Annotated in this window: 38 protein-coding genes and 1 tRNA gene; 16 read left to right on the top strand and 23 right to left on the bottom strand. The window is 65.0% G+C overall.

What is annotated here, in order from left to right; translation table 11 throughout:
- Positions 1 to 287 precede the first annotated feature (287 nt).
- Both RHODMAR_RS02945 and RHODMAR_RS02940 read left to right on the top strand, forming a co-directional pair.
- Positions 288 to 1142: an alpha/beta hydrolase gene (locus tag RHODMAR_RS02945; protein ID WP_042937742.1), complete on the top strand. Its 855-nt coding sequence runs from the start codon at positions 288 to 290 to the stop codon at positions 1140 to 1142.
- A gap of 29 nt (positions 1143 to 1171) precedes the next feature.
- Positions 1172 to 2020 carry a patatin-like phospholipase family protein gene (locus tag RHODMAR_RS02940; RefSeq protein ID WP_008711121.1) on the top strand — a complete coding sequence of 283 codons (849 nt, stop codon included), beginning with the start codon at positions 1172 to 1174 and terminating at the stop codon, positions 2018 to 2020.
- Between the two features lie 8 nt (positions 2021 to 2028).
- Here RHODMAR_RS02940 and RHODMAR_RS02935 read toward each other — a convergent pair whose 3' ends face one another.
- Complete coding sequence (locus RHODMAR_RS02935) at positions 2029 to 2937, bottom strand: amidohydrolase family protein (RefSeq protein ID WP_008711119.1); 909 nt, start codon at positions 2935 to 2937, stop codon at positions 2029 to 2031.
- Complete coding sequence (locus tag RHODMAR_RS02930) at positions 2924 to 3610, bottom strand: dienelactone hydrolase family protein (protein WP_042937763.1); 687 nt, start codon at positions 3608 to 3610, stop codon at positions 2924 to 2926. Before RHODMAR_RS02930 ends, RHODMAR_RS02935 begins: the two co-directional genes overlap by 14 nt.
- Before the next feature lie 140 nt (positions 3611 to 3750).
- Between RHODMAR_RS02930 and RHODMAR_RS02925 the strand changes: the two genes are divergently transcribed.
- Positions 3751 to 4728, top strand: coding sequence for an NADPH:quinone oxidoreductase family protein (locus RHODMAR_RS02925; RefSeq protein ID WP_008711117.1), 978 nt, complete (start codon positions 3751 to 3753; stop codon positions 4726 to 4728).
- A 36-nt stretch (positions 4729 to 4764) separates the two neighbouring features.
- Here the strand turns inward: RHODMAR_RS02925 and RHODMAR_RS02920 are convergent, their stop codons facing one another.
- Positions 4765 to 6126, bottom strand: a complete 1362-nt coding sequence (locus RHODMAR_RS02920; protein WP_008711116.1) for an ABC1 kinase family protein — start codon at positions 6124 to 6126, stop codon at positions 4765 to 4767.
- Positions 6123 to 6686 (bottom strand): TetR/AcrR family transcriptional regulator, encoded by a 564-nt coding sequence (locus RHODMAR_RS02915; protein ID WP_008711115.1) that lies wholly within the window; start codon positions 6684 to 6686, stop codon positions 6123 to 6125. The genes RHODMAR_RS02920 and RHODMAR_RS02915 overlap by 4 nt, the downstream gene beginning before the upstream one ends.
- 86 nt (positions 6687 to 6772) lie before the next feature.
- On the opposite strand from RHODMAR_RS02915, the gene RHODMAR_RS02910 reads away from it, so the two are divergent.
- Positions 6773 to 7390: a DUF998 domain-containing protein gene (locus tag RHODMAR_RS02910; protein WP_042937759.1), complete on the top strand. Its 618-nt coding sequence runs from the start codon at positions 6773 to 6775 to the stop codon at positions 7388 to 7390.
- Here the strand turns inward: RHODMAR_RS02910 and RHODMAR_RS02905 are convergent.
- Positions 7373 to 8152, bottom strand: a complete 780-nt coding sequence (locus RHODMAR_RS02905) for an enoyl-CoA hydratase/isomerase family protein (protein WP_008711113.1) — start codon at positions 8150 to 8152, stop codon at positions 7373 to 7375. The genes RHODMAR_RS02910 and RHODMAR_RS02905 overlap by 18 nt on opposite strands.
- 74 nt (positions 8153 to 8226) lie before the next feature.
- Between RHODMAR_RS02905 and RHODMAR_RS02900 the strand changes: the two genes are divergently transcribed.
- A tRNA-Met gene (locus RHODMAR_RS02900) sits at positions 8227 to 8300 on the top strand.
- Positions 8301 to 8357: 57 nt separating this feature from the next.
- Here RHODMAR_RS02900 and RHODMAR_RS02895 read toward each other — a convergent pair.
- The 5 genes from RHODMAR_RS02895 to RHODMAR_RS02875 form a co-directional block, all read right to left on the bottom strand.
- A complete protein-coding gene (locus RHODMAR_RS02895; protein ID WP_008711112.1) occupies positions 8358 to 8996 on the bottom strand; it encodes an LON peptidase substrate-binding domain-containing protein in 639 nt (212 codons plus the stop codon).
- Entirely contained in the window at positions 8993 to 9925 is a 933-nt protein-coding gene (locus RHODMAR_RS02890) for an alpha/beta fold hydrolase (RefSeq protein ID WP_008711111.1), read from the bottom strand. The genes RHODMAR_RS02895 and RHODMAR_RS02890 overlap by 4 nt, the downstream gene beginning before the upstream one ends.
- 97 nt (positions 9926 to 10022) lie before the next feature.
- Complete coding sequence (locus RHODMAR_RS02885) at positions 10023 to 12587, bottom strand: alpha/beta fold hydrolase (RefSeq protein ID WP_008711110.1); 2565 nt, start codon at positions 12585 to 12587, stop codon at positions 10023 to 10025.
- Between the two features lie 184 nt (positions 12588 to 12771).
- The gene (locus RHODMAR_RS02880) at positions 12772 to 15294 is read right to left on the bottom strand and encodes an ABC transporter permease (RefSeq protein ID WP_042937739.1); all 2523 of its coding nucleotides are present in this window, start codon (positions 15292 to 15294) and stop codon (positions 12772 to 12774) included.
- Between the two features lie 53 nt (positions 15295 to 15347).
- Positions 15348 to 16082, bottom strand: coding sequence for an ABC transporter ATP-binding protein (locus RHODMAR_RS02875; RefSeq protein WP_008711108.1), 735 nt, complete (start codon positions 16080 to 16082; stop codon positions 15348 to 15350).
- 74 nt (positions 16083 to 16156) lie between these two features.
- Between RHODMAR_RS02875 and RHODMAR_RS02870 the strand changes: the two genes are divergently transcribed.
- The gene (locus tag RHODMAR_RS02870; protein WP_042937753.1) at positions 16157 to 16936 is read left to right on the top strand and encodes a deoxyribonuclease IV; all 780 of its coding nucleotides are present in this window, start codon (positions 16157 to 16159) and stop codon (positions 16934 to 16936) included.
- Here RHODMAR_RS02870 and RHODMAR_RS02865 read toward each other — a convergent pair.
- The 5 genes from RHODMAR_RS02865 to RHODMAR_RS02845 all read right to left on the bottom strand — a co-directional run bounded on the left by RHODMAR_RS02865 (position 16914) and on the right by RHODMAR_RS02845 (position 21530).
- A complete protein-coding gene (locus RHODMAR_RS02865; RefSeq protein ID WP_157225967.1) occupies positions 16914 to 17657 on the bottom strand; it encodes a hypothetical protein in 744 nt (247 codons plus the stop codon). The genes RHODMAR_RS02870 and RHODMAR_RS02865 overlap by 23 nt on opposite strands.
- A gap of 102 nt (positions 17658 to 17759) precedes the next feature.
- The gene (locus RHODMAR_RS02860; RefSeq protein WP_042937751.1) at positions 17760 to 18236 is read right to left on the bottom strand and encodes a DUF309 domain-containing protein; all 477 of its coding nucleotides are present in this window, start codon (positions 18234 to 18236) and stop codon (positions 17760 to 17762) included.
- 50 nt (positions 18237 to 18286) lie between these two features.
- The gene (locus RHODMAR_RS02855; protein ID WP_008711103.1) at positions 18287 to 19501 is read right to left on the bottom strand and encodes a multidrug effflux MFS transporter; all 1215 of its coding nucleotides are present in this window, start codon (positions 19499 to 19501) and stop codon (positions 18287 to 18289) included.
- Between the two features lie 100 nt (positions 19502 to 19601).
- Positions 19602 to 20546, bottom strand: a complete 945-nt coding sequence (locus RHODMAR_RS02850; RefSeq protein ID WP_008711102.1) for an aldo/keto reductase — start codon at positions 20544 to 20546, stop codon at positions 19602 to 19604.
- A gap of 51 nt (positions 20547 to 20597) precedes the next feature.
- The gene (locus tag RHODMAR_RS02845) at positions 20598 to 21530 is read right to left on the bottom strand and encodes a DNA-3-methyladenine glycosylase family protein (RefSeq protein ID WP_008711101.1); all 933 of its coding nucleotides are present in this window, start codon (positions 21528 to 21530) and stop codon (positions 20598 to 20600) included.
- A 152-nt stretch (positions 21531 to 21682) separates the two neighbouring features.
- Between RHODMAR_RS02845 and RHODMAR_RS02840 the strand changes: the two genes are divergently transcribed.
- A complete protein-coding gene (locus tag RHODMAR_RS02840) occupies positions 21683 to 22876 on the top strand; it encodes an MFS transporter (protein WP_008711100.1) in 1194 nt (397 codons plus the stop codon).
- Positions 22877 to 22965: 89 nt separating this feature from the next.
- A complete protein-coding gene (locus RHODMAR_RS02835) occupies positions 22966 to 23505 on the top strand; it encodes a ribonuclease H family protein (RefSeq protein ID WP_008711099.1) in 540 nt (179 codons plus the stop codon).
- 16 nt (positions 23506 to 23521) lie between these two features.
- Here the strand turns inward: RHODMAR_RS02835 and RHODMAR_RS02830 are convergent, their stop codons facing one another.
- Both RHODMAR_RS02830 and RHODMAR_RS02825 read right to left on the bottom strand, forming a co-directional pair.
- Positions 23522 to 24367, bottom strand: coding sequence for a pirin family protein (locus RHODMAR_RS02830; protein ID WP_051047740.1), 846 nt, complete (start codon positions 24365 to 24367; stop codon positions 23522 to 23524).
- Between the two features lie 172 nt (positions 24368 to 24539).
- The gene (locus tag RHODMAR_RS02825; RefSeq protein WP_157225966.1) at positions 24540 to 24914 is read right to left on the bottom strand and encodes a hypothetical protein; all 375 of its coding nucleotides are present in this window, start codon (positions 24912 to 24914) and stop codon (positions 24540 to 24542) included.
- Positions 24915 to 25357: 443 nt separating this feature from the next.
- Here RHODMAR_RS02825 and RHODMAR_RS02815 point away from each other — a divergent pair, with 443 nt between their 5' ends.
- Positions 25358 to 26506: a GGDEF domain-containing protein gene (locus RHODMAR_RS02815; RefSeq protein ID WP_051047739.1), complete on the top strand. Its 1149-nt coding sequence runs from the start codon at positions 25358 to 25360 to the stop codon at positions 26504 to 26506.
- A 58-nt stretch (positions 26507 to 26564) separates the two neighbouring features.
- On the opposite strand, the gene zapE is transcribed toward RHODMAR_RS02815, so the two are convergent.
- Positions 26565 to 27437 (bottom strand): cell division protein ZapE, encoded by an 873-nt coding sequence (gene zapE, locus RHODMAR_RS02810; protein ID WP_008711095.1) that lies wholly within the window; start codon positions 27435 to 27437, stop codon positions 26565 to 26567.
- A gap of 60 nt (positions 27438 to 27497) precedes the next feature.
- Here zapE and RHODMAR_RS02805 point away from each other — a divergent pair, with 60 nt between their 5' ends.
- The gene (locus RHODMAR_RS02805) at positions 27498 to 28049 is read left to right on the top strand and encodes a TetR/AcrR family transcriptional regulator (protein WP_008711094.1); all 552 of its coding nucleotides are present in this window, start codon (positions 27498 to 27500) and stop codon (positions 28047 to 28049) included.
- Here the strand turns inward: RHODMAR_RS02805 and RHODMAR_RS02800 are convergent.
- Positions 28037 to 28924, bottom strand: coding sequence for an oxidoreductase (locus tag RHODMAR_RS02800; protein WP_008711090.1), 888 nt, complete (start codon positions 28922 to 28924; stop codon positions 28037 to 28039). The genes RHODMAR_RS02805 and RHODMAR_RS02800 overlap by 13 nt on opposite strands.
- Before the next feature lie 35 nt (positions 28925 to 28959).
- Between RHODMAR_RS02800 and RHODMAR_RS02795 the strand changes: the two genes are divergently transcribed.
- Positions 28960 to 29169: a hypothetical protein gene (locus tag RHODMAR_RS02795; protein WP_008711088.1), complete on the top strand. Its 210-nt coding sequence runs from the start codon at positions 28960 to 28962 to the stop codon at positions 29167 to 29169.
- Positions 29170 to 29173: 4 nt separating this feature from the next.
- Here RHODMAR_RS02795 and RHODMAR_RS02790 read toward each other — a convergent pair whose 3' ends face one another.
- Entirely contained in the window at positions 29174 to 29980 is an 807-nt protein-coding gene (locus RHODMAR_RS02790) for a pentapeptide repeat-containing protein (RefSeq protein ID WP_008711086.1), read from the bottom strand.
- A 161-nt stretch (positions 29981 to 30141) separates the two neighbouring features.
- On the opposite strand from RHODMAR_RS02790, the gene RHODMAR_RS02785 reads away from it, so the two are divergent.
- The 4 genes from RHODMAR_RS02785 to RHODMAR_RS02770 all read left to right on the top strand — a co-directional run bounded on the left by RHODMAR_RS02785 (position 30142) and on the right by RHODMAR_RS02770 (position 36254).
- Complete coding sequence (locus tag RHODMAR_RS02785) at positions 30142 to 30909, top strand: putative protein N(5)-glutamine methyltransferase (RefSeq protein WP_008711083.1); 768 nt, start codon at positions 30142 to 30144, stop codon at positions 30907 to 30909.
- A 90-nt stretch (positions 30910 to 30999) separates the two neighbouring features.
- Positions 31000 to 31701 (top strand): type 1 glutamine amidotransferase domain-containing protein, encoded by a 702-nt coding sequence (locus RHODMAR_RS02780; protein WP_008711081.1) that lies wholly within the window; start codon positions 31000 to 31002, stop codon positions 31699 to 31701.
- A 109-nt stretch (positions 31702 to 31810) separates the two neighbouring features.
- Positions 31811 to 34126, top strand: coding sequence for an endopeptidase La (lon, locus tag RHODMAR_RS02775; protein WP_008711078.1), 2316 nt, complete (start codon positions 31811 to 31813; stop codon positions 34124 to 34126).
- Positions 34127 to 34283: 157 nt separating this feature from the next.
- The gene (locus tag RHODMAR_RS02770) at positions 34284 to 36254 is read left to right on the top strand and encodes an ABC transporter ATP-binding protein (protein ID WP_008711077.1); all 1971 of its coding nucleotides are present in this window, start codon (positions 34284 to 34286) and stop codon (positions 36252 to 36254) included.
- On the opposite strand, the gene RHODMAR_RS02765 is transcribed toward RHODMAR_RS02770, so the two are convergent.
- The 3 genes from RHODMAR_RS02765 to RHODMAR_RS02755 all read right to left on the bottom strand — a co-directional run bounded on the left by RHODMAR_RS02765 (position 36164) and on the right by RHODMAR_RS02755 (position 40992).
- Positions 36164 to 37165, bottom strand: coding sequence for an ABC transporter substrate-binding protein (locus tag RHODMAR_RS02765; protein ID WP_008711075.1), 1002 nt, complete (start codon positions 37163 to 37165; stop codon positions 36164 to 36166). The genes RHODMAR_RS02770 and RHODMAR_RS02765 overlap by 91 nt on opposite strands.
- An 88-nt stretch (positions 37166 to 37253) precedes the next feature.
- Positions 37254 to 38468 (bottom strand): lipase family protein, encoded by a 1215-nt coding sequence (locus RHODMAR_RS02760; RefSeq protein WP_008711073.1) that lies wholly within the window; start codon positions 38466 to 38468, stop codon positions 37254 to 37256.
- Positions 38469 to 38700: 232 nt separating this feature from the next.
- Complete coding sequence (locus tag RHODMAR_RS02755; protein ID WP_042937735.1) at positions 38701 to 40992, bottom strand: ATP-dependent DNA ligase; 2292 nt, start codon at positions 40990 to 40992, stop codon at positions 38701 to 38703.
- Positions 40993 to 41051: 59 nt separating this feature from the next.
- Between RHODMAR_RS02755 and RHODMAR_RS02750 the strand changes: the two genes are divergently transcribed.
- Positions 41052 to 41480, top strand: a complete 429-nt coding sequence (locus RHODMAR_RS02750) for a type II toxin-antitoxin system Rv0910 family toxin (protein ID WP_042937733.1) — start codon at positions 41052 to 41054, stop codon at positions 41478 to 41480.
- Positions 41481 to 41508: the final 28 nt, after the last annotated feature.

Here is a 41508-nt window from a genome sequence, read left to right as displayed (position 1 = left end):
AGGGAGACCAGACCCCAGGCCAGGAAGGGGCTCAGAGGAATAGTCAAGCCCAGCGGCCACAGGTAGCGCTTGGGGTCGCGCCACCGCGGCGAGGTATCTGTGGCGGACTCATCACGCATTGTGGATTCGAAGCTCCCGGTTCGGGCCGCGCCTCGGGGGGTGGAGGCGCGACGGTAGTGGCGTCTCACAACGTCATCGCTCGCTCCGCCATGATAGTTACTCGAGTAAATCGTTGTGGGTTCGCCGATGGGCCGTCGAAGGTCCCGGCACCCTTGTACGGTGACCGAATGGAGCATGTCGAGTCGTCGTTCGCAGGAGTCCACGGAACTCGCATCGTGTACGACGTCTGGACGCCCGAGGACGCGCCGACCGGGGTTGTCGTGCTGGCCCACGGCCTGGCCGAGCACGCCGGTCGATACCGGCACGTCATCGACCGGCTCGGCTCGCTCGGCCTCGTCGTCTACGCGCCCGACCATCGCGGACACGGGCGCTCGGGCGGCAAGCGGGTCAGGGTGGACAAGTGGTCCGATTTCACCGACGACCTGCATACCTTGTTCGGCATCGCGGCAGGGGAGTACCCGAACGAGCTCACCTTCCTGCTGGGCCACAGCATGGGCGGTGCCATCGCACTGTCCTACGCCCTCGACCATCAGGCCGATCTCGACGGGCTGATGCTCTCCGGTCCTGCGGTTGTCCCCAGCGCCGGGCAGCCGAAAGCGCTGGTGGCGGTGGGCAAGATTCTCGGACGCTTCGTACCGGCGGCCCCCGTGCTGAAGCTCGACCCCAACCTCGTCTCACGTGATCGGGACGTCGTCGACGCCTATGTCGCCGACCCGTTGGGCTACCACGGCAGCGTCTCGGCCGGCCTGGCTGCGGCACTGCTGGGTGCGGGCGAGTCCTTTCCGGCCCGTCTGCCGTCGCTGACGATTCCGGTGTTGCTCCAGCACGGCACGGCGGACGAATTGGCCGACGTCTCCGGCAGTGACCTCATCGCCGAACGGGCCGGGTCCGACGACCTGACCTTGAAGAAGTACGACGGGCTGTTCCACGAAGTGTTCAACGAACCGGAGCAGGAACGCGTGCTCGACGACCTCGTCGCCTGGCTGCGTCCACGTGTGCAGACCGGCTCTGTAAGTTCCTGACGGATCTTTTCGATGAAGGGGGTACGGCTATGACCAGGCGAGCACTCGTATTGGGCGGCGGCGGAGTCGCAGGTATTGCGTGGCAGACGGGTGTCCTACTGGGATTGGCGGAGTCCGGAGCCGATGTCACCGACGCCGAGATGCTGCTGGGAACCTCGGCAGGTTCCTCGGTGGCCGCACAGATCTCGGGTGGGGCGTCGCTCGCCGAGTTGTTCGAGCGTCAAGCCGACGAAGCGAAGCAGGACGACGAGCCCCACGCCGAGGCGACCATCGACGAACTGGTCGCCATGTTGGCTCGGGCGGCACAGAACTCGGACGGCAGTGCCATCGACACTCGCCGTCGCATCGGCACCGAGGCGCTGGCGGCCTCGACGATCACCGAGCGTGAACGGCGCGCCATCGTCGCTCGCCGGCTACCGAACCACGCCTGGCCCAACCGCGATCTGCGCATCGTCACCGTCGACGCGATGACCGGGCGACATCGCGTGCTGGACCGAGGATCGGGCGTGGAGTTGATCGACGCGGTGGCCGCGAGCTGCGCCATCCCGGGCATGTGGCCGCCGGTGACGATCGGCGATCATCGCTACGTCGACGGAGGAATCCGAGCGAGCGAAAACGCCGATTTGGCAGTCGGTTTCGAGAAGGTGCTGGTGCTCAAGGTCGGGGCACTGGACCTCGAGGACGACCCCTTCGAGATCGAGCGCGGACGATTGGTCAAGGGCGGCTCGAAGGTGGAAGTGATTGCTCCCGACGCTGATTCGACGTCGGCTATCGGCCCCGACGCCACCGACATCGCCGTCCGATCTGCTGCGGCCGTGGCTGGGCGAGCACAGGGCATTGCCATCGCCGAGCGCATCGCCGAGTTCTGGGTCGGCTGAGCGAGCACTCAGCCGAACAGCGTCGCTCCGTTACCCCAGCAGACGGCCCGAACCCAGTCGTCGCCCAGGTCCAGTCGGCTCACGGCCTCCAGGGCGTGCAGGTACGGGTACGGGATGTTCGGGAAGTCGCTGCCGAACAGAATGCGATTCTGCAGATCGAGCAGTCGCGGCAGCTCGTGTCTCGGAAACGGCGCGCCTGCCTCCGAGAAGTCGGTGAATGCCATCGTGGTGTCCAAGCGCACGTTCTCGTAGCGATCGGCCAGGTCGAGGAAGTCGACATACTCGGGCATGCCCATGTGTGCGACGATCAACGGGAGCTTCGGAAAGCGCTGCAGCAGAGCAGCAATCGGATCGGGACCGGTATGGGAACCGGGTGCCGGGCCGGATCCGCAGTGGATCACCACGGGTACCTGTGCGTCCGAGATCGTGCCCCAGACGCCGTCGAGCAGAGAATCGTTCGGGGAGTAGTTCCCGACCTGGATGTGAGACTTGAAGATTCGGGTTCCGTTGGCCACCGCCTGTTCGACGTACTCGGTCGCGCCGTCCTCGGGGAAGAACGTCGCCGTGTGTAGGCAATCGGGGGTGCGTGCCGCGAAATCGGCTCCCCAGGAGTTCAGCCAGGCCGCCATCGACGGCTTGTGCGGGTAGATCATCGACGTGAACCGTCGTACCCCGAAACCCCGAATGACCTGTAGCCGTTCGTCTTCGGCGAAGCGGTACGAGATGGGCCAGACGCTGCCGGTCAGCGGGCCTGCGCTGTCGAAGTAGCTCCACACCTTGTCCATCACGTTCTTCGGCATGAAGTGCGTGTGGACGTCGAACAGTCCGGGCAACGACAGCTCGGTCCAGAAGGCGACGATGCGTTCGGTCTCGTCCGCGAGTTCGGTGTCCGACCGCGGCTGCTCAGCGTGCGACATGGGCGTCGAACCACGCGAGAGTGTCGGCCCAGGCATCGGCGGCGGCGTCGGCATCGAACACGGCAGGGCGGTCGTCGCAGTGGAAACCGTGCTTGCCGTTCGCGTAGCGGGTGATCTCGGTGTCGACCGGTGCCGTCGCGGTGATCTCACGTAGCGTCTCGACCTCCTCGAACGGGATGCCCTCGTCCAGGTCCCCGAAGAAGCCGTGCCAGGGTGTCTGGAGGGCGTCGCCCACCGAGGCCATCGCCGGATAACCGAAGCGGCCCTGCGTGATTCCGCCGCCGTAGAAGGTTGCCGCCGCACCCAGTTGGCGCCGCACAGCGGTGTGGAATGCGACGGTGCCGCCCATACAGAAGCCGACGACGGCGATCGACGAAGGTTCCAAACCGAGCTCGGCGAGTGCGCTCGCCGCCGCGTCCACGTCGGAGTCCACCTCGTCTGCCTTCAGCTCCCCGATGGCCGCCATGGCCGAATCCATATCCGAGTAGGGCAGCACACCGATTCCTTCCTGCCGGTGGAACAGGTGCGGCGCGACGGCGACCCAACCGGCCGCAGCCACCCGATTGCAGACGTCGACGATGTGCTCGGTGACGCCGAAGGCTTCCTGGATGACGATGACGCCGCCGCGGGCTTCCCCGTCGGGCGCGGCGACGGTGAGGGGAGTGGTGTGCATCCCTCGATCGAAGCACACAGGCAGGAGGGGAGCCTGCGGAACGACTCGGTAGGAAGTGCTGTGTGAGCCCAGAAGCGGGTGGAGTGCTGCGGTTTTGTACGGTGGCGGGAAGGGAACGATCCCGACCGAGAGGACCACTCATGCGCGCGGTACAGATCTCCAGCCTCGACGGACCCGATTCGGTGACCGTGGTGGACATCGCCGAGCCTGCCGCGCGTGAGGGGGCGGTGGTGATCGAGGTCCATGCCGCGGGTGTCGCTTTTCCCGACGCGTTGCTCACCCGCGGTCTGTACCAGTACAAGCCGGAGTTGCCGTTCGTTCCCGGTAGTGAGATTGCCGGCATCGTTCGCTCGGCCCCGCCGCAGTCCGGTTTCTCTGCGGGCGATCGTGTCGCGGCGCTGACGGGATTGAGCGACGGTATGGCCGAGGTGGCCGTGGTCGCCCCGGAAAATGTGTTCGCGCTACCCGAGTCGGTGTCGCTCACCGCGGGCGCGGGGTTGCTGTTCAACGACCTGACGGTGCACTTCGCACTCCGGGAACGCGGTCGGCTGGCAGCAGGCGAGACTGTGCTGGTGCACGGCGCAGCGGGCGGTATCGGAACCTCCGCGCTGCGGATGGCTCCGGTACTCGGTGCGTCCCGGGTGATTGCCGTCGTGAGTTCCGAAGCCAAGGCCGACATCGCCCGCTCCGCCGGAGCGACCGACGTCGTCCTCGTCGACGGGTGGAAGGACGCGGTGAAGGAGCTGACCGGCGGCCGCGGCGTCGATGTGATCGTCGATCCGGTGGGCGGCGACCGATTCACCGACAGCATCCGCTCGCTCGCGCCGTCGGGTCGAATTCTGGTGCTGGGCTTCACCGGTGGTGAGATCCCGACTGTCAAGGTCAACCGGTTGCTGCTGAACAACGTCGATGTCGTCGGCGTCGGCTGGGGTGCGTGGTGGATGACGCGACCCGGCTACCTCGCCACCCAGTGGGCCGAGATCGAACCGCTGCTCGCCGACGGATCACTCAGTGCGCCCGAGCCCTCGGTGTCGCCTGCTGCAGACGCTGGCGCCGCCATCGCGTCGCTGGAAAACCGCACGGCAGCAGGCAAAGTGGTGCTCGACTTCACTCGCTGACCCTGCTCTGAAAACACTGCGTCGAGCTGCCGGCCGTCACTCCGGCAGCTCGACGCCCCGTGCCTCGGCCAAGGCGGCGATCTCGGCGGGAAAGACATTCTCGAACACGAAGGGATCGGTGCCGAGAGCCCAGTTCGGCGCGAGCTCGATGGCGTATCTCTCGAAGTAGCCGAGTTGTTTGGCCACCAGGATCAATTCCTCGGGACTCGACGTCTTGTATTGCTTGCCCATGTTCACCAGCGCTCGGATGAAGTCCGCCAGACTGAAGTGCGCGAGTGTCGCCGAGAGCATCGGCGCGAACACCGACTGCAGGATCGCGCCGACCTCGGCATCCGAACCCATCTGCGGTGCAACGATGCCCAGGCGTTTGACCGTGCCGGCGAGCCGGGTGAAGTCGCCGTCGATCACGGTGGCGTGGAACAGGTCGAGCAGCAGTGACCGCCACTGTTCGTCCACCTCACCCATGACACCGAAGTCGAGGAACGCCACCCTGCCGTCGTCGAGCACCCACACGTTGCCGGCATGCACGTCTCCGTGAAAAAGCCCGTGCAGCACGAGCGCTTCCATCCAGACCTTGGCGGCGCGGCGGACGATGAGCTCGGAATCGATGCTCTGTCCAGGCTTGCAGCGGTCCAGTGGTGAGCCGTGCATGCGCTCCATGCAGATCACGCGCCCGCCGCAGTAATCGAGGAACACCTCGGGGGCGGTCACGTGTTCGTTGTCTCCGAACGCACCGATGGCTGCGCGAAAGCTGGCCTGCCGCTTCGCTTCCACCGCGCTGTCGAGTTCGGCGAAGGTGGCGGCGTGCAGGTCGACGATGATGGCCGACGCATTGGCCGTGGCGAAGAACGGTATGAACTTCTCGAGCCCGCGGGCGATGAGATACGCGATCCGCAGGTCGATTTTCATGCGGTGGTAGATGCCCCGCCGCTGCACCTTCATGACCACTTCTCGCCCGTTGTCGCGGCGCACGCACAGGTGCACCTGAGCGACCGAGGCGGACGAGAGCGGAACGTCGTCGAACGAGGAGAACAGGTCGTCGATTCCGCGGCCCAGATCGGCCTCGATGACCGCGCGCGCCTGCGACCCGGGGAAGGGAGGTACTTCGTCGAGGCAGCGCAGACAGGTGTCGGCGAGGACTTTCTGGAACAGGCCCGGCGAGGATCCCATCAGCTGCCCGACTTTGACGAAGGTGGGACCGAGAACGAAGAAGGCGTCGACCACGGCCTTCGAGGCGTGCACCGGCCAGCCGCGCCGGGGTGCGCGTATCCAGCGTCCGATTGCGACGACTTGGAAGTACGACAGCACCGCGCCGATGACGATGAGTCGCAGTAGTTCTCGAATACCGAATGTCTTCAGTTCGGGTGCAGGCTTCGGTATCGCCGTATGGGGGGTCATCCGGGTACTCCTGCGGGTAGGCGTACGGCAGATGCTTCCAATCGCGACAACAGCCGATCGAATCTCGTCTCGTCGTCCGATGCTCGCGAGAGCACCAGCGCACCCTGAATCCCGGCCACGATCTCCTCGGCGAGTTCGGCGGCGGCCTCGCCGTGCCCGAGTCGGCGAAGAACCGGGGTGAGTGCCTCGATCCAGTGCGCGAAATGTGCTGCCACGCGACCGGAGAATGCAGAGCGTTCGAGTCCCAGTGTGAACGCTCCGAACACGCACACCAGGCGGTTGGACCGGAAGTATCGAGCGGTCTGCTCGAACATCTCGTGCGTTGTCGACGCCGCATCGGTGCCGTGCCGCAGGGGGTCGAACACGTGGTGCTGGAACCAGTGCTCCACGTCGTCGAGAACGGCCTCGGCCATCTCCTGCTTTCCGCGCGGAAAGTAGTGGTAGAGACTGCCTTTGCCCATGCCGGTCTGCCTACTGATGACCGCGAGGGAAGAACCGTCGAACCCGTGGTCGCGGAACACCCGTGCGAGTATCGGCACCACGTCGTGGCGATCGCTCATGAGCCGGTACTGTACCAATCGGTACACGCCGGGTGTATTCGGGTTCGATTCGGTGGCCCCGGATTCTGGAGAGGGACACTGCAGTTGTGAAGAGAACTACCGTTCTGGCCGCTGGAGCCTTCCTCCTGGGAGGGGTGACCTATCTGGCCTCGGAGACGATCGCCGCGCTGGGTTGGACCGACCGGTCGTACAGCTACGCGCGCAACAACATCAGCGACCTCGGCATCCCCGAGATCTCACGGTTGCACGCGGTGATGAATACCGGCTTCGTCGTCGACGGCGCACTGTTCGTCCTTGCAGGGCTGGGACTGTCGGTGCTGTTCGAGGGCCGTGCGCGCTGGATCGTGGCGACGACCTCGGTGGTGCACGGCGTCGGCAGCATCATCGTCGGTCTCGCGCACGCCTCGGTCGACGGAGCGTCGACGCCGCATGCAGCCGGGGCCGGCATGGCCATCATCGGCGGCAATCTCGTACTTCTGGCCGCCGGTCGGTACGGCGGCCGCGTCGGTGCACCGCGCTGGTACACGGTGGGTAGCGCACTTGGAGGGGTTCTCGGTCTGGTGGGGTTCGGCCTGTTTCTCGCGAACACCGGCATTCTCGGCGGCGGAACGTTCGAGCGTATCTCGGTGTACACCATCATCGGGTGGGAGATCATCACCGGCGCAACGATTCTCGCCAGGTGCCGCCTAGCGGAACCTCGGTGACTCCTTCGCGAGAAAGGCGCGCACGCCCTCGCGCCCGTCCGGCGACTCGAATGCTTCCTCGAACACCGGCAATGCCCGTCGTGCCGGTTCGTACGGAGACTCCCCGAACGTGAGCGCAAGGGCTCTCTTGTTCGCATGCACCGCCGAGCGGGATTTCCGAGCGAGCACCTGTGCCAGGTCCAATGCCACCGACAGCGACGCCCCGCGCGGTGCCACTCGATTGATCAGACCCCAATCCAGCGCGGTCTCGGCCGAGATGGGCTCGCCGAGCAGTACGAGTTCGGCGGCGCGGGCCTGACCCACTCGCCGCAGCGCACGCATAGACCCGCCGCTGCTGGGAATCACACCGAGGTCGATCTCCGGAAGCCCGAGCCGAGCGCCCGCATCGGCGACGACGAGGTCGCAGCACAGTGCCATCTCGAGCCCGCCGCCCAACGCGAAGCCGTCGATCGCTGCGACGGTGGCAAGCGGCAGGTCGGCCAGCAGCTCAAGTGTGCCGTTCTCGCGCGTGCTCTTGCGTGCGAGCACGTCGCCGTTGTGCTGCATCTCTGGCATCTCGGCGATGTCCGAACCGGCGCTGAACACTCGCTCGCCGGTGAGAACAACCGCTCGAATCGCGGAATCATGGGCGAGGTCTCGCAGAATGGCGCGCAGCCGACGCGTCGCCGGACGGGTCAGGGCATTGACCGGCGGATTGCTCAGCGTGATCTGTGCGACGGCCTCGTGCGGAAAGGACAGGACAGGTGAGAGCTCGGTGGGCATACCGAGAACCGTAGAGCGTTGACCAGGCGATTGGGAGACTGCCGTGATGGCATGTAGCGTGGGGAACACAACGACGCGGGGTGGAGCAGCTCGGTAGCTCGCTGGGCTCATAACCCAGAGGTCGCAGGTTCAAATCCTGTCCCCGCTACTACATGGATCAGGCCCGACATCGACGATGTCGGGCCTGATCTTTCTCTGTCTCGTGTCAGGGCTGCAGTCTGAATTGCACGACGGCCGTGACGTTCTCGATGGCGTCGTCGAGTGCGGTCTTGCGGGCTCTTGCGTTGGGCGCAGACAGGATGTCGAGTCGATCGGACTGACCCATCGGAATCAGTGCAGCAAGTGACCAGATCTTCTCGGCGGCCGAGATCGGCAGGCTCAGAAAGTCCGGAAAGCCAGGAGTGACAACCTCGTCCGTGGATTCGAGCCGGCCGACGAGATCGTACAGATCCTCGACCTTCGACCAGGTGGTGTCGAATTCCGTATCGGCGATCACCGACTCGACGTCCTCGTCGAGCCACGGTCGCACGTCGGCCAGGGGGTAGGGGTCGTCCGGCAGCCAGGCGTCGATTCGGATTCGTTCGCCGCCGACGCACTCGAGCAGGTATCTACCGTCACCGATGGCCTCGTGACCGATGATGTGAGCGGTCGTTGCCACGTCGTGCCGAACATCGCCGCCGCCGGCCTCGTGGCCCCGCGCGATGAGCACGACGCCGAAGCTCGGGTCGTCCTGCTCGAGACAGTCGTGCACCAGCGCCTGGTAGCGCGGCTCGAAGATGTGCAGCGGCAGGCGTTCACCCGGGAGCAACACGCTGCCGAGCGGGAACATCGGGATGACGCTCACGGGAGCTGCGATGGCATGACTGCCGGGGTGATTTCCGCCGGGGTGCTCTTCTCGGTACCGGCACCCTTCTCCGACCCATCGGTGTCCAAGAATTCGCTCAGCAGGCGGAAGAAGAAATCCGGCTCGTCGAGCTGAGGGAAGTGACCGGCATCGGGGAAGATCTCGACGCGACTGTTGGGAACCTCGCGTCGGATATTGTCCGCGTGCTTCGCCGGAATCATGCGATCTTTACCGCCCCAGACGAGCAGCGACGGAATCGACTCGAACTTTGCGAAGTGCTGCTTGGCGCTGACAGTCTGACCACGGGGGCCCACCACCGCACGGGTCGACGCCAGAAACGCGCCGCGGGTGGAGCGGTCGGCGACCGAACGGAACGATCGCCAGGTTTCGGTCATGCTCGGACCCGGTTGGACCGGCAGACCCCATCTGCCCAGCTGTGCCAGCGCGTCCTCGGCGTTCTTGCGGAACCAATCCGACGCGAGCAGCGGTAGCACCAATTCACTTCCGGGCAGCGTCGCGGCCTTGAGCAGCAGGCTCACTTCCCGGCCGAGGCCACCACTGCTGACCAGTGCCAGACGGCTCACCCGCTCTGGGAAGAGGTACGTCATCTGCATGATGATGCCGCCACCGAGCGAGTGACCGACCAGTGGAGCGGAGTCGATGTTCAGGTGATCCATGAGATCGCGAATGGTGGCCGAGTGCGAGCTCAGCGAGTAGTCACCCGTTGGCTTGTCGGACTCGCCGTGCCCGAACAGATCGGGTGCGATCACTCGGTACTTGTGTGAGAGGCGCTCGAGCTGTGTGCCCCAGGACCGATGCGATCCGATCAGACCGTGCACCAGAATCACGGGCGGACCGTCGCCGATGTCGACGTAGCGCAGGACGTCCTTGTGTAGTTCCACGGACTGCAATTCGTACGATGAACTCATTGTCGACCTCCCTGTCGTGTAGTTCGGCATGCCTGAAACACAAACGTACAAGCTGTACCGCCGGGGCGACAGACCGTCGAACGCGGGCCCTGGTGCTTCAGCGCCCGCCGTCGACCGTGTTGTTGATGATCCCGGCCAGTTGCCCGGCCATCGGCTCGCGCAGCATGTCGATGTGATTGCCGGAGATATCCACGAACGTCAGATCGCCGTCAGCGATGGTTTGCCACGACCGGACGTCCTTGACGTTCTCTGCTGTACGAACCACGGTCATGGGACCTGACCACGAAATCGGAATGTGCTTGTTCAATGCCACGTACCCGATGCTTGCGAAGACCAACCATTCCATCGTCGTCGGGTATCGCAGTAACCCGGCGAACTGCATACGCACCCAGAGCGCCGCGGTGCCGAAGCGACCGAGCCGGAAGCCCGTTGCTTCGTCCATGGAAGCAGGTGGGGCTGCCGGTACGTCGGAACCGCCAGGCAGCTTGTCGAGCAGGTTACGGAAGAGCCTTGTGTCGAGGATAATCAGATGCGGTGACCCCAGTCCGGCATCGCGGATTCGCTCTGCCATAGCCATCGCTATCCAGCCACCCAGTGAGTGACCGACGAGGTGGAACGGGCCATCTGGCTGGATGGTGCGGATGGCGTCGACGTACCGCCGAGCGGTTCGGTTGATCGTTCGGTCCGGTCGACCGCGGGTGCTACGGCCATATGCCTGCAATGCATATACCGGATGGTCCGCGTCGATGTTGCTGACAAGTTTGAGGAATGCCATTGCGCCGACGCCCGCACCGCCGATCAGAAAGATCGGTGCCCTGGTGCCTTGGGTGCGTAGTGGCACGAGAACCTCGTGATCGCTGGTAGACCGTCGACGTGCACCAGCGACTTCTTCGAGTCTTGCATCGACTGTCACGGCCAAAGTCCGCACCGTGGTAGCGGCAAACACGTCCTCGGCTGTGAGGTCGATGTGTAAGCCCTCACGTAGGTGCGCAAGCATCGCTGTGATGGCGAGCGAGTCTCCACCCAGTTCGAAGAAGTCTTCGTCTCGGCCTAGGGTGGCCAGACCGATGGCGTCGCGGGCAGCCCTGGCGACGATGAACTCGGTGAACCCGATTGGCGTGCGCTCGACACGTCGATCCGCGGGCTCGGGCAGTGCACTGCGATCGAGCTTGCCGCGTTCGTTGCGCGGCATCGCGTCCATCGCGACTATGTGAGTGGGCACCATCCACTCCGGCAGGGTCCGGCGCAGTGATGCTCTGATCTCGCCGACGGAGGGTCGCTTGACGGATTGTGACGAACACACGTAGGCCACGAGGTCGGTCTCGGTTCCGGAGTGTCTGCCGATCACTGCTGCGTCGCCGATCTCCGGCATGGCGCGCAGAGCTGCTTCGATCTCGGCCGGCTCGACAAGATACCCCCGGACCTTGACGGCATCGTCGATGCGTCCGGCGAGGTGCAGCGTGCCGTGTTCGTCGAGGCGGCCGAGGTCGCCGGTGCGATAACGAAACTGGCCGTCGCCGAGCGCGGCGAATCGTTCGGTGTTCAGTCCTGCATCTCCGAGGTAGCCATCGGCCAAGCAGCTCGAGGTGACCCGGACCTCGCCGATCACGTGGGGCTCGCACAGCGACCCGCCTGTGGTGAGGACTTCGACGAGCTTGCCGGGGACGGGTTTTCCGGCGGGCAGAAAGCCCGACGGCAGTGCTCGTCCCGACGGGAATGCGCTGTAGGCAACAGCGCCGGCCTCGGTGGTCGCGTACCAGTTGACCACTGTCGCGTGGCTTTCGACTCGTCGCCGAAAGCTGTCGACGTCGTCGGAATGCAGAGATTCCCCGTAGGTGGTGACCACGCGCAGGGTGGGTGCATCGACGCCACCGCCGGCCTCGTGTTCGGCGGGCCCCGGATCGGCTGCGGCGATCGCGCGCAGGAGTGACGACGAGCAGTGCAGGGTGGTCAGCGACTGTGCAGTGATCCACTCGACGGTGCTGGCGGGGACGCCGGACCGGGGGTCGCGGCAGTAGACCGCTGCACCGCTGAGCAGCCCTGCGAACAGAGTGTTCAGACCGGCGCCGAAACTGACCGGTAGACAGTTTCCGACGCGATCGTGCGGGCCGAGTGACAACGCGGCCGCGACCTCGTATGCCTTGGTCAGGCACATGCGATGACTGATGATCACGCCCTTGGCGGTGCCGGTCGATCCCGAGGTGTAGTTGATCACTGCAGTGTGGTCACCCGACAGCGTCGGAAGGGGAACACAGGAATCCATGGCCGCCGCGACGGTATCGGTATCGATTGCGCTCGCGCCTGCTTGGTCGATGATCGTGGCGCGGCGTTCGGCGGGAAGCATCGGGTCGAGCGGTACGAGCGGGTGGCCTGCGGCGACGATTGCCAGCATCAGCACGATCGAGCTCGCCGTTTCGTCGGTGTCGACGGCGAGCGGACGAGAGTCGGCGGGAAACAGTGTGGCGAGCTTTCTCGCCAACGAGTACGCGCGGTGAAGAACGTCGTCGAAGGTGAGCGAGGTTCCGTCGGACGACAGCGCTACGGCGTCGGGTAGCGCGTGAGCCACCTCGCGGTAACGCGCCATCAGCGTGTCGCGGCGCTCGGGCCGACACAGTGGGGCCAGCGAAAATCGGGTTGGCTCATCGATGTCTTGAATCGACATGATTCTCCTTGCACGAGCCCGACCCGCGTTGCCAGAGTTGGTTTTATCCTTACAAACCTACTTGAAGACTGTTTTACCTTCTCAAAGGTAGACGGGTATCGCGTTTTCATGCAACTCAAAAACCGGACATTCCGCAACAATTCGGTATCGTTGCGAAATGCCCGGTCTGGTTCGGGCGGCAGGACTAGACGTCTGCGATGGCCTCCAACGGCTTCGTCCGGGCCGCTCGCTCCGCGGGCCACAGTGCGGCCAGTACTCCGACGACGGCGGATCCGACCAACATCGACGCCACCTGACCCCAGGGCACGGTCATGGTGCCGAGGCCCTCGTCGCGCAGTGTCTGCACGAAGCCCCATCCGAACGCGATGCCGAGAACGACGCCGACGATTGCGCCGAACAGGGCGATGAGCAGCGATTCGAGGTAGATGATGCGCCGGACTTGCGGGCGCTGCATTCCGATCGCCCGCAGCATGCCGATCTCCCGACGACGTTCCACGACGGAGAGGGCGAGGGTGTTGACGATGCCGAGTACAGCGATGACGACAGCGAGGGCCAACAATCCGTACAGAACCGCGAGCAGCGTGTCGATCTGCTGCCCCTGGCTGCCCTTGAACTGTTCCACGTCTTGAATCTGGACGACGACGAACGGCTTGGTTGCGGTCTCGAGATCGGTGCGCAGCGTGCTCAGGTCTGTTCCCGGTACGGCCTTGACGAGTACCAGCAGGTCCGACCGGGTGATGGACGGGGTGACCTTCTCGTAGATGTCGCCCGACACGATCCAGCTGCCGAGCAGCGGGTTGTCGGTGAAGATCCCGCTGACCGTCACCGGGACCGAGGCCCCGTCGACGGTGTCGAACGTGACCTGGGTGCCGATGTCCCAGCCGCGGTCGGCGGCTTGGGTTTCCGACACCGAGAAACCGTTGCTGTTCAGGTTCGCAGTGCCCCGGATCATCGAGAGGTCGAGTAGGCCCTCGGGTGAGCCGTCGATGGCGGCACCGAACTCCTCCTGGCCGGCGATCGTGACGAAGACCGGGTGCAGGACGGCTGTGCGGTCCACGCCCTGCACCTGTTGCGCGGCTGTCGTGGCACCGGTCGGAACGCCGATCGACTGGGGGCCGGAGAGGATGTAGTCCGCTTTCACGCCGGTGTCGACCAGCGAATCGACGCTGGCTTTCGCGGTGGATCCGAGCACGCCGATCACGGTGACGAGCATCAAGCCGAGCATCAGGGCGAACGCGGTGGCCGCGGTGCGACGCGGGTTACGTACCGAGTTGGTCCTGGCCAACCGTCCGATGGCTCCGAAGGGGCGGGTGATGACGGCGCCGAGCGCCCCGACGATCGGACGCGACAGCGACGGTGCGGCCAGTGCAGTGGCGACGATGAGAGCAACTGCGCCGGCACCGACGGTCGCCGCCGCCACTCCGCCGGTCGACTGCGCACCGATGACCAATGCTGCCGCGCCGGCGACTCCCAGCCCGACGCCCACGAAAGTTCGGGTGCGCAAGGTATCGCCTGCGGAGGCGAACTCCTCGCGCATCGCGGCAACCGGCGGAATCTTGGCCGCTCGACGGGCCGGTGCGTACGCGCTCAGGACGGTGACGACGACCCCGACGGCGAATGCGACGGCGACCGTACGAGGCTCGAGTGCCAGTGATCCCGACGGCAGACCCAGATCGAAGGCATTGAGCAGTGCCCGCAGTCCGTAGGCAAGACCGACTCCGCCCACGAAGCCGAGCATGCTTCCGATGACGCCGACCACGAGGGCTTCGAGTACGACCGATCGGCTGACCTGGCCGCGGCTGGCCCCGATGGCACGAAGCAGTGCGAGTTCGCGGACGCGCTGGGCGACGATCATCGAGAACGTGTTGTAAATGATGAACGTGCCGACCAGCAGCGCGATTCCGCCGAACGCGAGCAGGAAGTAGTTGATGAACGAGAGCGCCGTCTCGACCTGTGCCTGGGTTTCTGCCTTCACATCCGCAGCGGTCTGGACTTTCAGTCCGGGTAGTGCCGCGGCGATCTCGTCCCGAAGATCACTTGGGGTCAGCCCCTGCGCCGCGAGGTCGTTGCCTGCGACATCGATGTACTGCACGTGAGCACCATCGGTGAACAACTCGTTCGCCTGGCTCTGCTCGAACTGGATTCCGATGTAGCCACCGGATTCGGTTGCAGTGGAATAGATTCCGGAAATGGTGATATCGGTGATGCCCTTGGTCGGCACCAACACCCGGGTGGCGTCGCCCACCTTCAGGCCGGCGCGCTCGGCCCCACCGGCATTGATCGCGACCTGCCCGGGTGCGGTAGGAGCCGAACCGTCGACGAAGGTCGTCGGATCTCCGAGTCGCTGATCGTCCGGCAGGTACGACTCGCCGATGGTCGGCGCGCCACCGGATTGCACTGCGGCACCGTCGGTGCCGAGCAGTACGAGCTGTCCCCCGGCGTACGGTGACACGGCACGTACGTTCGGCAACGCCGAGATCGTGGCGATGTCCTCGTTGGGAACGCCACTCGAACGCGCGTCCTCGGGGCTCACTCGAACGTCTGCGCCCTGGGCGGTATCGGCGAACAGTGACGAGAACGTGCGCTGCAGGGTATCGGTGAAGACGAACGAGCCGGTGACGAACGCGGTACCGAGGACGACGGACAGAACCGTCAGTGCCAGTCGAACCTTGTGTGCGGCAAGATTTCTCAGCGATACCTTGCGCATCGGATTGCCCGACGGCTTTTGTCGAGGAGGCTTGTTGGAGACAGAATGCGCCATTATCGGACCGTCTCCAGCTTCTTCATCCGCTCGAGTACGGCATCGGCCGTGGGCGAGTTCAGCTGATCGATCACTGCGCCATCGGCGAGAAACACCACCCGGTCGGCGTAACTGGCCGCGCGTGGATCGTGTGTGACGATGACGACGGTCTGCTCGAATTCGTCTGCGGCAGTGCGCAGAATCGACAGCACCTCGCCCGAGGAGCGAGAGTCCAGATTGCCGGTGGGTTCGTCGCCGAACACGATGTCGGGTCGACCGGCCAGTGCGCGAGCACACGCCACGCGCTGCTGCTGTCCGCCCGACAGTTCGCTGGGGCGGTGATCGAGGCGATCGCGGAGGCCGAGTCGCTCGACGACGGTATCGAGCCAACCCTGATCGGGGGTGCGGCCCGCGATGTCGAGGGGCAGCGTGATGTTCTCGAGCGCGGTGAGCGTGGGTACCAGATTGAACGCCTGGAACACGAATCCGATTCGATCTCTGCGCAATCCGGTCATGTCCTTGTCGGACAGTGCCGTCAGTTCGGTATCGCCGATGGTCACCGTCCCCGAGGACGCTGTGTCCAATCCGGCCAGGCAGTGCATCAGAGTGGACTTGCCCGAACCGGACGGGCCCATGATGGCGGTGAATTCTCCGCGTGCGAACTCGACGTTCACCCCGGACAGTGCGTGCACCTGGGTGTCCCCGGAACCGTAGACCTTCGATACGTCGACCGCGCGTGCGGCAATGTCGCTCATGCGAGCCAGTGTTCCAGCGTTCTGCGCCCGTCGCTATCAGGAGAGACCCTGAACACCACCCTATGATGGACGCCATGCGCATCGGAGCACACGTCCGCGACAGCAGCGACCCTCTCGGTACCGCGGAGGCGCTCGGCGTCGATCTCGTCCAGATGTTTCTCACCGATCCGCAGAAATGGAACAAGCTCGAGCCGCACCCGCAGGGCGAAGCGCTCCTGACCGGCGACGTCGACGTGGTGGTGCACTCGTCGTACGTCCTCAACGTCGCGAGCTTGAACAATCGAATCCGTATTCCGTCCCGCAAGGCTGTCGTCGAGCAGGCTGCTGCCGCGTCCGAGATCGGGGCCATCGGTCTGGTCGTCCACGGCGGGCACGTGCGCGAGGGCGAGGACACCGCCAAGGGAATCGACAACTGGCGCAAGCTCTTCGAGCGACAGGCCGAGCAGGGTGGCTTCGCGGTGCCGATCTTCGTCGAGAACACCGCGGGCGGTGACTCGGCGATGGCCCGTCACTTCGACGACATCGCTCGCCTGTGGGATGCGATCGGCGAGTTCGGTGCCGGCTTCTGCTTGGACACGTGCCACGCATGGGCCGGGGGTGAGGACCTGGTCGACGTGGTCGATCGCATCAAGGCCATCACCGGACGAATCGATCTGGTGCACCTGAACAACTCGCGCGACGAGTTCGACTCGGCCAGGGACCGGCACGCGAACCTGGGCACCGGAACGATCGACGCCGACATCCTGACCGCCGTCGCACTGGCAGCCGACGCACTGGCAGCCGACGCGCCGGTGATTCTCGAGACGCCGCCCGAGGGGATCGACGACGACGTCAGGCTGCTGAAGAGTCTGTAGCTTTCACCGAATCGATCGACGCGACAGATGCGGCGGTGAGCTCGACTGCGGCTGCCGACCACAGCCGGACCAGGTCGTCGACACCCGGCAGGGACGCCGCCACGGTCACGCGTGCCCGAGCGGTACCCGAGTCCGTCACGGTCATGGCGATATCGATGGCGTAGTCGCCCCTGGGCCGGCGCTGCACGCTACTGCGCTCGGCCGTCGCATCGTCGTGCACCAGGATCTGCGCCCCGGCGCGCGAGGACAACGCGGGATAGTTGCGGGCCAGCGCGTAGTCTCGGCCGGCGTTCGGTACCGAGCCCAGTCGGCGTGCGACGTCGTCGACGAGGCGGCTGCTCAGAGAGGGAACAGTGAGAGCATCGGTGTCGACGGCGGGCAGGCGGATCGGGTGAGCTGCTCCGGTGTCGTCGAGATCGAGATCGACCAGTACGCCCGCCGACGATCCGCGGCGATTGTTCTTCTGCCACGTGCACACCGCCGAACCCAGAGCCGCGAGCAGCAGGACGCGAGGTGGGTACGGGCTCTCGGGCACCGCGAGGGTCACCGAGGTCTGCTCGAGTCGTGCCGAGCGTTCAGCGAGCAGAGGTCGCTCCGCGGGGGTCAGGACGGCAACCCAGTAGGGAACCTGTTCGGCGACCTCGGTGCAGAGGGTGCGTCCGAGCTGAGCCGGGCTGATCTTCTCCTGGTGCGCGAGTCTCAGCGGTGCGAACACGGTCACTCCGGCGAACCCCACTTCCGACGCAGATTGTCCTAGCCTTACCTAATCCGCCCAGGCTAGCTCGAGTCGTGATCGAGTGCCAGTACACCCGCTGGGGTCGGATCAGTCGACTGCGCGCAGCGCCGGAATGCCGGGGGCGATCGGTAGCGTTCCGGTCTCCAGATCGTCGAGCAGGCCTTCCGACCAGGTCAGCAGGCCGACGACATCGAGATGATGCGGCGGTTCGGACTCGAAGCCGACGAGGCGGTCGTGTCCCTGCCGAATCAAGGAACCGGCACCGATGCGGTTGCCGCGCAGCAGATGGGTCAACCCGACGGCGAGTTGGGCGAGACCCTGCCACAACGGACGCTCCTCGGCAGGACCGCTTTTCCACACGCCTTCGAGTACTTCGTGCGCGTGGAACGGCATGTTCGCATCGAGGAACCGCTGTGCTTCGACTATCGCGGCGTCGGGCGGCAGCCGAAGATCCTCGGGCACCCGAGGTGTTCCCGTGCCGCCGCGGGCGAGGGGACGCCCGAGACCGTCGCGAGGCCGTGCATTGAGGGGTTTACCACGCGCATCGCGCTCGCGTTCGGCCATGGCGGTCACCCTAGTGGGCAGTCTCCCTGCTCAGTGGTGCCGCCTCGGATTCACTGTCGTGACGACGAGCGTGCGGTGACGAGCACGAGTGCAGCAAGTGCCGCGGCGGAGGTCACGACCATCGTCGTGGACACGGCGATCGCATCGTTGCCGAGTACGCCGACGATCGGGGCGACGATCGCACCGAGACCGAACTGGGCGGCCCCGAGCAGTGCGGCAGCACCGCCGGCAGCCTCGCCGTGCCGGGACAATGCGAGTGCAGGGGCATTGGGCAAGACGAATCCGACGGCCCCCAGCACGAACCACAGAGGGATCACGAATCCGGCCATGCCGCCGATTCCGGCGATCGCCAGTACGGCCATGACGCCACCGGCGACAACGGCGCAGATCAGCGCCGACAACACGACCTGGGCCGGTGCGAACCGTCCGAGGAGAATCACGTTGAGCTGGGATGCGCCGATGAGAGAGATCGCACCGGCCGCGAAGACGAGGGCGAACTGCTGCTCGTCGAGGCCGAACTCCTCCTGCAGGACGAACGCCGAGCCGGCGATGTAGGCGAACAGCGACGCCATGGCCAGAGCAGCAACGAGGACGAGTACGACGAACTCGGCGTCGCGCAGCAGCGAGCGATACGTCCGCAGCACCGGCATGACGCCGCGGGCGCGACGACGCTCCGGCGGCAGGGTCTCGCGCAGTGACACGATCGCCAGCGTCATTAGCGCGACACCCATGATTGCCAACGCAGCGAAGACGAGCCGCCATGATCCGACCAGCAGCACAGCGCCGCCCAGAGACGGAGCAAGTACCGGGGCGACGCCCATGACGAGCATCAGGCGAGACAACACGGTTGCGGCGGCCCGGCCACTGAACAGATCGCGCACGATGGCCATCGCGACCACTGCCGCGGCCGCAGCGCCGAGACCCTGTACGACGCGCAGACCACCGAGTACGGCGATGTTCGGTGCCACGATGCAGGCCGCGGAGGCGAGGATGTGCACTCCGGTGCCGACGATGAGGGGCAGTCGCCGACCGACGATGTCCGAGAGCGGCCCGATGACGAGTTGCCCCAGGGCGAGACCGACCAGCGTCCCGGCGAGGGTGAGCTGCACGGCCGACGACGGGGTGTTCAAGTCGTCGGCGATGGCCGGCAGAGCCGGTAGGTACATGTCGATGGTCAGTGGACCGAGAGCGATGAGCGCACCCAGGACGAGAATCACCCGCAGGCGTTCCCGCGACGTCGGCTCGGTCGCGGAGGTGTCGGTCACGGATGTGTTCGGTGCTGACGTATTCGCTGCTGTGGCCACCCGAAGCTCAGCAACCGGATCGGTCGTTTTGTTCCCGGGTGCTGACTACGACTTTCGTGTTTTACGCCACTGCATCGGACAGGGTCGTGAGCTTCTCGACTTCCTGGCTGGTCAGAGTCAGGGCCGGCGCATCGAGCAGGGCGGGCAACTGGGAAAGTGTGCTGGCGCTCGCAATGGGCGCGGTGATGCCGGGACGTGCCAGCAGCCAGGCCAGGGCGACGCTCGCAATCTCTGCCGAGCGCGATTCCGCGATTTCTCGTAGACCCTGCACCACGGCCAGACCTGCGTCCGAGAAGTACCCGGTGGTCAGTCGTTCGCGCTGCTTGCCGGCGAGGTCTTCGCGCGTGCGGTACTTGCCGGTCAGGAACCCGGCGGCGAGGGAGAAGTAGGGGAAGACCGAGAGGTCGTTCTCGACGGCCAGGTTCTGGAGTCGGCCCTCGTAGTCGTTCCGCGCGACCAGGTTGTAGTGCGGCTGCAGCGCGATCGGAGCAGCGAACCCGTTGTCTTTCGCCAGCTGCAACCACTCCTGTACGCGTGAGGGCGAGTAGTTCGAGATGGCGACGTACCGGACCTTGCCCGCTTTCACCAGGTCGTCGAACGCAGCGAGAGACTCGACCAGCGGAATCTTGTCGTCGTCGTAGTGCGCGTAGTAGACATCGATGTGGTCGGTCTGCAGTCGGGTCAGCGATGCGTCGGCGGCGGCCCGGATGTTGTCCGGGGCCAATCCGCGGAACTCGGGATGTTGACTGACCTTGGTGGCGATGACGACGTCGTCTCGGTTTCCGCGCGCCGTGGTCCACGCGCCGATGATCGTCTCCGACTCACCGCCGGAGTTGCCGTCGGCGAACGCCGAATACGAATCTGCGGTGTCGACGAAGTTGCCGCCGCCCGCGGTGAAGGCGTCGAGGATCTCGAAGGACGCAGCCTCGTCGCTGGTCCAGCCGAAGGTGTTCCCACCGAGAGCGAGCGGAAAGATGTCCAGATCGGAATTGCCGATGGCGACCACAGAAGACTCCTTACGTTGGCGAACAACTAGACTGTACGAGCAGTCGGGGGCTCAATGCCACGTGTGGTCCACCAGCGCGGTCCGCGGACCGAATTTGGGCTTGGTTGCCTTCCCGCTCAGGTACAGCAGGCGAATCGCGCGATGCCGATGCGGAGCCAGCGGCTGCAGATACTCGACCATCTCTGCGTCGTCGATAGGTCTACCCAGCAGCGACCACCCCACCACCGCCGCCAGGTGGTAATCGCCCACCGACAATGCGTCGGGATCCCCCAGGGCGCGTTGCGCGGTCTCCGCCGCCGTCCAGATACCGACACCGGGAATTGCCCGCAGCCTGCGGGCTGCGTCCTCGGGCGTCATCGCCGACGCCTCCTCGAGACGCCCGGCGGCCCGAGCGGCGCGGACGATGGTCTTCGATCGCGCCGGGTCGACGTTGGCGCGGTGGTAGTCCCACGACGGGATACGCCGCCACACGTCAGGCGTCGGGAACACGAACATCGGCTTCGGGGTCGGTCCCGGTGCCGGGTCACCGAATTTGCTCACCAGGTACCGCCAGGAGCCGAACGCCGAAATGCCGTGTACGCGTTGCTCGATGATTGCCGGGATCAAAGCCTCGAGTACCAACCCGGTCCGGCCCAAACGCAGGTGCGGCAGCTGCCGATGCGCTTCCTGCAGAATCGGGTGCTCCGGTGCGAAAGCGGTGGAATCGTCGTGCAGGCCGAGTAGAGCAGGTACCGAGTCCAGCAGTTCTGGTGCGCCGGGCCCCCACGCTCGGGCCGCAACGCTGGCCGGCGAAGTCTGGATCAGGCGGTACGTGACCGGACCCGAGGTCATCCTCGACGTGCGCCAGACGGCACCGTCGGGCGTCGACTCGTAGGTGGGATCGCCGCGGCCCCGACGCAGTGGTGACACGGACATCCGCACGTCGATGCGCCGTTCGGAGGTGACGACGCGGGCCGTTCCACCCGACTCGTCGGCGTCTGGCATTGCGGACCATCACCTCCCTGTCGTTCGGATCCAGGGTAGACGAGCTCGCCCCTGTCGGGCCCCGAGTCGACACCCTTGCCCATTCGACGGGAAAATACAGTGCAGTGCAGGGATAGTGCCTCGCTCGCGACAACAACTGGAGGAGGGTCTTCGTGACTCGATCGGGCGCAGCATCGTTCCTCGGGGTCGCCTTCGCGTTCGTCGTCGCGATGATGGGGACGACCATGCCGACGCCCCTGTACGCGTTGTACGAGGTGGAGTTCGGGTTCTCCGTCTTCGTGGTGACGTTGGTGTTCGCGGCGTATGCCGCCGGCGTGCTGGGCGCGCTGGTGGTCTTGGGGCGCTGGTCGGATTCGCTCGGACGTCGACCGATGTTGTTGTCCGCCATCGTGTTCGGCCTGGTCAGCGCCGTGGTGTTCGTTTTCGCCGACTCCTTGGCCGAGCTGGTGATCGGGCGGGTGTTGTCTGGTATCTCGGCCGGCATCTTCGTCGGGACAGCCACCGTCACCTTGATCGAACTGGTGCCCCAGGCCTGGCGAGATCGCGCCCCGGCCATCGCCACTGCGGCCAACATCGGCGGTCTCGGGCTCGGCCCGCTGGTGGCCGGGCTGCTCGTCGAATACCTGCCTGATCCACTGCGCCTGACATTTTGGGTAGACATTGCCTTGCTGCTCGTGGCCGGTGTGGCAGTGTTCCTCGCTCCGGAAACCGTTCGGGTCGCTCACGGTGCCCGCCCGCACATGCAGCGCCTGTCCGTACCGCCGGAGGTGCGCGGCACATTTCTCAGAGCCGCCGTCGGTGGTTTCGCCGGATTCGCCGTGCTCGGCCTGTTCACCGCGGTCTCGCCGGGTTTCGTCGCCGGAGTGCTGCAGATCGACAACCACGCGGCGACCGGTGCAGTGGTGTTCGCGGTCTTCGCGGCATCGGCAACCGCGCAGATCGCGATGCGCAAGGCCGATCCGGCCGCGGCCCAGCGGTGGGGCTGCTTGGTGTTGACGGTCGGGTTGGTCGTCTTGGCCTCGTCGTTGCTGCTGACGTCGCTGCCCGTTCTGGTGGTCGCGGCGCTGTTGTGCGGCGTCGGACAGGGCGTGATCTTCAGCAACGGCATGTCGACCATCTCCGCGCAGCTACCGGCCGAGCGTCGAGCGGAGGTGACCTCCACGTTCTTCGTGGTGCTGTACGTCGCGATCTCCGTGCCGGTCATCGGGGCCGGGGCCGCTGCGTCGGCATGGGGATTGGTGACGGCGGGAGTGGTGTTCTCGGTGCTGATCGCCGTGCTGGCTGCAGTGGGATTCGTGCTGCTGACTGTCGACGGGAGAAAGCGCAGGGTGAGCAACCCGGCCTGACCGTGTTCGTAGTGGGGCCGCGAAGTACGTCGGTGTTCGTGCGCGAGTCAACCCGAGTTTGTCGGTCCCCCGCCGTAGGGTCGGGGACCGTGATCATCGTGAGTACGGACGGCTCGTGTCTGCGTAACCCCGGCGGAGCAATCGGGTGGGCGTGGGTCAACCACACGGGGCCGAGCAACTCCGGCGGTGAGCCCTCGGGCACCAACCAGGTAGCCGAGCTTCGCGCGCTGCTCGAGGCGGTCCTGGCCCACCCCGGCCCCGAGCCGCTGTTGATCGAGTCCGATTCGCAGTACGCCATCAAGTGCGCGTCGGAATGGCTCGCAGGGTGGAAGCGCAAGGGCTGGAAGACGGCGAGCGGCACCCCGGTACGCAATCTGGAGCTTGTACAGAGCATCGAGCGGGCCATCACCGAACGCGAGGGTCCGGTGCGGTTCCGCTGGGTCCGCGGACACGTCGGCAACCACTTCAACGAAGCGGCCGACGCCTTGGCAGGCGAAGCCGCACGCGCCATCGCAGCCGCGGGCGCGAACGGTGCAATCAAGCCTGCAGTATCCAAGCCTGCAGTGGCCAAGCCTGCCGAGTGCGAACCTCAGCAGTTCTCGGAGTCGGAGATCGCGACCCTGTTCTGACGGCCGCGCCCGGCGGTCAGCCGCGACGCTTCATCCGGGCGTTCGGCAGTTCGGGCGCGTGCAACCGGGGGCCGGGGTATCCGTCCACGGTTCCGAACTGACCGTTCTCCGCCTCGTAGGCGGCCCGATACTCCACGACATCCTCGTGGCTGCGGCCGACGAAGTTCCACCACATGACGATCTGCTCGCCGAACGGCGGACCGCCCAGCAGCAGAAACCGAACCGCGTCCTGCGTCGAATTGTGCAGGTGCAATTCGTCGCGACCGGGTTCGATGTAGCCCAGTTCAGCGGCCTGTAGCTCTGTCGAGTCCGACCCCGACTCCAGTTCCACAGCACCCTGATCGACGACGATTCCGTGCTCGAAGGTGGGGTCTACATCGAGGGCGACCCGGGCTCCGGCGTCGAGCACTATCTCGGCCCCGAGCAGGGGTGTGTACGTGGACACCGGTGAGGTCTCGCCGAGCACGGTGCCGAGAAAGACGCGGGCCGCGAGTCCGGGTGCAGTGATCGGCTCCGGTGCATAGTGCTCGAATGTCGGTGCCACGAATCGGGATACGGCCGGAAGTGCGACCCACAACTGCATGCCGTGCAGGATGTCGGTTTCCGGTGTGGAGACTTCGGAGTGGCTGATGCCCTGGCCGGCCGTCATCAAGTTGAGCTCGCCGGGTCGCACCATGGCGTGTGAGCCGACGCTGTCGCGGTGCTCGATCTCACCGGAGAACAGCCAACTGACCGTCTGCAATCCGGTGTGCGGGTGCGGCGCGACATCCATTGTCGAGCGCTCCGGGCCGTAATGATCGGCGAAACACCACGCACCGATGAGGGATCGGTCCCTGTGCGGCAGGGTGCGTCGAACCTTCATGGCGCGTGGGCCGCCGAGTGGAACCTCGCGCGGGGTGAGAACCTGGATCACGTGTGCTCCTACCCGAAGAAAGTCGGTTACCCGGAGAAAGTCGGTTGCCCGGAGAAAGTCAGTGCGTTTTCCTTGACTACGCCGCACAACCGGAGTTCGACCGAGACTATTCCGGACCTGCTCACCGGACGAGCGACGCTGTTCCGTTGAGCAACCGCACGTCGTAGGACTCGGCAGCACCATGCTGCTCGGAGGATCCACCGTGCACGGTGTACAAGACTGCGTACGAGGTGAACGTCGCGGGCTGGCCGTCAGTGGCATCGAGATTGACACGCGGCAGAACCACCAGCAAGTGGGTGCGGTTGCCGTCCGAAAGATTCTTCACGACGGTTCGCACCTCGAAACCCAGATCGGATCGGGTGACGTCGGTGGACTCCAGTGTTTCTCCACTCAGTACGAGCTGCGCCGCCCAGACACCGGCGGATCGATGGGCGTCGACGGTTCCGGTGAGGTCGTCTCCGCTGAAGTCGTAATGGTTCGCTGCTGTGAAAGGCATGGTCACAGGCTATGCCCGGGCGGGCGAAAAAACTTCGAAAGAATTTCCCATCCGGTACCCATCCACCCGATAGGGGGCTGCGAATGAAAGGTGAGACACCCGCTACTGCTGTCGCCCCCGACCGCCGTCAGTAGTGGGTGTCTCCCTTTATGTCTGCAGATGCGGCAGTCCGCGCACGGTGCGGGGCCTCGTGTACGTCGAGACCTGATCGATCCGAGCATCGCGGAGTCGGCGATCCGTGCCGGTCCTGGCCGGTCCACCCGAAGCGCTGATCGGTAGGCTGCTCCCACGGGGCAATTGGTTTCACTAGGGGGGCCCTCATGCGTGAAGACTTTCGATCGAACGGCTCGCAGTACAACGGGCCACCGGCCGCTCCCGGATCCGCAGGTCCGAGGCGCGCCCACTCCGAGACACGTAGTCGCCACCGCAGACGGTCGACCACGGTGTCGTCGAGGAGATCGATCTCGAGCATCACCGTTCCGCCACTCGGACCGCAACCCAGTGCTGCTCGAGTTGTTCGCCACTGGTTTGTCACTCCACACGATTTCGGCTGGGTCTTCGCGCACAAGTCGACGCGTCCGCTGCACCAATTGATCCGAGTCGTCTTCGCGAGCTGCGTTGCGCTGTATGCGGCCGTGTCGCTCCTGATGTTGGGCTCGCCCAACGGGCCGTCCGGGGCGGGTCCTGTGGCCTATGTGATCTTCATCCTGATACTGCAAGGTGTGGCGATCGTGTGGTTGCTGGTAAAACCGTTGCCCTACCGGAAGTCGCAGGTGGTGGCCTTTCTGGTGTTCGGCGACGTCGGTCTTGCGTCGGTGATTCTTCTCGACGTCCCCACGTCGGGGCTGATCGGCACATTCCTCTTCTCGTTGACAGGAACGATGTGCACCTTCTTCCTCGGATCGAAACTGCTTGTTGCGCACCTCGTCTTCGCCAACCTGGTGATCGTCTACATCGGCGCGGCCGCCTATGTGCAAGATTTGTGGGGTCCATGGGATGCCCTCGCCGCGGTGTTGGTCGCAGGCGGCGCAACGTCGGGTGCCCCGATCTTCGCTCAGATCGCGTGGTCGTTGGTGTCCGAGGACGCACGGCAGTCCGAGATCGACCCTCTGACGCGAATGAAGAACAGGCGTGGGCTGCAGAACGCGATCGAAGATCTGTGGACGGTCGCGCACGGCGAGCGGTCGGCCTTCGTGCTCGTTCTCGTCGACATCGATCGGTTCAAGAGCGTCAACGACCGCTACGGACATGACCAGGGCGATGCCGTCATAGTCCTCGTCGCCGATCGTCTCTTCGATCACTTCGGGAAGATCGGGGTGGTGGCGCGAACCGGGGGTGAGGAGTTCGTAGCCGTCCTGGTCGGCGAGACGGAACGATTGTGTGAATTGGTTCAGGGGGTCAGCGGAACCCTGGCGAACGGTTCGGATCCGATTCCGGTGACGGTGAGTGCGGGTGCAGTGGTGCTCGTCCCCGATTCCGAAGCGTGGGAAGCAGGGCTCAATGTGGTCAACGCTGCCACGCGCGCGGCCGACTCCTTGATGTACCGAGCGAAAGCGGCAGGCGGAAATCGAACTGTACTCGAGGCGATGTAGGCGTCCCGCCTCGTGCGCCTTTTGCATACCTCCAGGGGTGCAAAAGGCGCACGACGCCCTAGCGTGGACCCAGCTCGCTGAGTCGACTGACCAAGCGGTCGGTGTCGAGGCCGGTGCGCCCGACGGCGAATTCGCTCAGCGGGGCGAGAGCGTGGAAGTCGGTACGGACGTCGCGGTCGTACAAGACATCTACGAGATTCGCGAACCGCTGAGCGGCGAACTCGTCGACACTCGCGAGCGCCGGAATCTCGGTGACCGTAAGGCTCGTGGTTGCCTCGACCATCTGGAGGTAGTCACCCGTCGAACGAGCGGCGCCGCACAGCTCGGCAAATGTGTGCCCCCTCATCGCAGGTTGCAGGCTCCATGTCCCCGACGCGAATCGCGACCCACTGGTGCCGGCGGCGCGGTAGTCGACAGGTCCGTCCACGCAGACCACGTCGAGCCTCTTCTTCAATATCTCGATCGTCGGGGCGAATGCCTGGTGGAACAGCGGATTCGGCAGCAGGTCGTCGGGCGCGTAGTTCGAGGTGACGACCAGGACGACGCCGCGGGCGAACAGAGCGTCGAGCATGCGTGTGATGAGGCGGGCGTCGCCGATGTCGTGGACATGGAACTCGTCGAAGCACAGCAGTGACGCCGGAGCGGTGCCGGTGGACAGTATGTCGTCGATGGCCGCGTCGATCGAGAACCGGTGCCGAAAGTACGCCGCATGTAGATCGCGGAAGAAGCTGTGGAAATGGACGCGCTTTTTCGTCGTGACGCCGACGTGGTCGAAGTAGGTGTCGAGCAGCCAGGTCTTGCCCCGTCCGACTGGTCCCCAGAGGTAGATGCCCTTGCTGCCGGGTGTCGACAGCGCATCCGCGGCTGCGGACTGCGCATCGTCGAGCGCTAAGTCGGTGTCGAAGCTGGATCGCGGTGGGGTCGGCCTCATGAATCGAACCGTACGCCGAGCTCCTCTACATTTGTAGAGGAGGTGTGTAGACTCACGGTGATGGATCGCCGAACCGACATTGCCGACGCCGCGCTCACGCTCGTTGCTCGCGACGGAATGCGCGCGCTGACACACCGCGCGATCGATTCGGCCCTCGGATATCCGGCCGGGTCGACGTCCTACTATTTCCGAACCAAGTCCGATCTGCTGGCAGCGGTGGCGGCGCACCTCGTCGAGCTTTCGCGCGCGTCGTTCGTGAGCATTGCCGTCAGTGAGAGCGATGTTGCGACGGTGGTGGCGCAGTACCTCCACGACGCGCTCACCCATCGCCTGGTCGAGCTCGAGGCCCGCTACGCGTTGATGCTCGATCCTGCTGTTGCGCAGGACGTTCGGGCTGTGCTGGCTCGGTCGCTCTTCTCGCTCGAACGAGCCCGCGTATTGTTCGACGATCCCGAACACGGAGACGGACTGGTCTCGCTGTGCGAGGGCCTGGTGGCCGATGTCGTGTTCGGGCGTCGAATATCGAACGACGTTGCGGCGTTGAGGTTTCCGATCGCCGTCTACCTCGAGGGTGTCGAGGTGAAGTCTCGGGTGCCCGGTCAGAACGGGTAGTCGACTCCGGTCAGTTTCTCGCTGGCGTCCCACAGCTTTGCTGCCAGAGCCGGGTCCTGAGCGGTCTTCGTCATGCTTGCCGGGCCGGGCTTGCCGCGCGTCTCGAAGAGAGATGTGGGGCCGCTGTACGTGCCGCCGTCCGCAACGTCGACCGCGTAGAGCGTGGGACGTGCTCCGGCACTGGCAGATTGGGAGGCCACCTTGAGCATGATCGGTGCCAGGGTAGCCAGAATCTTGTTGCTGCCCAGACCGTCGGGGCTCGAGTACAGGTCGGTTGCGGAGATGCCGGGGTGCGCAGCATTGCTGGTGATTTTCAGTCCGGCCTTGTCGATCCGACGCTGAAGTTCCAAAGCGAACAGGATGTTCGCCAGCTTGGAGTTCGCATAGCCGCGCTGTGCGCTGTATCCACGCTCGAGCTGAAGATTGTCGAAATCGAGCTTGGGGCCCTGCCGGTGCGCGACCGAGGCGATGGTGGTGATCTTCGCGTCGTCGGCGAGCTTGGGAAACAGCAGGCCGGTCAGTGCGAAGTGACCGAGGTGATTGGTGCCGAGCTGGAGCTCGAATCCGTCCGCGGTCTCGGTCCGCGACGAGGGCATCATGACGCCGGCGTTGTTGATCAGGACGTCGATCGACTCGGGGGCCGATGCGGCGTACTCGCGCACCGAGGCGAGGTCCGCGAGATTCAGGGTGGCCGTGTCGACGGTTCCGTTCGGAGCTTCCGCGCGAATCTTCGCCGCTGCGGCCTCGGCCTTGTCCTGGTTGCGGCATGCCAGCGTGACGTGGTCGCCGCGCTTGGCCAACTCCAGGGCGGTGTAGTAGCCGATGCCGGTGTTCGCTCCGGTGATGACAACGCGTCTCTGCTTGGTTTCAGGCACGGCGCCAGGCTACCGGCCTGGTTTAGAATTTGCCCGTGTCCAGAGCAGAAACCGGCGAAGAACCGGATTTTCCGAAGGGAACAGGAAATCCTGCGTCACGTGCATTCCGTGCGGCGGGCTACGTACGTCTGGACGACCTGGTGGGTGTGCCGGCGACGGAACTTCAGAAGTTGCACGGTGTGGGACCGAAGGCGCTGAGGATCGTTCGAGAGGCTCTGGAACAGACCGGCCGATCGTTGGGTTGAGCAATTACGCCCAGTGGTCTGGGCGGGTCAGGGATTCCGGGAGCTGCGTCGTGGAGTCACCGCGTGCCGCATTTATCTGGAACTGAGTGGCATAGATGCAGCCGCGTAGGTCTGCACCTCGAACATTGGCCCCGCGCAGGTCCGCGCCGATCACATCGGCCAGGCGCAGGTCGGCCCCGCGCAGGTCGGCCCCGATGAGATATGCGCCGCGCAGGCTCGCGCCACGTAGGTCGGCACCGGCGAGTTTCGCGCCGATCATGTCGCGTCCGCGGTGGTTCTTCTTCTTGCCTGTCACTTCGGCGCGAATCAGCTCGCTTGCCTCGAGCAGCACGTTGTTGATCCGCGAACGCAGCGCGGAGACGTCGAGCGACATCAGGATCTCGGGCGTCGCCGAAGTCAGTGCATCCAGCTCGTCGTATTCGTGAACAAGCCGGCTGTGCAGGGCCGCGGTCGATGTCCGATCGTGCGCATCTGCCAAATACCAGAGCAGCTCATGCAGATCCCGCATCACCGGGAACACCGCGAACATCTCCGAGGAGTTCGACGGCTGCTGCCGCCAGTCCTGTCCGGTGAACGTGGACTGCGAGACCTTCTGGCCCGCACCGAAGCAGTCGTACACCGTGCATCCGGAAAAGCCCTTCTCCCGGAGCGACGAGTGAATGCCGCAGCGCGAGTCCTCCAGCAGGTTGCGGCACGGCTGCCCACCGGCCTTGTCGACAGCGAAATCCGACGACTTCGCGAAGGGCAGAGCGACGCAGCACAGCCCGAAGCAGCTGCTGCAATCGGCCAGCAAGTTCTCGGGCGCGCGCATGCGTCCACTCTGTCCTTCGGCGCGTGGCAGGGTCAAACGAGATTGTTCGATGCAGGTGCGCGCGTCGCAAACGCCTGCGGGCTGTTCTCTCGTGCGACATCCCGCGATACAGTGTTTCAGCGAGGGGCAGCTGGGCGCACGTATTCCAGGAGGCACCGTCCATGATGGAAATCGACTACGACGAGGTGGTGTCCTCGTTGCGCAGCGCCGGGTGTGTGTTCGCCGAGGAGGAAGCCGACATCCTCGTCGAGTCCGCCACGAACCGGGCCGAGCTGATCGAGCTACTGGGGCGACGCATCTCCGGTGAACCGCTCGAGTACGTCGTCGGCTGGGTGTTGTTCTGTGGCCGACGCATCGCCGTCGCGCCGGGCGTGTTCGTACCACGTCGCCGCACCGAGTTTCTCGTCGAATGTGTTGCAGCACTGCGTCCTTCGGTACTGCTGGATCTGTGCTGCGGTTCCGGCGCGATAGGACTGTCGGTCGGTGGCGTCACCGAGCTGCACGCCGCCGATATCGACGTCGCGGCTGTGGAGTGCGCCAGGCGCAACCTGGACGCTGTCGGGGGGACGGTGCACCTGGGCGACCTGTACGACGCACTCCCGTCAGAATTACGCGGCAGGTTCGACGCGGTCGTCGTCAACGCTCCCTACGTTCCGACGGGCGAAATCGGGCTGATGCCACGAGAGGCGCGGATCCACGAACCGCACGTCGCGCTCGACGGTGGCACGGACGGTGCCGGCCTCCACCGAAGGGTCTCCGCGCGAGCCATGGAGTGGCTTGCTCCAGGCGGTCACCTGCTCATCGAAACCAGTGCGCAGCTGGTGGATTCGACGCTCCAGGCGGTGCGCGATGCCGGGTTCACCGCCCGCATCTGTGAGTCCGAGGTGCTCGACGCGGTCGTGGTGGTCGGGTCACGCCCCAGCCGGTGACGGACGTGTTGCGGTTGTCGCCGTGTTTCGATCGGGAGTATCCGTGGCATGCCGGAGGGGATCCCGATCATAGAAAGAGGCTGTTCGACCATGACTACTCTGCTTTTTGCAGTAACCGCTGCCGATCACTGGACACTGAAGGACGGAAGCAAGCACCCCACCGGGTACTGGGCCGAAGAGCTCGTCGAATCGCACCGCACGTTCGTCGACGCAGGTTGGGACATCACGGTGGCGACGCCGGGAGGTAAGGCTCCGGTTGTCGACGAGGGCAGTCTCGCGGTCGAGGCCAACGGCGGCGACGAGGACAAGGTGGCAGATCAGAAGAGCTACCTCGCCTCGATCGAGTCGATCCTGTCTTCGCCCGCAGTGTTGGAGGACCAGAAGGCAGCCGATTTCGATGTCGTGTTCGTGCCCGGCGGTCATGGCCCGATGGAGGATCTGGCGGTGTCCGAGAGCTTCGGTGCCCTGGTAGTCGATTTCTTGGACGCAAACAAAGTGGTCTCCGCTGTGTGCCACGCGCCCGCCGCCCTGCTTCCCGCCGTGCGCGCCGACGGATCCTGGGCGTTCGACGGATACGAGCTCACCGGATTCACCGACGAGGAGGAGACCCAGGCCGGCCTCGCCGACAAGGCTCCGTGGTTGCTCGAGTCCCGCCTGCGCGAGAACGGCGCAAAATTCGACTCGGCAGATGCGTGGGGACCGAACGTCGTCGTCGACCGGAATCTGTACACCGGACAGAACCCGGCTTCCTCGCGTCCGCTGGCAGAGAAGCTGGTCAGCGCTCTGAAGTAGGCAAATGCGGACGGTCGGGCGTTCTGCCCACGGAGAACAGCGCACTTCCCGGGAACATCACTAGCGCTTTCGAAGTTGAGCCCCTATAGCTCAATCCTTTGGAGGAGAAGTGACCGAAATCGTTCGTGTCCCCGTACTGTTCTTGACCGACCCGATCGTCCTGCCCGGAATGGTGGTGCCCGTCGAACTCGACGAGGCTGCTCGTGCCGCCGTCGACGCCGCGAAGGCGAGCAACGACGGCACATTGCTCGTGGCACCCCGGCTCGAAGACCGCTACGCCGCGTACGGCGTCCTCGCCTCGATCGTCCAGATGGGGCGCCTGGCCGACGGACGACCGGCGGCGGTCATCAAGGCCACGCGCCGCGCGCACATCGGCCACGGTGTCAGCGGTCCCGGTGCCGCCCTCTGGGTGGAGGCCGAGCCCGTGGCCGATGAGGCCGCCGACGATGGCCTCAAAGCTCTCGCTGCCGAATACAAGCAGCTCGTGGTGGCGATGCTGCAGCGCCGCGATGCGTGGCAGGTGATCGACTCGGTCAACAAGCTCACCGATCCCGGTGCGATCGCCGACACCGCTGGCTACGCGTCGTACCTCACCGACGTGCAGAAGCGTGATCTGCTCGAAACACCCGACGTCACAACTCGTTTGACGTCGCTCATCGAGTGGACCAAGGCTCATCTCGCCGAAGTCGAGGTCAACGACAAGATCTCCGGCGACGTCCGAGACGGTATGGAGAAGACTCAGAAGGAGTTCCTGCTCCGACAGCAGTTGGCGGCCATTCGCAAGGAGCTCGGCGAGGACGAACCCGACGGTGCCGACGACTACCGCGGCCGCGTCGAGGCTGCAGACCTACCCGAGAACGTGCGCGAACAAGCGCTCCGTGAGGTCGGCAAGTTGGAGCGCGCCAGCGATCAGAGCCCGGAATCGGGCTGGATTCGCACGTGGCTCGACACCGTCCTCGATCTGCCGTGGAGTAACACCACCACCGACAACACCGACATCGACTCTGCGCGTGCCGTTCTCGATGCGGATCACCACGGCCTCGACGACGTGAAGGATCGGATCGTCGAATACCTGGCCGTGCGTGCACGGCGGTCCGAACGCGGATTGCAGTCGGTCGGCGGACGCGGCTCCGGGGCAGTGATGGTGCTCGCCGGTCCGCCCGGAGTGGGCAAGACCTCGCTGGGTGAATCGGTAGCACGTGCGCTCGGTCGCACTTTCGTGCGCGTCGCGCTGGGTGGCGTCCGCGACGAGGCCGAGATTCGTGGACACCGTCGCACGTACGTCGGCGCTCTACCGGGCCGGATCGTTCGGGCCATCGGAGAGGCGGGATCGATGAATCCCGTCGTGCTGCTCGACGAGATCGACAAGGTCGGTTCGGACTATCGCGGCGATCCCAGTGCAGCACTGCTCGAGGTGCTGGATCCGGCACAGAATCACACGTTCCGTGACCACTACCTCGACCTGGATCTCGATCTGTCCGACGTGGTGTTCCTCGCTACCGCCAATGTGATCGACCAGATCCCCGGGCCGCTGCTCGACCGTATGGAACTGGTGACCATCGATGGATACACCGAGGACGACAAGGTCGTCATCGCTCGGAACTACCTGCTTCCCCGTCAGATGGACAGGGCTGCAGTTACATCCGACGAGGTGACGGTCACCGATGCCGCGCTGCGCAAGATCGCGGCCGACTACACCCGCGAGCCCGGAGTTCGGCAACTCGAACGTCTACTGGCCAAGGCCCTGCGCAAGGTGGCGACGAAGCTGGTGGGCGGCACCGATGTTCTCGAGATCGACGAGCCGGATCTCGTGGCCTACCTGGGCCGTCCGCGCTTCACCCCCGAGGCGCACGAGCGGACCGAAGTACCCGGCGTGGCAACAGGCCTCGCGGTCACCGGTCTCGGCGGTGATGTGCTGTTCATCGAGGCTGCATCGACCGACGGCGGTCCCGGTCTCGAGCTCACCGGCCAGCTCGGTGACGTGATGAAGGAGTCCGCGCAGATCGCGTTGTCCTACGTTCGTTCGCACGCAGCGCAATTCGGCGTCACTCCCGAATCTCTCGATCGCCGCATCCACGTGCACGTTCCTGCGGGAGCGGTACCGAAGGACGGCCCGTCGGCCGGCGTGACATTGGTGACGGCGCTGGTGTCGATGGCCACCGGGCGGCCGGTGCGATCGGATGTCGGCATGACCGGTGAGGTCACTCTGAACGGTCGGGTGCTGCCGATCGGCGGAGTGAAGCAGAAGCTGCTCGCTGCGCAGCGTGCCGGTCTGAAGACGGTGTTCATTCCGGCCCGCAACGAACCGGATCTGGACGACGTGCCCGCTGAAGTGCTCGAGGCGTTGGACGTTCGTCCGATGACCGACGTCGCCGACATCCTCGCGCTCGCACTGGAGCCGGTGGCAGCAGCCGCGGCGGCGTGAGTCGGCCGCACCCGAGGTCGGTCCCGGGCGGCGAAAGCCGTGTCCGGGGCCGTCCTGCGTTGCGTGCCTGATGTCGGTAAGGGCAGCCGCGCTTGACCTCGAGCTATGTCGAGGTTCTACCGTGATCACATGAGATCGACGATATGAGGATGATGACATGAGCATGGAAATGACCGCCTGGAATCAGATGTATCGCACGATGAACAGGCCCGACACTCAGTCGTCGTTCTCGAAGGAGACGGCCCGCAGGATCCTGACGTTCGCGGCGCCGCATCGCCGCGCCCTCGCTGGATTCCTGGTACTCAGCGTCGCGTTGGCCGTGCTCGCCGTCGCCACGCCGGTGTTGGCCGGACGGGTGGTCAACGCAGTCGTCGACGGACGCGAACTGCGCGTGGTGGTCTTGCTCGCGCTGGCGATCGCGGCGATCGCTCTGGTGGACGCGGCGGTCGGTCTGGTCAACCGGTGGCTCTCGGCGAACATCGGCGAAAGCCTGATCCTGGATCTGCGAACCGCTGTGTTCGACCACGTGCAGCGCATGCCGATCGCGTTCTTCACGCGAACCCGCACCGGTGCGCTGGTGAGCCGGCTCAACAACGACGTGATCGGGGCGCAGCGCGCATTCAGCACCACCCTGTCCGGAGTCGTCAGCAACCTGGTGACGTTGGCGCTGACGCTGGTGGTGATGATCGGGATCTCCTGGCAGATCACGCTTCTCGCACTGGTCCTGCTGCCGGTGTTCGTGCTTCCCGCGCGCCGGATGGGTCGACGCCTCGCACGTCTGCAACGCGAAGCGGCAGCGCACAACTCGGCGATGAGCACGCAGATGACCGAGCGCTTCTCGGCACCGGGCGCCACGCTGGTGAAGCTGTTCGGTCATCCCGAGCAAGAATCGGTGGAGTTCGCCGTGCGAGCTCGCCGCGTACGCGACATCGGCGTGCGCAGCGCGATGGTGCAGACGGTGTTCGTGACGGCCCTTACGCTGGTCTCGGCACTGGCTCTCGCAGTGGTGTACGGCCTGGGTGGTTTCTACGCTCTCAGTGGACGACTCGACCCGGGTTCGGTAGTGGCACTGTCCCTTCTGCTGGCGCGGCTCTACTCCCCGCTGACCGCGTTGGCCAGTGCTCGCGTGGAGGTCATGAGTGCGCTGGTCAGCTTCGAGCGTGTCTTCGAGGTGCTCGATCTCGTTCCGCTCATCGCCGATAAGCCCGATGCGCAGACGTTGTCGTCGGGGCCGGTGGCCGTGGAGCTCGACGACGTTCGATTCGCCTATCCGTCGGCGGACAAGGTCTCGCTCGCCTCGCTCGAGGAGGTCGCCACCCTGGATTCGCGCGGGGGAGAAGAGGTTCTGCACGGTGTGTCGTTCCGTGCCGAACCGGGTCAGATGGTTGCGCTGGTCGGAACGTCCGGTGCCGGAAAGTCCACCATTGCGCAGTTGGTGGCGCGGCTGTACGACGTCGACGGCGGGGCGGTCCGGCTCGGCGGCGTCGACGTAAGAGATCTGACGGCCGAGTCGGTGCGCGGCACCGTGGGAATGGTGACCCAGGACGGTCACCTGTTCCACGAGAGCATTCGGTCCAACCTGCTGCTACCGCGATCCGACGCCACCGACGAAGAACTGTGGGATGCGCTGTCGAGGGCACGGCTCGCCGATTTGGTGCGTTCCCTACCCGATGGCCTGGATACCGTCGTCGGCGAGCGTGGGTATCGGCTCTCCGGCGGTGAGCGTCAGCGCCTGACGATCGCGCGGTTGCTGATCGCGCAGCCTCGGGTCGTCATTCTGGACGAGGCCACGGCGTCACTGGATTCGACGTCCGAGGCCGCCGTGCAGGCCGCGTTGTCCGAGGCGCTGGAAGGAAAGACGTCGGTGGTGATTGCTCACCGACTCTCGACCATCAGGGCAGCCGACGTGATCCTGGTGATCGAGGACGGGCGAATCGCCGAGCGAGGAACACATGACGAGCTGCTCGCAGCGGGAGGTCGCTACGAGGAGCTGCATCGGACGCAGTTTGCTCAATCGGACAGGGCAGACCCGGCCGATCAGGCGACCTTTGCCGGGTCGGGTACCACCGTGGACGGGTCGTCGTCCGTGGCTGCGGCGAGCATCGGGGCGAACCCGTCGATTGCGTAGTTCAGTGACAGCGGGCTCGAGTAACCCAGGGCCGAGGGCAGGTTCGTGCTGAACGAGCCGATGTAGACGGTTCGGTCCTGTTGTACGACGTCGAGGGCGGCGATCAGGGGATCGGCCTGGTGCTGCTCTCGGCTCTGGCCGGCGATGACGAGTACATCGGTGTCCAGTCGGCCGAGATTCTCGGCGCTGAGCGTCTCGGACGCGTCGGGAATCTCGAAGCCGAGGTCGGTGAAGAACAGTGCGCGGATGTCGTCTTTGCCGAGGAGGAGATAGCTACCGTCGTCCATGACGAACGCGAGGGACAGTGACTTTCCGGTGAACTCCGGATTCTCGGCCTCGGTGGTGGCGAACTTCTGCTCGAGCTCGGTCGTCTGTTCCAGCGCTTGCCGCTTCTTGCCGAGCGCCTCGCCGACGACGGCGAACTCCTGCTGCCACGTTGCGGCCGGTAGGTCGTCGTAGCCACCGATGTCTGCGATCGTGGGGGCCATCCCGGAAAGCTTGTCGTACTGACCCTGGTCGATGAACGAGTACGGGCCGAGGATCAGGTCGGGTGCCTGCGCAGCGATCTGCTCGAGGTTGAGATCGGTGCTCCCGACCTCGGGTATCTCGGTGCCGTCGAGCGCTTCTCGAGCCCAGGGCCGCTGCCGGTAGTCGTAGCTCAGGTTGCCGCGTGTCGCAACCGGCTTGACGCCTAGTGCGAGTGCGAAGTCCTGCTCGTTGAACCCGATCGTCACCACGCGAGTGGGCTCGGTATCGATGACCGTCTCACCGAATCGGTGCTCGATGGTGACGGGGAAGCCGTCTGCGCTGCCGGAATCCGTGGACATGGCGGTTGTTTGGTCCGACGAACAGCTCACCGCCAGTGCCAGAACAGTGGCACCGGCGGCGGCCAGTAGAACAGGGGTTCTCATTGAATCTCCTCGCTGGAAACTAAGCGAGGTTAGCCTAACCGATCACCCGGCGCGGTGGGGTTGTCCGAAAACGCACCGGGTGATCCGATCAGCAGTTCGTTGTTGCCGGTACTCCCGCGAATCGCTGGTCGATCCACTCGAGCGCCTGCGGCAGACCGAGTACAGCCGCGGTCAGGTGATCGTTGCTGGGCACCTTCACCTCGGTCACCAGAACTCCGGCACCGCAGTATCGGGCGATCGTGTTGTCGATGGCACTGACCGGGATCAAGGCATCGGAGGGGCTGTGCCACTCGAAGTACGGTGCCTTCGGCACGCCGGGGTACATCTCGACGCTGTTCTCGTTGACGGCCGCAACCATCTCCGGGCTGTTCATCAGGTCCAGCGTGCCCGCCACCTCCATGGCGCTCTTGCCGGCACCCGCGGCGATGATGTCGTTGGTGCACCCGTTCTGCATCTTGGCCTCGATCTCCTTGCCCAGTGGGTTGAGCTGGGAGCTGATCGGGATGCGGGTGGGGTACTCGCGTTCGATACCGAGCGCGGCGGCGAACGCAAGACCGAACATGGGGTGCGGGGCGAAACCGAGATCGCGTGCCATGCGCTCGAGGTTCATCGGAGCGCCGCCGGCGGCGCTACCGACGATGTTCAGTTCGGGTGCGTAGTCGTTCTGCAATGCCGCGGCCCACGCCGTCGCCATGCCGCCACCGGAGTAGCCGGCCAAGGCGACCCGGCTCTGCTGAACCTGGATCGGATCGAAGCGCTGCGTGGCGCGAATGCTGTCGAGCACGATCTGTCCGCCGAGCTTGGCGGCACCGTATGCACTTCTCGGTCCGAGGTGATCGGCGATGGCGACAGTCCAGCCGCGCTGCAGCACAGCGTTCAGCGCCGGTGCCTCACGAATTGCCAGATTGGGGTCGTTGGACCAGAGCGCTTGTGAAGGTGCACATTCGAGACCGAGTGCATTGATGATGTGTTGGTAAGAAAGCAATGGGCCGTCGGGTGCTTTGTTACGCGGAACCATGACGGTATTGATCGCCGCAATGGGATCACCCGCCGAATCGGTCGAGCGGAACTTGAGCTGCCACACGTCGATGTCGAAGAATCCGGGCGGTGGAGGCATGGGTCGGCTGGAGATCACGTCGCCCGGTCGCAGAACTTCCAAATCCGCAGGCGGTGCACCGAATCCGTCGGCGATCGGGGTCGGCATGAGCGGCTCGGCCGCCGCCTGACCTGCGCCGACGAGCGATGAACACAACACGGCCGCAGCCGTTATCGTGGCAGCGCCTGCCAATTTGAGAACCCGCATGTAAGTAATCCCCTCCGTGCCTGATTCGAAGCGGCGTGCGCTTCGATGATCCAGCAAGCTCCAGTGCAGCCGGCCCGCAAATCGTTATAGCTGTCAAAGCGTGACTCGTTACGTTCCCCCGGCAACGACAAGACGAACGGTACGCACTGGAGGATTCTATGGCAACAGAAGAACGGTACTTGTGCCGGTTTCCCGGTAAGCGCGAAATCCTCTGGTGCTCGTACACGTAGCGCTATTCGGGAGCGACTTCTTTCGGTGCTTTGTCCGGACGCAAGCCGCGCCAACTCGGATGCCGTAGGTGACCTGATTCGGTTGCCTCGTAGAACCGCACCTCGCCGACGAGGACCGGTTCCACCCACACCGCCCCGTTCCGATCGGCGGTGGGCAGTACCGAGGAGAACGGACTGTCCGACGCCTCGAGGGGCGCGAGCAATGCCGCGAGAGTATCGAGGGCACGGTCGTCGAACCCGGTTCCGACGCGGCCGACGTACCGCAGGCTGTCCCCGTCGGGGATCCCCATCAGCAGGGAGCCGAATCCACCCGCGCGACGACCCTGGCCCCTACGCCATCCACCGATCACGACTTCCTGTGTTCGCCAGTTCTTGTGCTTGATCCATGTGTGGGCGCGCTTACCCGGTTGATAGACGGAGTCGGTCCGTTTGGCAACGATGCCTTCCCAGCCACGTTCTCTGCTTTCGGCGATGGCGTCCTCGGCGGAACCCGTCAGCTGTGGTGGTACCAGCACCGAGTCGAGTCCGGTGGTCAGTAGGTCGAGGAGCCGTCGTCGATCCGAGTATTTCTTCCGCAGCAGTGAGGTGCCGTCCAGGTACAGCAGATCGAAGGCGATGAATCGGATCTGGTCGGAGGTGGCGTTCTGTAGCCGTTCGAAGCTGCTGATCCCGCTGTCGTCGAACACGACTACTTCTCCGTCGACGACGGCGTCGTGTTCGGCGAGGTCGTCCGCCAGAGATTGGAGGGCTCCGAACTTCTCGGTGTAATCGTTACCGCTGCGCGTGCGCAGCGTCATCGAGCCGTGCACGAGTTCAGCGACAATGCGAAACCCGTCCCACTTGCCCTCGAAGGACCACTCGTCTTCCGAGAGACCGAGAACATCGCCGGCGGTGGCGAGCATCGGTGAGATGGTCTTCGGTGGGGGATTTTCGGTCGTCGCGCTGGATGGGTCCTTCATCAGATGCATGAGCCACTGGTTGCCCTTGGTGCGAATCAACGCGAACCTGCCCATAGCCTGGGAACCGTGCAGCACCACGATCACTTCGTCGTCGCGCCACTTCTCGAGTTCGTAGGTTCCGCTGTCCCAGATCGAGACCTCACCACCGCCGTACTCGCCCTTCGGTATCCGACCGGAGAACGAGGCGTATTCGAGGGGGTGGTCCTCGGTGTGTACGGCGAGCCGGTTCTGCTTGGGGTCGACCGGAATGTTCTTGGGGACGGCCCACGAGACCAGGACTCCGTCGTGTTCGAGTCGAAAGTCGTAGTGCAGGCGTCGGGCGTGATGTTCCTGGATGACGAAGGTGTCGTTGTTTCCCTGCGGCTCGGCGATTGTGGGTACTGGCTCGGGGGTTCGGTCCGCGCTGCGCATGCTGCGGTATTTATCGAGCTTGTCTTTGGCGGTGCTGCTCTTCGTTTTGGCGCCGCCGGAGTCCATGGCAGGGTCCAGACCTGCCAGTAGATCGCCGGTATCGGCGAATCGCTCCAGGACTTCTTCGAACCGAAGTTGTTGCAGCCCTGATGCTTCCAGCTCGTCCCAGGTTCGTGGTGCCGCGACGGTGGGGAGTGTTCGTCCGCGCAGCGAGTACGGTGCGACCGTCGTCTTCTTGCCGTTGTTCTGGCTCCAGTCGACAAATACTCGACCGGTGCGCTTCGCTTTCGCCATCGTGGCGGTCACCCGGTTCGGCGAACGCTCTTCGAGCAGGGTGGCAACACGTTTGGCCACGGTGGACGCACCTGCTGTCGACAGTGGCGTCTCCAACGGGACGTACAGGTGAATTCCCTTACTGCCGCTGGTGACCGGGTACGCGGTCATGCCGATGTCGCCGATCAGATCTCGGATCTCGCAGGCCACCTCGGCGCACCGGGCGAGATCGACGTCGTCGCCGGGGTCGAGATCGAAAACCATGCGGGTGGCGGGTCCGGGCTCGGTGCCGTCGAATCGCCATTGCGGCACGTGCGCTTCGATGGCTGCCTGCTGCCCGAGCCACGCCAGATCGGCTGCGCCGGAGAACAGCGGGTAGGTGACGACGCGGTCCGAGTGCTGCATCGCCCGTCGATGGAGCCAGTCGGGTGCCGATGCAGCGAGGTTCTTCTCGAAGAACGACGACTGGTCGACGCCGTTCGGCCAGCGTTTACGGGTCACGGCGCGGTCGACGAGGTGCGGCAGCATCGCCTGGGAGATGGCAACGTAGTACTCGATGACGTCGCCCTTGGTGGTGCCCGTGTCGGGGAACAGCACTTTGTCGAGGTTGGTGACGGAGACCTTTCGACCTTCGATCTCGAGCGTGGCCATCGTCTCAGGTTAATGGCCGCCGTCAGAACCTGCGGGCAAGTTATGACAGGCTCGATCTCATGGCAACGATCAGTGTCTCGGTACAGATGCCGGAGAGTCCGCAGGGCGCGTGGGACAAGGCTTCCGCGCTCGATCGGTTCGACGAGTGGATGACGATCCACGGTGGATGGTGCAGCCCGCCGCCGAAGAAGGTCGACAAAGGCACCGAGGTGTCGTCGTTGGTGAAGGTGAAAGGGTTCAAGAACACCATCAACTGGACCTTCACCGAATACGACGAGCCCAAGCTGATCGAAATGTCCGGCCGCGGCAAGGGCGGGGTCAGGATTTCGCTGACCGTCCACGTGCGCGAGGCCGAGGGTGGTTCGGAGCTGACCCTCGATGCGAAGTTCGGTGGGGGTGTGCTGTTCGGTCCGGTGGGGTCGGTGGTGGCGCGGGCTCTCGACACCGATGTCAAGAAGTCCGTTGCGAACCTGGCAGCGTTGAAGTGACAGAGCCCTTGCTGAAGTAGTTGCATGA

Source organism: Rhodococcus sp. AW25M09, from assembly GCF_000333955.1.
GTDB lineage: Bacteria > Actinomycetota > Actinomycetes > Mycobacteriales > Mycobacteriaceae > Rhodococcoides.
Note: the sequence above shows the minus strand (reverse complement) of the source record. Positions and strands in the feature narration are given on the sequence as shown.

What these genes read in the sequence shown, in the direction of transcription:
- RHODMAR_RS02945 (WP_042937742.1), top strand. Translation starts at nt 288, where the DNA reads ATGGAGCATGTCGAGTCGTCGTTCGCAGGAGTCCACGGAACTCGCATC.
- RHODMAR_RS02940 (WP_008711121.1), top strand. Translation starts at nt 1,172, where the DNA reads ATGACCAGGCGAGCACTCGTATTGGGCGGCGGCGGAGTCGCAGGTATT.
- RHODMAR_RS02935 (WP_008711119.1), bottom strand. Translation starts at nt 2,937, where the DNA reads ATGTCGCACGCTGAGCAGCCGCGGTCGGACACCGAACTCGCGGACGAG.
- RHODMAR_RS02930 (WP_042937763.1), bottom strand. Translation starts at nt 3,610, where the DNA reads ATGCACACCACTCCCCTCACCGTCGCCGCGCCCGACGGGGAAGCCCGC.
- RHODMAR_RS02925 (WP_008711117.1), top strand. Translation starts at nt 3,751, where the DNA reads ATGCGCGCGGTACAGATCTCCAGCCTCGACGGACCCGATTCGGTGACC.
- RHODMAR_RS02920 (WP_008711116.1), bottom strand. Translation starts at nt 6,126, where the DNA reads ATGACCCCCCATACGGCGATACCGAAGCCTGCACCCGAACTGAAGACA.
- RHODMAR_RS02915 (WP_008711115.1), bottom strand. Translation starts at nt 6,686, where the DNA reads ATGAGCGATCGCCACGACGTGGTGCCGATACTCGCACGGGTGTTCCGC.
- RHODMAR_RS02905 (WP_008711113.1), bottom strand. Translation starts at nt 8,152, where the DNA reads ATGCCCACCGAGCTCTCACCTGTCCTGTCCTTTCCGCACGAGGCCGTC.
- RHODMAR_RS02890 (WP_008711111.1), bottom strand. Translation starts at nt 9,925, where the DNA reads ATGAGTTCATCGTACGAATTGCAGTCCGTGGAACTACACAAGGACGTC.
- RHODMAR_RS02885 (WP_008711110.1), bottom strand. Translation starts at nt 12,587, where the DNA reads ATGTCGATTCAAGACATCGATGAGCCAACCCGATTTTCGCTGGCCCCA.
- RHODMAR_RS02880 (WP_042937739.1), bottom strand. Translation starts at nt 15,294, where the DNA reads ATGCGCAAGGTATCGCTGAGAAATCTTGCCGCACACAAGGTTCGACTG.
- RHODMAR_RS02875 (WP_008711108.1), bottom strand. Translation starts at nt 16,082, where the DNA reads ATGAGCGACATTGCCGCACGCGCGGTCGACGTATCGAAGGTCTACGGT.
- RHODMAR_RS02870 (WP_042937753.1), top strand. Translation starts at nt 16,157, where the DNA reads ATGCGCATCGGAGCACACGTCCGCGACAGCAGCGACCCTCTCGGTACC.
- RHODMAR_RS02860 (WP_042937751.1), bottom strand. Translation starts at nt 18,236, where the DNA reads ATGGCCGAACGCGAGCGCGATGCGCGTGGTAAACCCCTCAATGCACGG.
- RHODMAR_RS02845 (WP_008711101.1), bottom strand. Translation starts at nt 21,530, where the DNA reads ATGCCAGACGCCGACGAGTCGGGTGGAACGGCCCGCGTCGTCACCTCC.
- RHODMAR_RS02830 (WP_051047740.1), bottom strand. Translation starts at nt 24,367, where the DNA reads ATGAAGGTTCGACGCACCCTGCCGCACAGGGACCGATCCCTCATCGGT.
- RHODMAR_RS02825 (WP_157225966.1), bottom strand. Translation starts at nt 24,914, where the DNA reads ATGCCTTTCACAGCAGCGAACCATTACGACTTCAGCGGAGACGACCTC.
- zapE (WP_008711095.1), bottom strand. Translation starts at nt 27,437, where the DNA reads ATGAGGCCGACCCCACCGCGATCCAGCTTCGACACCGACTTAGCGCTC.
- RHODMAR_RS02805 (WP_008711094.1), top strand. Translation starts at nt 27,498, where the DNA reads ATGGATCGCCGAACCGACATTGCCGACGCCGCGCTCACGCTCGTTGCT.
- RHODMAR_RS02790 (WP_008711086.1), bottom strand. Translation starts at nt 29,980, where the DNA reads ATGCGCGCGCCCGAGAACTTGCTGGCCGATTGCAGCAGCTGCTTCGGG.
- RHODMAR_RS02785 (WP_008711083.1), top strand. Translation starts at nt 30,142, where the DNA reads ATGATGGAAATCGACTACGACGAGGTGGTGTCCTCGTTGCGCAGCGCC.
- RHODMAR_RS02780 (WP_008711081.1), top strand. Translation starts at nt 31,000, where the DNA reads ATGACTACTCTGCTTTTTGCAGTAACCGCTGCCGATCACTGGACACTG.
- RHODMAR_RS02770 (WP_008711077.1), top strand. Translation starts at nt 34,284, where the DNA reads ATGAGCATGGAAATGACCGCCTGGAATCAGATGTATCGCACGATGAAC.
- RHODMAR_RS02765 (WP_008711075.1), bottom strand. Translation starts at nt 37,165, where the DNA reads ATGAGAACCCCTGTTCTACTGGCCGCCGCCGGTGCCACTGTTCTGGCA.
- RHODMAR_RS02760 (WP_008711073.1), bottom strand. Translation starts at nt 38,468, where the DNA reads ATGCGGGTTCTCAAATTGGCAGGCGCTGCCACGATAACGGCTGCGGCC.
- RHODMAR_RS02755 (WP_042937735.1), bottom strand. Translation starts at nt 40,992, where the DNA reads ATGGCCACGCTCGAGATCGAAGGTCGAAAGGTCTCCGTCACCAACCTC.
- RHODMAR_RS02750 (WP_042937733.1), top strand. Translation starts at nt 41,052, where the DNA reads ATGGCAACGATCAGTGTCTCGGTACAGATGCCGGAGAGTCCGCAGGGC.